This window comes from Thermomicrobium sp. CFH 73360 (assembly GCF_023806465.1).
In the GTDB taxonomy this organism is placed as follows: Bacteria; Chloroflexota; Chloroflexia; order Thermomicrobiales; family Thermomicrobiaceae; genus Thermomicrobium.
On the sequence record NZ_JAMSLS010000003.1, the window covers coordinates 115,344 to 172,565 of the forward strand.

The following is a 57,222-nucleotide window of genomic DNA, read 5'->3' on the forward strand; positions in this document are numbered from 1 at the left end:
GCACCCCGGTGCCCACCTGCCCAGCGAGTCCCGAGCGATTGAAGGCGGGAACGGTATACGGCATGCTCGGCACCAGCTGGACGCGTTGCCGGGCAAATCCGGGAGTGTTCGCGTTCGCAATGTTGTGATTGGCGGTATCAACAGCGCGTTGTTGGGCCATTAAGCCGCGAAACGCTGTCTCCAGAGCTCGGAATACCATACCCGGTCCGCCTTCCCGCTCCCTCTGAGGAACAGTTTCGGCACCTTTGTTTGTGCGCAACAGTCCTAAATGCGGAGATCCGAGAGTCCCTGTCGGTATCGAGCGAGCGTCGCGAGTGTTCCTTCACTGTCTAGCCGACTCTCGGCTGCGAAGCGAGCTGCACCACCCCGACCAGGCCGGTAACCCTGGCCGCGTGCCTGCACGCTCCTGGCGTCAACCAGGAACTGGTCGGTCGTGGTGAAGAGGGTCTGCACAAGGAGTGCAGCGCGCTCGCGCAGCGTCACCAGTGCCGCGACCCGCTCCGGATCGGCGGTCGTCGGCGCGAGTACGGTCGCTCGCTCTTCGAGCAATCGCGCGACGGCCACTATCTCCTCTGGGGTACCACCCGTTAACGCCTCGACGAGTGCGGCCAAAAGCTCCCCAACCACGGCGAGTTCGTCACGTGCGCCGCGCCCGTGCGTTGCTTTGCCCATGCTGTCCCCCAGCAGCTATTCGCTTTCCAGCGTCGGCCGGAGCTCGGCAGCGATGCGGTCTGCGACCGCCTCCAACGGTGCCTGGTAGCGGCCAGCCTCCAGGAGCTTCCGGATCGCTGCCACCCGCCCTTCCCGTACATCCGGTGCTTGCCGCACGATCTCAATCGCTCGCTGGACTTCCTGCAGCTCCGGTGTCAGCTCAGCAGCCTGTGATGGGCGATCCGGCCGACTGACCGGAGTGACCGGCTGGCGAGCCTGCTGCTGCTCAGGCGGTTCAACCCGCTGGATCGAGGGATCGTGCCAGACGTGCCCGACCTGGTTGACCATGACCCTTTTCCTATCCTGCCAGCGTGCGGCACTCGCGTCCCGCTCTGCTCAGTCTATCGGCAGGCCGCTGGACTTTCTGAAGGGTATCTCCTGCGGGTGCCCGCCGTCACTGCCGAAGCCGCGTCGCAATCTCAACCAACTCGTCCAGCGTCTGGAGCGCCCGTAAGTTCGCAGTATATGCGCGCTGTGCCATGATCAACTGCGTCATCTGCTCGACGAGATCAACGTTGGAGTGCTCGCGCACACCGTTCAGGACGAGTGGCGCGCTCCCTTCACCAGTTCCCGCAGCTTCCGGTTGTCCCGCTGCGTCGGTTGCTAACCACCGTCCCTGACCAGCCGCGAGTAAGCCCTGTGGGTTTGGGAAGCGGACAACCTCGAGGCGTCCCACTGGCTGTGTGTCACCTGCTCCAAGTGCTCGCACGAAGATGGTTCCATCAGGAGCAATCTGATCCAACTGTGCTCCGGCTGGAAGAACGAGCGGTGGTAGTGGCAGGCTCCCGTCCTCGAAGACCAGCCGGCCCGCTCCGTCCAGACTCACGCGCCCACTTCGCCGGTAGGCGACCGTCCCGTCCGGAAGCTGCACCGGGAGAAACGTGTCTGGCCTGGCAAGCACAAGGTCGGACGGGTCACCGGTTACTACAATCGGCCCCAGGGTGAACTGGCGAGTAGTTCCGACCAGCTCCACACCAGTTCCCACGCCGACCGGCCCTAGCGTGGCCGCTCCTGCCCGTGCCACAACGTACTCTTGCGGTGGGATTGCAGCGAATTCGGCTCGCACAGCCTTGAAGCCGTCCGTCTCCACGTTGGCCAGGTTGTGCGCAATGGTGTCGAGTCGGATCTGCTGGGCGCGTGCACCGCTGACCGCAGGGAAATAGAGCGCTTCCATCGCTACCTTCCTCACCCTTGCGTCACTCGGCCAACCGAGTTCACTGCGAGCCGTAGCGTCTCATCAGCGAGTTGCAGCGTGCGGGCAGCCAGCTGATAGCTCCGTGTTGCTGCCAGCATGTCCGTTAGCGTCTTCGTCAGGTCAACGTTCGCTGCCTCGAGAAACCCCTGGCTCACACCTGCGGTCTGCGATGGAGTCCCCGCTGCTGCAGTACGCAACCGGTTTCCCGTGCTTCGCTCGAACTGCGTCTCGGGTGGAAATTCCACCAGGAGCAAGCGCCCGATCACCTGGTCTCCCACCAGGACCGTACCGTCTGGTTCCACCCAGACGTCTCCCGGGGGCAGCACCAATGATCCTTGCTCGCCGAGCACCGGATATCCATCGGCCGTGACCAGACGCCGTTGGGCATCAAGCTGGAAGCGCCCGTCTCGCGTGTACTCAACGCCGTCAGGTGTCTGAATCGCAAAGAAGGCAGTGCCAGCGATCGCCAAATCCAGCGGCCGTCCGGTCTCGACCAGCGCGCCTTGCCCGATGTCGATCCGCGGCTGATCCCAGCGAACCGCCGTCGAGAGTGTCCCGACCGGGCTTGCCTGCCCGTGTCCCAGTCGGAGAAGGAAGAGCTGCTGGAAATCTCGAATGGTGCTCTCGTCCTGCTTGTAGCCTGGCGTATCGATGTTGGCCAGATTCGTGCTCAGCGTCAGCTGCCGAGCAAATTGCGCCATCATCCCAGCCGCTGCTTGATAGATGGTGCGGATCATGTCTCACTCCTCGGCGCTGATCGGCGTCGCCACGAACGACCGAGCCCAATGGCCGCGAGCCAACCGGCATTCACCAGGATGAGCCCCAGCAGGTGCTCCGCTGCTCGTCCCTTGCCAGTTTGGGGAAGTGTCGGTGGCAGGAGCTCGAGCTCGACTGGGGTTCCTGGGAGTGCACCGATGAGGACACGGCGCGCATCTGGAGCCGAATCGGGATCCGGTTCTGGTTCGACCGTTACCAGCACCGTATCCCAACCGGCTTCTGGGATCGGCTCCGGCAGGAGAAGATCTACGTGTGTCACTGGCAGTTGCTTGGCGTCGAACTTCCCAAGCAGGTATGCCTCTCCGGTCTTTGACCGCATCAGCCACAGCGCGTAGCGGTCCTTCCCGTCAAGGAGAGGAAGGTCAACGAAGTCGGCACGCACGTCTCCCTCACGAAAGGTGATCAGGACGACCCCACTCGCCTGTGGTGGTCCCCATGTACTCACTGTCGGCACATGTGAGAGAATTACCCGAACCGGGAACGCCTCGGCCCGTGTCCGTTCCGCTACCCAAAGCCAAATCACCGCCGCCAGCGTTATCCCGATGGCGAGCACGTGCCAGAGTGTGAAGGTCGGCTTGATCGCCGGGACTGCTCGCCCTTTGGAGCGCTTGCCCGCCTCGCTGGCAATGCTTTCCCCGTCTACCCAGCGCACGGCTCACGCCTCCCAGCCACTCCAATTCCCATCCCCCGTGAGGCCAGTGCGACGGTGTAGCCTCTCACTTCCTCCATCGGCGTCAATGACGCGAGCACGCGGGAGATCAAGCGGCGGCCGGAGCGTCTCTTCAAGGGTGGCGCGGTCGGTTGCTTTCAGGAGTGCGACCAGCTCGGCCACTGCCGTGCTGGCATCCTGCAGACGCTCGTCATTCGTCTCCCCGCGATCCTTGCCGTCTCCGCTCTCCAACCGAGTAGCAAGCTCGGCGACTGCCCGTTCCAGCACGCGCTGCCGGTGCCACAGCGTGGCAGAGTTCCACGCAGCAAGCGAGGCGATCGCCAAAAGGCCGACCAGTGCAACCAGCTGCATTTCGGCCAAACCAAACTCCATCTTACTCCTCCTCGTTCAGAGGTCAGACTCTTGAACACCACGCTCGCGCAGCAGCGCGCGCAGCTGAAGCCGCACCCGGTTCAAGATTTGGCTCACGCGTGATTCCGAAATGCGCAGCACTTGACTGATCTCTCGCATGGTCAGTTCCTCGTAGTAGTACAGCGAGACGATCAACCGGTCGCGTGGGCTCAGTGTCGCCAGCGCCGTCGCAATTCGGTTCTTGATATCCTCTTCGGCCGCAACCTCAGCCGGCTCGAGCGCGCTTGGATCGGCGAGCTGCTCCTCGAGCGAGAGTTCGTCCGGGTCATCGGTCGTTTGCAGTGGCAAGAAGACACAGGCTGCATCGCTCACTGCCTGCTGGAGTTCGCCGACCGTCATCCCCAGATGGTCGGCGAGTTCTTGCTCACTTGGCATCCGACCGTGCTCGGCAAAGAGTTCCCGCGTCGCTTGCTCGATCTGCCGAGCACGGCTCCGGGCGCTGCGCGGCACGATGTCGAGCGTGCGAAGCGCGTCCAAGATCGCGCCGCGGATTCGCATCACCGCGTAGCTCTCGAACTTCACCCCGCGGGAATCGTCGAATCGCTCCAGCGCCTCAAGCAGGCCGATAGTGCCGTAACCGATCAAGTCGTCTCGCTCGATGCTCGGCGGGAGCGAGAGGCGCATCCGATCCACCACATATTTGACCAGTTGGGCATATCGTTCCACCAGTTGTGCTCGCTCGTCCGGTGTCCGCTCGTCCCGGCGGAGTCGCTCTCGCAGTTTCCTTTCCTGGTGCGCTGGAACAGCCATCAATAGTGCCCTTCACGCTGTGGTCACAGCTCAGCCTGGGCGTTGCTCGCTGGAACGGTTGTCCATCGGCTCATAGATCGCTGCTGGCTCATCGTCCTTGACTTGCCGGTTGAGTAGGTGCTCAATCACCAGTCCCGCAGTGAGCAACAGCACAAGTGCCACCGTGCTACTCACAGAAACCCACGTCAGCGACTGGCTCCGGGCGAGTCCGGTCAGATAGACCGTCAAAAACCCGGCCAGACTGATGAGCAGTATCAGTGGTCGGATCGTGAGATTTTTGGACTGCTTTACGTCCTGCATGGCAGGAGTCCTTCACGAGAGGAGTACTCACCTACCCCGCAGACCAGACAGTACCCCGCTTCACTCTTCTGCTCCTAGGGCCGCGCGACCCAAAGATGAGAGTGCCGGCCTCCTAGGAAGGCAGGTGCTGCAGTCCTAGACCGGGACAGCGCGCCCAAGCCGCCGTTCGAGTCGTTCCAGTGTCCATGCCGCAAGTTCCGCAAGTGCCGGTGCCGATGCGTTCACAAAGTCATCCGGTATGCGCGGGCCGGTGGTCAGTGCAATGACTGGCCGTCCCAGCTGTTCGGCCAGCCCTAACGCCATGCCCGGTCGTCGCGTTTCGTCCAGCTTGGTCAAAACGAGCGCACGCGCTCGGAGCGGTGCATAGCGGCGAGCAGCCTCGAGTGTCTCTTCGAGATCGCCACCGACCGAGAGCGCAAGGCTGACCACAACGTGACTCTGGACAAGCGCGCTTTCCAGGGCTGCGATTGCGCGCGGATCGTAGGGGTTGGCACCTGCAGTGTCGATCACCACAAGCGATGCGTGCGTCATGCGGAGTGCTCGCTGGAGTTCGACACTGTTGGCAACGCGGGTGAACGGCAAAGCTAACCCGCGAGCAAGCGTCTCGCTCCGCACGTCATGTGCCTCATCGCCACCGAGACTAATCACCTGCGCAGGAAAGCCATCGGCTTGCGCTGCCCCGGCGAGCTTGAAGGCAGTCGTTGTCTTGCCCACACCCGTGGGCCCAACCAATGCCAGCAGCAGTCGCCCGCCCAGCGGGAGCCACGGTGCAACGGGGATGTACTCGGCAATCCGGGCCGCGAGCGCGCGGCGGAGCTCCTGCCCGTGACCGCGCTGCGCGCGGTAGATGCGCACAAGCTCCGCGGCCAAGCGCGTGCTGAGCCCAAGGGCATTGAGACCGAGCAGCAATGGGTCACCGGCAGCAGAAGCGGCAGACGAGCGTGCTTCCCCTGCTGCCCTGACCGGAGCTTTGGGGCTCGCCGGAGCAGCAACCAGCTCAACGACGCTGTCATGGCCGAGGAGCTGCCGTGAACCGAGATGGCGGACGTCCAAGATCACCGCATCAGGACCAAGTTCCGTCTTTGCCAAGAGCATCGCGGCTTGGATCGATTCGGCCCGGTAAGTGCGTACCTCCAGCATGGCTTACCCCCTCACCGTTCCAAGGACCTGAACACGGACGGTTGGAACAACTTCCTGATAGGCGAGAACTGCCAAATTCGGCAGTGAGCGCCGCAGTGTGTGGCTCAGTGCTGCTCGCAGACTTGCCGGAACCAGGAGCACCGGCTGGTAGCCAAGTGCTGCGACACGCTCCATCTCCTGTGCGACCGCGCTCAGGAGTGCTTGCAGGCGCTCCGGTGCCAGCGCGAGCTGCGGACCCTCTTCACTCTGATGGATCGTCTCGCTCAGCTGCCCCGCCAGTTCCGGATGAAGGACAATTGCCCCCAGCGTCCCGTCGGATGCCATGTACTGCTGGGTGAGCGCGGCGGCCAGTGCATGTCGCACATGTTCTGCCAGGACGTACACGTTGCGGACCGTTCGCGCGTGGTTGCCGAGCACTTCCAGGATTGTTACCAAGTCTCGGATTGGTACCTGCTCTGCCAGCAAGAGCTGCAACACTTGGTGCACCTCGCTGAGTGACAAGAGATGCGGGACGAGCTCGTCGACCACTGCGGGGTGCTCGCGCCTCACCGTATCGAGTAACCGTTGCACGTCCTGGCGCCGGAGCAGTGCTGCCGCGCGCTGCCGCACGACTTCGCTCAGATGCGTCGTGATGACCGAGGCTGCATCGACCACCGCGTAGCCCTGTGCTTCGGCCGCCGCCCGTTGTCCCTCCGGAATCCATACCGCTGGTAGCCCAAATGCTGGCTCCCGTGCGACAAGACCTTCCAGCTGGGGAGCCTCGCCGGTTGTCGTCATCACCATGAGCCGGTCGGGATAGACCTCACCGTCACCAGCCTTGATGCCCCGCACGAGGATCCGGTACTCATTGGGGCGCAGTGCCAGGTTGTCGCGGATTCGCACGGTTGGCATCACGAATCCAAGTTCTTGCGCAATTTGCTTGCGCAGCAGCGTGATCCGCCGTAAAAGCTGTCCACCAGCTGTTTGGTCAACCAGCGGAATGAGGCCGTACCCAATCTCCAACTCGAGCGGATCGACCGGTGTGACTTCCGGCAGTGTCTCCTCGGTGTCAGGAGCTGGCCGTGCCGCCTCAACGGATGGCAGCTGCTTTGGGCGGCGCAGTGCGAGGGCCGCTCCCAGCATGCCCACCGCACCCAGGAAGAACGGTGGTGCTGGCAGCCCCGGCGCGAGTCCGAGGACCGCGAGCAGGACACCAGCAATCGCCAGTGCACGCGGCGCGCTGAAAATTTGGCGCGCCACATCCAGGCCCAAGTTGGCGTCCGAGGCACTCCGGGTAACGATAATCCCTGTTGCCGTTGAGATCAGCAATGCGGGAATCTGCGTGACCAATCCGTCACCAACGGTGAGAAGTGCATAGGTTCGTAGCGCTTCTCCCAGCGACATGCCGCGCTGCAGCGCCCCGATCGCGATACCGCCGAGAATGTTGATGAGGATAATGACGATGCCGGCAATCGCGTCTCCCTTGACGAACTTACTCGCCCCATCCATCGCGCCATAGAAGTCGGCCTCGCGCGCGATTTCCTGTCGCCGGCGTCGTGCTTCTTCCTCACCAATCAAACCAGCGTTCAAGTCCGCGTCAATCGCCATCTGCTTCCCCGGCATCGCGTCGAGTGTGAAGCGGGCCGCCACTTCCGCGACACGGCCCGCTCCATTGGTGATTACCACGAACTGGATAACCACAAGAATGACGAACACCACGATACCGACGACGTAGTTGCCACCGACGACAAAGCGGCCGAAGGCGTTGATCACTTCCCCGGCGTTCCCTTGCAGCAGAATCAAGCGTGTCGAAGTAATGTTGAGCGCTAAGCGGAAAAGTGTTGCCAGCAAGAGGACGGTGGGAAAGGCTGAGAACTGGAGCGGCTCCTGGATGTAGAGGGAAACCAGCAAGATGGTCAGTGCGAGCGCGATGTTCGTCGTGATGAGGATATCCAGCATGTGTGATGGGACCGGCAAGATCATCAGCGCGACAATTGCGACGACGCCCGCAGCCAACGCGACGTCGCTGTAGCGGACGAGTCGTCGCAGCCCGCTCATTGGCTCGATCTCATTCGTGCGCGATGCTGGTGTGCTCGCCATCGGTCGCCCCTCTCACCCTCACAGCCAGGACTGGCGGGTCGGCCCACCGGTACCGACTGGGACAGTTGCCCGTCGCAGTTGGTAGACGTAGGCAATGATGTCCGCGACAGCCTCGTAGAGCGTCACCGGGATCTCTTGGCCAACCTCGACCATCCGGTAGAGTGCCTGTGCCAGCGGCTGATTCCGCAGGACAGGAATTGCATGCTGCCGTGCAATCCCCGTGATTCGCTCCGCGACCGCCCCCGCACCCTTCGCAACGACGACCGGAGCACGCATCGTATGTGGCTCGTACCGGAGGGCCACCGCCAGGTGCGTGGGGTTGGTCACGACCACCGTGGCGGTGGGCACTTGCGCCATCATGCGCCGCATGGCGTACTGGCGTTGCAAGCGTCGAATACGCGCTTTGATCTCAGGGTCGCCTTCCGTCTGCCGGAGCTCCTCTTTTAGCTCGTGACGTGTCATGCGCAGCCGCTGCTCCAGATCCCAGCGCTGATAGCCGTAGTCCAGTATCGCGAGAGCGAGATACGCAGCTCCAATGCGGAGCGCCAAGTCGCGGATGCTCTGCCCCAGCGCCTGAGCAATGACGAAAGGTTCGGCACCCGTCAGATCCGCGTATCGCGGGAGATCACGTCGGATAAGCGGATAGGTCACGGCTAAGACAATGGCAATCTTCACGAGCGCCTTGGCGGTCTCAAAGAGACCGCGGCGCGAGAAGAGCCGTTGGAAGCCAGCGATCGGGTCGATCCGCCGGAGATCCGGTTTGAGGACTGCTGGCGCAAACACCACTCCAGCCTGAAGCAGGGTGCTCGCTACGCCGATCAAGAGGAACAGACCGAGGATCGGCAGCGTGAGCTGGAGGAACGTCGTGCCGCTTACCCAGGCGAGTTCCAGGACTTGCGGACTGGTCAGATCGTGTGGGAGTGGTTCGCGGAACGTGCGTTCCAGATAGCCCCAGAGCTTCGTTGCAGCCGAGTTCGCGTACCAGGGCAAGAAGAAGGTGCCCGCAAGGAGTGCGAGTGCCGAGGTGAGTTCGGCACTCCGCGGTACCTGGCCACGTTTACGCGCTTCCTCACGTCGTCGCGGTGTCGCTCGTTCCGTCCGCTCGGTTGCCATCACTCACCTCGCCGCCAGAAGGACCCGCGTGACGACGCCAAGGAGTCCGTCCGTTGTTGCCTGTGCCAGGAGCTGCAGCAAGAAGGGAATCGAGAGAAGCAGAACAAGAAAGCCGAGGAGGATTTTGGCCGGGAGTCCGACGAAGAAGACGCTCATCTGCGGCACCATGCGGTTGAGAAGACCGAGCCCGATATCCGCAACGAGAAGCGATCCAGCAACTGGTAGGCCGATGCGCAGCGCATCGCTGAACATCGCTCCGGTGAGGGCGATGACTGCGGCCGGTGTCTCACTATCCGGGAGTGCAGTTCCTGGCGGAAGCAGCACCAAGCTTCGTGCAAGGGCAGCAATGAGCAAGTGATGACCATTCGCACCGAAGAACACCAGCGCGGCCAGCACAAGGTACAGCGTGTTGAGCGCCGTACCGTGCGTGCCGAGTGCCGGATTGAAGGTGGCAGCCAGACCGAAACCAAGCTGATAGCCGATCAGTGAGGCAGCCATCTCGATTGCAGCGAAGACGGCCGCGACGGCGAGCCCAAGCGCGAGTCCCGTCACGAGTTCACGGGCGAGCGCCACTGCAAACACGGTCGGTTGGCTGAGCGCGGTTGCCTCGACGCGCACGAACGGCGTGAGGGCAAGTGTGAGGACGACAGCAAGTGCCACGCGTGCCGGCAGCGGCACCGCGCTCCCGCTGAATCCGGGCAACAGGGAGAGAACGAGGCCAATCCTCGTCACCACGAGAACAAACAACGCAACCGAACTTGGGATGAGCGGCGTGGAGACCTCCATCGCGACCTCTCATCGTCGTAAGACTGGGAGCAACAGGAAGAGTTCCGTTGCGAGCGTTGCCAGCTGCCGTCCCATCCAGGATCCCGCGAAAAGGAGAATGAGGAACGTAATGACGATCTTCGGAATGAAGACGAGCGTCTGCTCGTTGACTTGGGTAACGGCTTGGAGAACGCTAACCAGAAGGCCTACCACGAGAATTGTCAACAGGATCGGCGCCGAGACCAGGAGCGTCGTGGTGATCGCAGCGCGGCCCAGTTCGAGGAGTAACGCCTCGTTCATGCCGATCTCCTATCCAGCACCGAAACTCGTCACGAGCGATCGCACCAGAAGATCCCAACCGTCGACCATGACAAAGAGCAGGAGCTTGAACGGGAGCGAGATGACGACCGGCGGAACCATGATCATCCCCATCGCCATGAGCGTGCTGGAAACGATGAGGTCGATAACCAGGAAGGGGATGAACAGAACGAACCCCATCGTGAAAGCGGTCTTCAGCTCGCTGAGAATGAAGGCTGGCACCAGCACCCACGTCGGAACGTCGTCGGGGTTACGCGGGCGCGGTAAGTTGCCGAGATTCATGAACAGGGCGATGTCACGCTCACGTGTCTGGCGGAACATGAAGTCGCGTAGTGGCTTCAGGCCACGCTCGAGGGCCGTCCGCTGGTCGATCTCGCCCTGCAGGTAGGGCTGGAGTGCATCGCGGTTGATGGCCTGCCAAGTTGGGGCCATGACGAAGACGGTCAGGAAAAGCGAGAGACCGATGAGCACCTGGTTCGGTGGCAACTGGGGCACGCCGATCGCTGTCCGCACGAAGGACAGGACGATCACGATCCGCGTGAACGAGGTCATGACGACAAGGATCGTCGGAAGCAGGCTGATCAACGTCAACAACAAAACGAGCTCCAGCCCAGCGGCAATCGAACTACTGGTCCCGCTTGTCCCACCGCTTTGCACCTGGATCTGGGTGGAACCCATGCTCGCGCTCATCGCGCAAGCGCTACTCACGAGTCCGCCGAGTGCCGCGCCGAGCGGGTGTAACCAGCGGTGCCCGCATTTCCTGCCGTCAGCCGTCCGTTCCTCCGTCATGGCTCGCTCCGCCCGTCGCACGTTCGTCCGCTTCACAACCGCACCGTACCGGCATGACACAACGAAGCGCATCGGGAGCCTGTCAGGATTTCCGGCGGGACGCTCGTCTCTCCCGCCTAGGGCGAAGGAGCCTCTGTCCGAACGGCCCCGGCGACCCGGCCCACTAGGACCTTTTGGCAGGGTCCCCGGAGCGAGATGCTGGCCGAAATTCACCATGTGGCGGTCAAACGCTGCACCGCTGCGCTGGAGTAACCGATGATCGCAGTGACACGACTCGATGGGACGCGTGTTGTTGTCAATGCGGAACTGATCGAGACGATCGAAGCGGTGCCGGAGACAGTTATCGTCCTCGTCACTCGCCGGCGCATCATGGTCCGTGAGCCAGTCAATGAAGTGGTGGAGCGTGTGCTGGCTTACCGCCGTGGCCTCGTCATGCCGGTCGATGCGGTCCGTGGTGCGTTACCGGCTCGTGACACGCCGGAGTAAGCGTCGGGAGGGAGCCTGCCATGGATCTTGCCACCGTCCTCGGGATCGTGCTCGGGTTTGGTGCCTTGATTGTGGCCTTCGTTTTGGAGGGAGGCCACCTCTCGTCGTTGATCGGTATCACCGCTTATATGATCATCTTCGGCGGCACATTCGGCGCAACGATGACAAGCTACAGCTTGAAAGACATGCTGGGACTGCCGAAATTGATCATGAAGGCAATTAAGACGCCTCCAGATCGTCGTGCCGTCCTCGTTGAGGAAATCGTCAAGCTCGCTGAGATCGCGCGACGCGATGGGCTACTCGCCCTCGAGAATCATCCGATCGAAGACCCCTTCCTCAAGAAGGGTGTCATGCTCGTCGTCGACGGGACCGACGCTGAGCTCACTGAGCAGATCCTGCATGCCGATGTTGAGGCGATGGAACAGCGGCATGCTCGTGGCTATAGCATCTTCCAGACCATGGGTGGATTCGCCCCGACCATGGGCATCATCGGCACGGTCATGGGACTTGTCCACGTCTTGAGTTCGCTCAAAGATCCCGAGTCGCTTGGCCCAGCTATCGCTGTCGCGTTCCTCGCCACACTCTACGGAGTGGTGACCGCTAATCTCCTTTGGCTCCCGCTTCACAACAAGCTCAAGCTGCGCAGTAAAGAGGAAGTTGCCGAAAAGCAGCTGATCATCGAGGGGGTGCTCGGTATCCAAGCCGGTGAGAATCCGCGCATGCTGCGTGAGAAGCTCTTGGTGCATCTACCACCACAGGCGCGTGCGACTGAGCAGAAAGCCGCCGCTGTTGGTGCTCGAGCCATGGCTCCGGGAGGGGAGTAAGTTACGGTGCGGCGCCGCTCTCGTCATCACGAAGGCGAGCATGAGAATCTGGAGCGTTGGCTTATCACCTACGCTGATCTCATTACGTTGCTCCTCATCTTCTTCGTCGTCATGTACTCAATCTCTCAGGCCGATCTTGCCAAGTTCCGTCAGGTGGCAAGCTCCCTACGCGCCGCCTTCAACCTCGACGTGCTCCAGGCTCCTCCTCCCGGCCAGTCGGTAATGACACCGATTGAACAGGACCCGCGCTTCACTACGTACCTGAGTGTCCGTGCGCAGGTTGCCTCCCTCTTCACGCGGCTCGGGTTGGATCGCCAGAGCGTGGAGGTGGAGTTGACCAGCGAAGGCATCGTCATCCACCTTTCGGACGCGGTCCTCTTCCCACCTGGGCAGGCGGAGCTCCGTCCGGAGGCGCAGCGCGTTCTCGATGGAATCGCCGCAATCGTCGAGCCACTCCCAAATCCAGTCCGAGTCGAAGGGCACACTGACAATACATCACCACCATCCGGTACGTACCCGGACAATTGGGAGCTTTCGGCTATGCGGGCAGTCAACACTGTGCGGTATCTCACCGATGTAGCCGGACTCTCGCCCCAGCGTCTGAGCGCTGCTGGCTACGGCGAGTTCCGCCCTCGTGCCTCGAATGACACGCTCGAAGGGCGGCGAAAAAACCGACGAGTTGACATCGTCCTTCTTCATCCGGCGGTCGGTAACGCGCCGTGAAAGGGTAGCTGATGGTGAAGCGATTGTTGCGCAAGCGTGTACTGTTCCTCGCTATTCCTGTCGTTCTTGTCCTTGCCGGCGGAGGCTTCTTCCTGCTTGGTGGTGCTGGCGCGGCGCCCTTTGTGCTCAACATCGTCATCAACCAGCCGGCAAACGATGCAAGTCAAGCAAAAGAACAGCATCTCACCGTCTCGCTCGGTGAGCGCGTTGTCAACCTCGCTGATCCTGGTGGATATCGCTATCTAAAGGTCGAGGTGGTTGTTGAAGTCGCAGTTGACCAGAAAACCTATGAGCGCCTTACCGCCGGTGGTGGAGGAGGGCATGGCAGCGGGGGCAGTGGCACCGATCCCCTCCGCGCTGAGCTGGACCACTCCTGGCCGAAGATCCAGGATACTTTGACGTTGGTTCTAACCTCGAAGACGGTAGACGAGCTTTCTACTTCGGAGGGGAAGGAACGCCTGAAGGCTGAACTTGCCGAAAAGCTGCAGCCAGCCTTTGGCGAGTATCAGATCACCGAGGTCTATCTCACCCAGTTCGTCATTCAGTGAGGAGGCGGCGATGTCGCTCAGCCGCGTCCGATCCGCGACAACGCGCACGGCGCGCCGCGAGCGTGGGAAACCCGTTCCCTATGATTTCCGCCGTCCCGACAAGTTCTCAAAGGACCATATCCGCTCCATTCAGAGCATCCACGAGGCGTTCGACCGCTTCGCGTCCAACTACCTCTCGGCACACGTCCGCACCGCCGTCCACAGCGAACTTGGCCCCATCGAGCAGACGACACTCGGTGACTATCTTGATCGTCGTCCTCCACAGGTTGTCCTCTGCCTCGCCGAACTCGAGCCGCTCGTCGGCCGGGTCCTGTTAGAACTCGACTTCACGACTGCCTCGCGTCTTGTCGACCGTATGCTTGGTGGCGCGGGTGAGGAGCGCCCTCCCTTTACCGCAACCACGATCACCGAGATCGAGTTGCTCTTGCTCCGCGAACTCGGCAACGGGCTCTTCCACGAACTTGCCAACGCCTGGGAGCAGGTAGTCCGGTTGCAGCCCCAACCCTGCGAGGTGGTTCTTTCCGGCCAGCAGATCCAAGGCTTGATGCCGAGTGAGATCGTGCTGCTCATCCAACACAACGTTCGCCTCTTCGACAGCGAGGGCCAGTTTACCGTTGTTCTCCCCGCTTCGACGCTTGAGCCGATACTGCCGCGCCTCAACGCGCGTGTTCTCTTTGCGAATCCCCGACGTGGTACGAATCCTGAGGTTCTCGCTCATCTCAGTTGCCAACTCGAAGAAGTTCCTCTTCAGCTCCGAGTGGAACTCGGGCGCGCGCGTCTCACAGTTCAGGATCTTCTCGCGCTCGAGGTTGGTGACGTTCTCGTTCTCGATCAGGACGTCTCGTTTCCGCTCACTGTCTATGTGGAAAATGAGCCTCGCTTCTATGCATTTCCCGGCCGACGCGGCCGATCACTCGCCGTACGGATCGGTGGTACGGTCACCGAGGAATGGCCGCGTACCAACGAACTCGACCTGGAAGGAGGGACAACGCTATGGCCGACCGTCCAGACCCCGTGAATCCCGGAAGTGAATCGGGCTCGGTCCGCCCACCCGAGACACCCGTCCAAGAGGCGCGCTTTGTCGAGTTCCGGGACCAGCCTGTCACGAGCGGGCGCCAAAGTATCGACTTCTTGCGCGATGTCGAAGTGGAACTGACTGCGGAACTCGGCTCGGCCCGAATGCGGATCAAGCACATCCTTGGGCTCCGACCCGGCTCGGTCGTCGAGCTCGATCGTCTCGCTGGTGAGCCGGTTGATTTGACGATCAATAAGACGCTCATCGCGCGAGGTGAAGTAGTTGTCGTCGACGAAAAGTTTGCCGTCCGCATTACCGAGATCGTGGCACCAGAGAAGCGGCTCGGTGAGGGTTGAGAAGAGTGAGCAATCGGTTACCGCAGTTGCCGCGTCGGTGGTTCCTGCCAGTGGGGGTCTTTGCCCTTGCAGCGCTCGTGGGCCTTCTGTGGGCAAGTACCCGGACCTCGCCTTCCCCGCTCCCCACCCCGACCCCCCAGTCAGGGGAGTTCCTGGCGCGTGGTTATGCCGAGCTGGCCAGCCAGCCATCGCCGGCGATGGCAGAGGGGACATCCCTTTGGGGCCTCTTCTCGGCCATGCTGGTGCCGACCCTCATCGTCATTGTCGCGGCGTACCTGACAATCCGCGTACTCCGATCGCTCAACAGGCGTGTGGCGGCTACGGTCTCGCAGACCAAGCTGCTCGAACTGGTCGATACGCTTTCGCTCGCCGGGAGTGGCGTCGTGCACATCGTGCGCGTCGGGGAGCGCTACCTCCTTGTCGGTGCTGGAAGCGCAGGGCTCATCCTCCTCGGCGAGTTACGTCCGGAAGAGGTCGCCCTGCTCGAGTCGCAGCGTCGGGGAGGCCCATTGATCCACGCGGTCGCGCCTTCCTTCGGCCAAATACTGCGCACCCGCATGCCGTGGGCCTGGCGTGTACTGGAGACGGGTGACCAGCTGGCTCACCCCGCGACCGCAGCAACGCCCGGGATGCCAAACAGCGGAGCCACGGAGCAGGACCTCTCTTCTGGGCCGTGAAGGACTCATGTCCCAGTCAGAGAGCTGCGACGTTCTTCGATATGCGGCGACCGCCTTCCCTGCTCAGTGTCCCCAGTCTGGTGTCGAGACAGCCGTCTCTGCCTCAGGGCGGCACTGGACTAAAGGAATGCGCCTGCCCTTCTCGGCCGGCGCATTCTTTGAGCATGTTGCTACAGCAAACACGTAACCTGAGGGTGCGATTCGTTGCACGAGCAGCTGCAGCTCGCTCAGTTCTCACGCTGATAGGCCAGCCCAAGCGCTTCCGGTTTTGTCGCACCCCAGCGCAGGCGGAACCAGCGTGTCGAGAGCACAATGAAGACGATGATCGTGATGACAAAGGGCATCGCTCGCCAGATGTAACGCGAAAAGACGTTCGGGAACAGGAGTTCCGGATAGAGCGAGAGCTGCCACAACACGCCGAAAAATACCGCTCCTGCCACGACGAGGAAAGGATTCCACAAGGAGAAAAAGACCAGTGCTAACGCGATAAATCCCCACCCCTGGAGATAGTTGTAGTTCCAGACCGGGTTATAGACCAGAGAATAGACGGCGCCGCCCAAACCGACCAGCATCCCCGCCAGGATTGCAGCGAGGTACCGTAGTCCGGTCACCGAGATGCCCGATGCCTCCGCAACGGAGGGGTTCTCACCAACAGAGCGAAGCTTGAGCCCCAAGTGCGTCTTGAAGAGTAGGAACCAGATCGCAATCGCGAGGGCGAGCGCTACCAGGAAGAACGTCGGGAGACCTGCCACGGTGGGGAACGGTTTCAGTCCGAGTGGCCCGGTGTAGGGGTAGCCGATATACGTCGTCAGCCCAAAGCCCAGGATCCAGATTGCCATCCCGTTCACGACTTGATTACTGCCGAGAGTAATCGAAAAGAAGCCATGCAGAAGGCCGACAAGAGCACCGGTGAGGATTGCGACAGTGAACCCCTGGAGGTAACTTCCGCTCGTTTTGGCCGCGATGAACCCAAAGGTGCCGCTCAGCAGCATCACTCCCTCGAGCCCGACGTTCAGGATCCCTGCCCGTTGTTCCAAAAGTTCCCCCAGCGCCGCGATGGCGAAGACAGCGGCGGCAGCAAGACTAATGACGAGGAGACTCGACACGGCTCTCGCCCCTCTCCAGTTCGAGCTGTGGCCTCGGCACCGCGGCTTGTCGCTCGACCTGTACCGAGTAGTGCGCCAATGCCTGGAACGCGACCATCATGATCATCAGCACGCCGAGCAACGCATAGTCGATCCCGAAGGCGAGCCGGAGCTTCCCTTGCATGAACCGCGCTCCACCCGAGACACCACCAAAGAGAACGGCAACTGGTATTGCTGCAATCGGGTTATTCCGCGCGATGAGCCCCGTGATGAGCCCATAGAAGCTGAAGTCACCGAAGTCGGCGTAGTTTTTCGGGATCTTGAAGACCCCCGGCACAGCCGCAAAGTAGTGATAACCGGCCAGACCGGCGAACAGACCGCCCAGCGCGAAGACAAGTGTGCTGATACGCGTCGCATTGATCCCCGCGTATTCTGCCGCCCGTGGACTCTCGCCGTATGTCCGAATCCGGTAGCCCAGTGTTGTCTTGGCAAGGAACCACGTCAGTACCACTGCCAGGGCGACGGCAATGTAGACGGTCAGCGGGAGTCCAAGGATCTGTGGGAGACGGAGCGATGTCGGGAGCGTGAACCCTTCCCCTTCTGCCGTCCGCCCCATGAACGGGCCACCTTCACGGATCATGTGGGCGACAATCCACAGCATCGCCCAGTTCAGCATCATCGTCGTCACAATCTCGTTGACCTGGAAGCGTCCCCGCAGAAAGCCAGCGATCGCTCCGTACACTGCGCTTGCTGCTAAGGCTGCCAGGAACATGAGCGGGATAATGAGCTCGCCCGGCAATTGGACATTTACCGACCGCTTTGCTCCAAACGCATAGGCAATGCCAAATGCGGCGAGTGTCGCTGCGTAGATCTGCCCCGGCATCCCGATGTTCCACAGCCCTGCGCGAAGCGGGACGATCAGGGCAAAAGCCGCCAGGAGCACAAACGTCGCTCGGTTAATCGTTTGCGGCAAACCGAACTCGCTGAGGAAGGCGTATCTCACGATCTCGCTGTACACCTCCAATGGGTCGGCGCCCACGCGGAGGAAGGCAAAGCCCACCAAGAACAATGAGAAGACAATCGCCAAGACGGAGGCTAGCGTCGTGTGCCACCAGCGTAGGTCAGCGCGCCGCTCGATCCGAATGAGGTAACCGCCGATGACCGCCCTCATACGCGCTCCCGTCGCAGTCCAGCCATCAGCTCACCGACAAGCTCCTTGCTCGCCTCGCTCACCGGAACAATTCCGGTAAATTGCCCCTCGTAGATCGCCGCAATCCGGTCGCTCAGCGCCAAGATCTCGTCGAGATCTTCGGAGATCAAGAGCACAGCCGTTCCGCTCTGCTTGGCTTCAAGGAGCTTCCGTTGCACAAATTCTGCCGCGCCAACATCAAGCCCGTGCGTTGGTAAGCACGCAATGAGAAATCGTGGCTTTCGCGCGAGAACCCGGCCTAAGATCACCTTCTGGAGGTTACCGCCCGAGAGCGATCGTGCCGGCGCATTCGGTCCAGCCGCCACCACGCTGTACTCGCGGAGGATCCGTTCAGTCAGTTCACGAGCCTGGCCACTCGCCAGAATTCCCCACCGCGAGAACTCCGACTCAAAGTGATAGTTCAGCAGCACGTTGTCGACCAGTGAAAAGGTGGGGATCGATCCCACCTCGCGTCGTTCGGTTGGGATGTATCCCAGCCCACGCCGCCAGCGTTCCAAGACAGGTGCATGCGTGATGTCAATGCTATCCAGCGTGATTGTCCCCCGCTCCACCGGCCGAAGTCCAGCGAGGGCTTCGGCAAGAGGTTCTTGTCCGTTTCCTGCTACCCCCGCGATCCCGAGGATCTCCCCGGCTCGAATTTCGAACGAGAGGCCTTGGACCGCGAAAAGCCCTCGGTCGTCACGCACCCAGAGATCCTGCACCCGCACAATCGGGTCGCCGAGCGGAACCTGGACACGTTCCAGCTGCAGGACCACCTCGCGCCCAACCATTGCCGCAGCGAGGGTCTGTTCAGTCGCGTGTTGGGTCTCCATCTCAGCAACCACGCGACCTCGCCGGAGGATCGTTACCCGGTCGCAGTGCTCCAATACTACGGGCAGCTTGTGCGTGATGAAGGGAATAACCGCCAGATCTTCCTTGGCCATCCGTGTTAACGATTCGAGCAACTTCACAATCTCTGGCGGCGAAAGGACCGATGTTGGTTCGTCGAGGATTAGGATCCGCGCCCCGTGATAGAGTTCCTTCAGAATCTCAACGATCTGCTTCTCGCCTTCCGAGAGCTGCCAGACCTTGGCGTGGAGTGGGACGCGAAATCCATAGCGTTCGCAGAGTGTACTGACTTCCCGCTCCGCCTCCCGGAGATTCAGGATCGCTCCGGTCTTCGGATGTCCGAGAATAATATTCTCAAGCGCGGTATGGGCCGGGATGAGCTTCCGCTCCTGGTGCACCATCCCAATGCCGTGGCGCAAGGCATCGCGTGGGCTCCGGAAGCGCACCCGCTGTCCATCAAGGTAGATCTCGCCCTCGTCCGGTTGGAGTTCCCCGAACAAAATTCGCATCAATGTCGTCTTGCCGGCTCCATTCTCCCCAAGAACAGCGTGGAGTTCACCAGCCCGTACCGTGAGATCGATGCGATCGTTCGCCACAACCGTCCCAAAGCGCTTGGTGATCCCGCGTGCTTCGAGGACGACTCGTCCAGCGGATCTCGCTCGTGCTGCTCCCACGGATCGCTCGTCGCTTTCTTCTTGGGCGGACAGCGGCACTTGCTCGCCGCCTTCTACCCGTGCCGCTGCCCACCGTGCGTCCACTCTATCGAAAAAGCTCAGCGTCCCGCTTACGGCAAAATGTTCACACCCTCGAGATCGAAGTTGATCTTCTGCAACAGGAACTCATCGGTCGGCTTCTCCCCGGCTGGCTTAACCACCGTGCCCTTCGGCGGGATCGGTAGTCCTTCCACTTCGAGCCCGGTCCCATTGCTGACTAGTGCATGCTCAGTAAACGGATCCCACTCGCCCTTGCGCATCGCCTCTCGTCGTTGCGCGACGAGATCGATGATCTCCTGTGGTAGTTCAGCCTTCGCCTTCGGGCTAATTGCCTCAATGCCCACCTTGCAGTCGTTCATGATGTCAGTTGTCGTGACCTCTGTACCATCCTTCAAGGTGATCTTCGACTCCATGCCCGGGAAGATAATCTCCGGCGGCTTCTCCCCCTTCATATATGCCTGGATGATCTTGTCGTAGATCACCTCCCAGCGCGTGTCGAACGAGATTGCCACGGTGTCGGTCGTGGCCCACTTGTAGAAGCACACCGTATCCATGTCTTTCCCGACAAACCACAGACCCCTTGCCTTGCAGACGTCAAGTGTCGACCCGGAGTCGGTTTGCTGTGTCAAAACGTCGCAGTTGTACTGCGTCGCCAGTGTCTCAGCGACTGCACGTTCCTCGGCCGGGAGGTACCAGTCACCAACGTACTTAATGTGGACCTTGACATCTTTGTTCAACTTCTTGGCCGCTTCCTGGACGCCAAGGACAAAACCTGCTTGCCGCCGGAGCACCTGCAGGTTCGGATAGGCGGAAACGATCCCCACGTTGCCAGTCTTTGTCAACGCCGCGGCAATCAGCCCCTCCAAATACAGCGACTGGTACTGCCGCGGGAAGATGCGGATGAAATTCGGCTTATGTGTCAGATCGCTCGTCGTCACCGCCACGAAGATCTTGTCCGGATACTTGTCCACGATGTCAAGGAGCGGCATGCCGATGAACTCGGCATTTCCAACGATGATGTCCGCTCCTTCCTTCGCGATCATCTCTTCAGCGAAGGGGACTGTCTGGTCGGGGCCAACCTGTTCGCGGTAGATGTACTTCACATTTGGATACTTCTCCGCCAGGCGCTTCCCTGCGCGATCATGTGCCCCCGACCAGGTGGTTCCCTCGATGACGCTGAAGTGCAAGATCGCCAGAACAACCTCCTTCGCGGCGGGTGTCGCTCCAGCAGCGGGAGTCTGGGCGGGAGCCGTCGTCGGTTGAGCTGCTGGCGTCTGCCCAGCCGGAGCGGTGGTCGGTGTTGCTTGCCCACCTGCACAGGCAGCCAACAGCGCACTGGCAACCGGAACCGCCAGTCCAGCGGCAGCACCCCGCAAGAGCCCACGCCGCGAAAGTTTCTGCCCCAACATCCGAGACTGCTCGGTCATTGCCTCTCCTCCTCGGATACTCCCTCGGAAACCGGTCCGCACGGAAACAAACTCTTTGCTCGATCAACCAACTCTCGCGCTCGGTAGCGCACGCGATCGAGCTCTCTGGTGAATCCACTCTCGTCAATTCCGCTCTGGTGCGGCGTCACCTCCCTTCGCTCCGGTGGCTTCACCCTTTCGCTCCAATGCGACACCTGCTCGCTGTCCCTTTCCAGAGCCGGTTGGTTGCCTCACTGCGGCTGTTAGGGGCGATCGAAAAAAGAAATAACCAAGCGCGACGCCCTCCTCGACGTTGCGCGTGCCTACTATCCGCTTGCTCCCAAGACCTCCGGCTTCCCGCTCGAATCTACTCGCTGGTGCCGTCGGTCCCGTCCGGGAGCCACAGTACTAGCGTACGCAGGTTGTCTCCGGCCGTCAAGCGTCTTGCAGAATGCCGTTCGTGCCGATTGCAGGGTCTCCCTTGTGCACGATGCCTACTCTCGCCCTTTTGGCCGGACATCCTATCGTGCGTGGGAGCACGGCCTCAACCCCCCCCGTCTATTGTGACCTCCAGGCAGCTTACCTTCTGCCCCTATCGCCGGATCGGCTTCCTTGACCACTGAACGCTATTGTGTGGTCGCCTGCCTAGTCACCTACCGCTGCGTGCCTTCATTGAGGCTCCTCTCTGGCCACCATCGGGCCCACTGCACTCTCGCGGTCAACTGAATGTGCAGAGAAGCGTGGTTCTGTAGAGGGTGCTTCTGTCCAACCGGGTGGCTCGCGGAGTTTGAGTACCGCATCCAGGACCCGCGACTCGCTGAAGCCTGCAGCAGGGAACTCCGGCGATGTTGAGTGATGGCAGGACCACCCTTGGCTCATTCGCTTCTTCACTCGTCGTGAAACGCAAAATGTCCAAGCACATGACCGCTGTCGCCCACATTTCGGAAATTGAGTACGGTTGTGGCTGCCCCCCAGTTCACGCAGTGCAACAGTTTGCCAGAACAGAAAGGACCCCGGATGGAGGGTTCCATCCGGGGCCCAGGAGCAGTGCGTTGCCGTCATGGCACCTGGACGCGAATCAGATTCGTCACCTTGGTGACACCGGGTGCACGCCAGGCTGCTTCCTCAGCCTCCTTGCGCTCTGCCCACGAGCGCACCGTACCGGAGAGAATGACGTGCCCACCTTCCTCAACGCGTACCTGAACGTTCTCCGCGTCGATCTCCGCGTGGCGCACGAACGCCTGCTCGATCTGTCGCTTGATGTCCTCCGGCGCGACCGTCGGCTGGCGCACAGTGATCAGGTTAATCACCGACTTCACACCAGCGATGCGCCGGGCGGTCTCTTCGGCCTCGCGCCGCTGGTAATGCCAGTCAACCTCACCCTCGAGTGTCACCCGGCCCTCTTCGACCCGGATCTTGATCCGGTCCTGAGGGACAGCCGGATTCTCTTCAAAGGCGGTCGCCACTGCTCGTGCGATGTCCTCGTCCGTGCGTACACCCAGACCACGTGGCACGATTTCGATGTGGTTGACAACCGCTCGCACACCCTCGACGCGGAGCGCCGCCCGTTCTGCTGCCCACTTCTTTAGGAAACTCTCTACCGTCCCCGTCAACGTCACCACGCCGTCGTGCACCGTGACGCCGACGTCGGTGACTTCCACCTCCGGGTCCCAGTCCAGTTCGTCCAGCACGTCCTGCTGGATCTCTTCGTCAGTGCGTACCCGAGGGGCCATCACAACTCCCTCCCTTCCACTGCCCAGGGCCTCACCGTGCCACCTGGATCGGGATCCGCTTTACCCTCGCCTCTTCGGCCTTCGGGAAGGTCAGCGTGATGATCCCATGCTCCACGGTCGCCTTCGCTTCTTCAATCTTCACCGGCACCGGCAACGTCACACTCTCGGCAAATTCCCCGCAGACGATCTCTCGCCGGTACCAGGTCGCCTGCTTCGCCTCTTCCTCGCTCAGCCGGTACCCATACTGACCGCGGATCGTTACGACGTTCTGCTCGGCCGTCACTTCGAGGTCCTCAGGCCGCGCCCCGGGGACCGCCAGCCGAATGACCAGCGCATCACCTGTCTCGTAGACGTCTGTCGCTGGCCTCCAGGCCAATGCGCGTGCCCGCGCCAATGGCCGCTCAAACACCTCTGCCATCAAGCGGTTCATCTCGCTCAGCATCCGCTCTGCTTCCGCCACCGGATTCCACCGCTCGAGCATGACTCCCTCCTTCCAACCTGGACCGATCAGTTCCGCCGATCGATCTCTCCATTCGTCTATCCTGTGTATACCAGAGTGATACATATCGTGTCAAGGTCATGGATATGATGTGTAGCGATTTTGTAACGTGTCGCGTTTCACCCTGTCGCGCACGACGCTACTCCTGGGATCTCGTCCCCACTCTATGCTCCGCACCAGATTCCGTCAAGAGTCCGCGAACTTCTGCCCGGGTGACCGCGACCTTTTGCTGTACTCGTGCAAGGACAAGACCAACGTCTCAGCGATCCGCGTCCGCCATCTGTGCGGGCGGTGTGCCCCTGCCCTGTGACGTGCTTCGGCCGGGCGCAGGGCAGGGGAGTGGGCAGCCGTAAGCTGCGCGTCCAGAGGTTTAACCTTGCTTCCCACGCCTTTCCGGTGGTGGACCACAAGCCGTCGGACTACCTGGAGCGAATGCGCAGCGGGCGCTCACGCTCATATGGTTGTCGATCCTTGACCACCCGATCCCCTTCCTCCTGTCTGATCAGTCGGTTCCTCCTGCGCTCCAATCCCCATTAGAATGGGCGTGAGGTCGCCGCGCGTGCGCAAGAAAGGGTGAGGAGCGTGCTGGCACGAGTACTGAGCTGTGCAGTGGTCGGGTTGGACGGCGTCCTAGTACAGGTAGAGGTCGATATCGGGCAGGGAACGCCTGGGCTGACGATCGTCGGACTACCGGATACTGCTGTCCAAGAGGCGCGCGAGCGGGTACGCGCGGCCATTCGCAACTCAGGTGCCCGGATGCCCCTCAACGGTCGTATCGTCGTCAATTTGGCCCCCGCCGACATCCGCAAGGAGGGACCCGCGTACGATTTGCCGATTGCGTTAGGGATCCTCCTGGCGTCTGGCCAGGTAGCGGCTGACGTTGACGGCACCGTTGTGCTCGGTGAACTCTCGCTCGATGGATCACTCCGTCATACGGCTGGCGTTCTGCCGATGGTTGGGGTGGCGCGTGAGCATGGGCTACGCCGCGCAATCGTTCCGGCAGAGGATGCGGCGGAGGCTGCGCTGGTTGAGGGGATTGAAGTGCTGCCGGTGCGGAATCTCCGCGAGCTCATCGCGCACCTCCAGGGGACCTCGCCGATTCGGCCCGTTGCTCCGACTCCGATCGCACTTGAGGATGAGTCTGTTGCTGGCGTCGACTTTGCCGAGATCAAGGGACAGGAGCATGTCAAACGTGGTCTCGAGCTGGCTGCCGCGGGCGGTCATAATGTCATTGCTGTTGGCCCACCGGGGGCTGGGAAGACGCTCCTTGCCCGTGCGCTCCCTACCATCCTTCCACCACTGACGCGGGAGGAAGCGCTTGAGGTGACGCGCATCTATTCAGTTGCCGGCCTCCTCCCTAAAGGCTCGCCGCTGGTCCGGCACCGTCCCTTTCGAGCGCCGCACCATACCGTCAGCTACGCTGGCATGATCGGCGGCGGTGCCTGGCCACGGCCTGGTGAGGTCACACTAGCACACCGTGGTGTCCTCTTTCTCGACGAGCTGCCGGAGTTTAGTCCGCGGGTGCTCGAAGTGCTTCGCCAGCCGCTGGAAGACCGCGTTGTCACGATCTCCCGGGCGAGCGGTGCCGTGACGTTTCCCGCGAACTTCCTCCTCGTCGCGGCGATGAATCCTTGCCCTTGCGGCTACCGTGGCGACCCTCTCCGCCCGTGCATCTGCAGCGCCCATGAGGTCACGCGCTACCAGAAGCGGATCTCTGGCCCTTTGCTCGATCGCATCGATATCCACCTCCATGTCCCGCGCGTCGAGTATGACAAGCTCGCTGATCACCGTACTGGCGAGCCTTCGGCGGCGGTGCGAGCGCGAGTCGAGGCGGCGCGCGCCGTGCAACTCCGTCGCTTCGGCGATCCCCGCCGGTTAAACAGCGACATGACACCACCCGAGATTCGCCGCTTCTGCCGCCTCGATGAGGCTGGTGAACGGCTCCTGCGGACTGCTGTTGAGCGGCTTGGCCTTTCGGCACGCGCCTACCACCGAGTGCTGAAACTCGCACGCACCATTGCCGATCTTGCTGGTGAAGAACGCATTGCGGCGGTGCATGTGGCCGAGGCGCTCCAGTACCGCCCCCAGGAGATCGCCTGAGTCCTGCGCACCTCTCAGAGTGGCGTGGTTGGTCGAGTGCGCGGCCAAGTCGAGCGATCGGGTGCGGAATGGCTCCGTCGACCGTGCAGGCTGGGCGACCTTGCGTGCGACGAAGCGCTCCTCTGTCGAGTTCCCGGCGGCTTCCCACTGCCGGTGTGCATCACTTTTGCGTTTCTGGTATTTCGTCCCAAGAGACGTCCTTTGCTGACACCGTCAGCAGAGACTGGTATCGCATCTCTCGCTGAACGCCGCCCCCCGCTTGCTCGCCAGCGATTCTGCAATCATTCTCGCTCAGGCAAATGGAGCAGTCACGAGAGGAACGCTCAGCGTGCTGGAGAAGACCAACGGTCGAGCAAACATCGTGCTCTCGACGATCCGCGAGCGACGGAGCGTCAAAGCACTTCTTCCTGATCCCGTCCCTCGTGAACTTGTGGAGCAGGTTCTGGAAGCCGCGGTCTGGGCCCCCAACCATCATCTGACCCAACCCTGGCGCTTCTTTGTCCTGACGGGTGACGCGCGTCATGCATTGGGCGAGGTGCTGGCGAGTGACCCGACGTTGTCTCCGGCCAAGCGCGAGGCAGCCCGGCAGAAGCCGCTTCGCGCACCAGTCGTGATCGCCGTCGCGGTCGAACCTGCTCCAGAGCGATCGCTCCTGGATGAACTCTGTGCTGGGGCAGCAGCAATCCAGAACATGCTCCTGGCTGCGCACGCGCTCGGCCTCGGCGCTATTTGGCGCACTGGCCGGGCGGTTGAGGACCCGGCAGTCAAGCGCTTCTTCGGCCTCAGTGAACGTGCCCTGCTGTTGGGCTTTGTCTATCTGGGATACCCAGCTGCTCTTCCAGCACCACCTCCGCGACGTCCAGCAGCAGAATGCACGGTTTGGCTTGAGGATAGTCGAGGAGGACAAGAGGTGCGCTGGGTCTTACCGGAAAGTGAGAGAGCGCCGAAGGATCGCCCCTAATCCTCGCAGAGGGAGAGCAACACCAACCTCCCCTTTTGCATTCGTACCCTGGTGGTTCGCACACCGTAGGATGGTCAGGTGGTGCGTTCTCCAGGGAGGGGCGCAAACGTGCCACGTCAGTGATCGTGCACCGTGCGCGGAGCCTTCGTACTCGCCAGAAACGCACCTGTCCGCTACGCTCGTTCCCGTGTAGTGAGGTGTGTCAAGTGCTTGGAGGGTGGGCCATGGACGTTGGATTCGTCGGACTCGGCAACATGGGGCGGGGTATGGTGCAGGCGCTGCTCCGCGCCGGTCATCGTGTCGTGGTGTGGAACCGCACGCCAGAACGGGTGGACGAGGTTGTCACACTCGGTGCGGTGCGCGCAGCCACACCCTTTGAAGCAGCCGAGGTCGGCGTGGTCTTTACCATGCTCGCCGATGACGCGGCTACTGAAGCGGTCATCGCCGGTCCCAACGGGATCCTTGCCGGTCTCCCGCGCGACGGTGTCCACGTGGCCTCGAGCACACTCAGCGTCCGCTATTCAGCGGAGCTCACGGAACGGCACCGCACGCGTGGCCAGCACTACGTCGCCGCGCCAGTGTTCGGTCGGCCAGACGCTGCCGCGCAAGGCGCATTGCGCTTGGTTGTCGCCGGGCCGCAGGTCGCCATCGAGCGGATCCGGCCGCTGCTCACGGCGCTCGGCCCGCAGCAGTTCATCATCGATGAGCACCCTCAGCGTGCCCACGCGGTGAAGCTTGCTGGTAACTTCCTGATTCTCTCGCTCGTCGAGCTCCTGAGCGAGGCAATGGTCCTCGCCGAGAAGGCCGGTGTTGCCCGTGATCGGTTCTTCGAGGTAGCAAGCGCGGTCTTCTCCTCACCTCTTGTCGACCGATATGGCCGCACACTGCTCGAGCGGCGCTTCGACCCGCCGGGCTTCCGCCTTGCACTTGGCCTCAAGGACGTCCGTCTCGTGCTCGATCTCGCTGAGTCGACCCAGACGCCGCTCCCTATCGCTGATCTCGTGCGGCAGCATGCGCTCGAGGCGATGGCGCATGGTCAGGGCGAGCGCGATTTTGCGACGCTCCTCCGCGTCGTGGAGGCCCATGCAGGAGTGATCTGAGGCCGTATCAACATCCTGTGGTCTCTAGCTGGACGCATCCGTCGCTTGGCGCCAGCTGAGGAAGCCGGCGCCAATCGGCCTGCGTCGTCTCTTCGCCATGCAGGCGGGGCCTTGTCCTTCTGCACCGTGTTCAGCTGCTGCGAGTGAACTGGAAAAAGGACGAGTTTGTCGCTGTTCCTCGATGTGTGCCTTGCTCCTGCTGGTCTGTACTGGGGCCGATGCCACGTTCCCTGCCAGCACTGAGCTCCGATCGTCATGGCCTTCCGGCTGCGCCCAGTTGGCAGGCAGCCGCTGGCGTCGTTGCGTCACGAGTTCCCGATCTTCGGCCTAAAGACAGGACCCCGACGATCCTTGGTTCGGGTCTCTTACTCCCCTTTCGGGTTTCGGATTCCCGGCCTCGAATCGTCGGGGCCTAGCTTTAGGATACTCGTCCAGGCCGGCAATGCAAGAGTGGGACGTTACAAAATCGCAACAGTTTTTGTCACCGGACATCCGACCTGGGCTGAGAAGCAGGCACTTGCTGCCTCGTGGCAGACTGGTGCTCTCGCTTTCTGGAGTCTCTGTCTCTGTCTCTTTTCTTCATGACAACGCTGTCCGCGTATCTTGTGCCATGATGACGACACGACACGCCGAGAAACAGAAGGCTGCTTCGGCCGTCGTACAGGAAGCCGGGCTGGTTGCCATGCCCCGCACGGTACACAGTAGCAGTGTGCAGGCTCGTTCGACTCCGCGGATGCCTCGAGACACCAGGGATGGTATTTGGAGCAGGCCCTGTGTGGGGGCCGCGTTTCCGGGGGACACTACCCGGAAACCGGGAAACTCCGTAGGGCTCGCTGAAGGTCGCTGCCTCTGCTCCCCGATATCGCCCCCTTCTCTTCCTCTTGTCAGTTCGGCGCTATTTCCACAGACTCATCTCGAGGGCGGGGACGTGGGGAGGTAGGCAATGAGTGCACCGCAGGTGTGGCATGAAGTTCGCCTCGACGGCCGTGTAGCGCTGGTCACGGGTGCTTCGAGCGGCCTTGGGTATGCGAGCGCGCTTGCCCTTGCCGAAGCTGGTGCTGATCTGGTGGTGGCGAGTCGCTCGGTGGAACGTTTGGCCAACATCTGTCGTGCTATTGAAGCGCGCGGGAGACAGGCGTTCCCTCTGGCAGTCGATGTTCGCGATCTCGCTCAGGTTCGCCGCATGGCTGATGCAGCCGTCGAGCGCTTCGGGCGGATCGACATCCTGGTCAACAGTGCTGGGCTCAATATCCCGCAGCCGGCTCTAGAAGTCACAGAAGAGGCTTGGGATACCATCATGGATACCAATGCCAAGGGACTCTTCTTCTGTTGCCAAGCGGTCGGCCGATACATGGTCGCCCAGCGCTATGGTCGCATCGTCAATATCGGCTCCACGATGGGACTCGTCGGGATGGCCGATCGCGCCGCCTACTGTGCGAGCAAAGGGGCGGTTTCCCAGCTCACCAAAGTGCTCGCCATCGAGTGGGCCCCGTACAACGTGACCGTCAATGCCGTTGCGCCAACCTTCGTCGAGACACCACTCACCCGCCCCTATTTTGAGCGCATTCCTGGTTTTCGTGAGGAAGTGCTGCGCCGCATCCCCATGGGACGTCTGGGCTTCCCTGAGGAGGTCGCAGCAGCTGTCGTCTTCCTTGCCTCCGAGGCTGCCAGCATGATTACCGGGGTAACGCTCCCTGTAGACGGTGGCTGGACGGCCTGGTAGGCCTAGGACGTCGAGGCATACCTTGTACCATCGTTCCGCCATGAGCGGCATGGCGCAGTCTTGGCACACTCAAGGTGTGGTCGTTGCCGTTCATCAGCGCTCGGTTGGTCTCGTATCCCGCTCGCCTCACGCATGTCTTGCCAGGACATGTCCTCTGGCTGCTGTGCTCCCTCACCACTCCACGCGCTCTGCCAGTCGCCCAAACACACGAATCCAACGCGGTCGCTTGCCATCTCCGCCGAACACAAAGTCGACGCGATTCGGGACCACACGCGCTGGCCCCACGGTGAACACGCTCCGCCCAATTGGCCGAAGGAACAGCGGTGGGAGTTGTCGCTCGTGTCGTTCCCGACTCAGCCCGCGTCGCTGGATCGTCTCCAGCCAGAGCCCACCCGCTGCGGGACGGACCGTCACGCGTGCCAATGGGTACTCGTATGTCCCAGCGAGACGTGCGAGTTCGGCCTCACCCACCGTGACGCTCCGTGGGTTTGGTACCCGTATCCCGAAGCGGTCCGCGAGGATCCAGGTCTCCAGTTCGGAGATTGCTACACTTCCTGACTCGTGATTGGTCAGGCTCGCGATCGCGACACGCTGCTCGGGCAAGAGACCCACATGTGCCTGGAAGCCATTCGTTGAGCCACCGTGCCCGATGAGTCGTGTGTCTCCCACTGACCAGATAGCCCAACCGAGTCCGTAGGCGTCGGCCCAGTTCCCAGCTGTTGCCTGTGGTGTCCGCATCAGCTCCACGCTTTCTGGTGAGAGTGGTGGATCTGAGATGCGAAGCAGCCCGAGATGGAAGGCGGCGAAGCTCAAGAGATCGTCGATCGTTGCCCAAATTCCACCTGCCGGATGCACGGTCCGCGGGAGTGCGAAGTCACGTACCACCTCGACCGTTCCGTTCTCACTTGTTCGGTGCCCGCAGGCGAACGGATACCCGAGAATGTCCTGCACAAAGAAGAAACTGCGCTCCAGCCCGAGGTGTCGGAACAGCCGCTCGCGCATCGCGGTCTCAAATGTCTGCCCCGTCTTAATCTCAATGAGACGTCCCGCGACGGAAAAGCCGCTGTTGCAGTAGCTCCAGTGCTGCCCTGGCGCGTGGATCTGACGCGCGTTCGCCAGGCTCGCGACGTACCGGCTGAGCGCATCATCCCCGTACCCGTAGTCGTCAAAGCGATCCCCTTCGATACCACTCGTGTGGGTGAGCAGGTGCCGCAGCGTGATCGTTTCTCGTGCCAGTGGATCGGCCAGCTGAAACTCAGGCACAGAGGCGGCCACCGTTTCGTCCAGAGCGACCAGGCCCTGCTCCACCAGCTGCATGGCTACAGTGGCGAGGAATACTTTGGTGATCGAGCCGATCTGGAACAGCGTATCACGCCGCACCGGACAACGCGTCTCCACGCTCGCCACACCGTACGTGACGATTTCGCGACCGGCGTCGCTGAGTAGGCCAATGACCATCCCCGGCACTCCACTCTGCGCGCAGATTGCTTCGACAGCCTCGCGCAAGGTCCGCTCGTTGCCCACGGTGCCCCCTTCAGTCCCTGTTGCAGCATCTCGGAGGAACCCCTGGGTGGCAAGAGGAGGAGTGTCTCTCAGATCGACCTGCGCACAGGTGAAGGATTGGCTGCAGTCTCATGTCACGGGCGCCTACCAACACGGGTTTACGTCGTACGGGGTCCCCCGCTGGTGTGACCTGTCTGCTGCCGTGGCCGCCAGTGCTTGGGGACTTCATCCTCGTGACAGGACGGTGCACAAAGGAGGTGTGCCCACCGCTGCTGCACACACGTGATTCCCGTACAGGTACCGTGGGCCGAGGTACGGGTGGCGAAATCGCCGTTGCTCTGCAGCGAGACCCTCGTCGCAGCACAACCCTGAAGACCGTACCGCTCCGTCGCACGCGTGGATACGGTGGCGTCACGGCGCGCAGGATGAGTCGTACCGATGTCGATTGTGGAAGTGTACGTTCCCATTGACGCCAGCCCTCAGTACTTGCCAACCCGAACTGCTTCACTTCCCTTGGTCCCTCTGCTCGGGGAAAAGCCGCGAACCACTGCGACAATCGCTCAGCATCTGCCAACGGGACCGTGCGCCAGCGGAGCATGCCGTGAGAGGAGAGCATTCGTTTTCGAGATCTGCCCAAGATCCTCACTGCCAACCATCTGCTCGTCTGCGCGCAGTTGCCGTTGACCTTTCGGCAGTAGACCTCAGTAGTATCCCACTAAAAGTGGGTGGAACTCGCCCGACTTGCGCGAATGGGCGTTGCTGGCCACACCGTGGCGCAGACCGCAAGGAGTGCGCGAGATCGGCATTGTGCAAAAGATTGCCAATGCTGATGTCGTCCGAGCGAGCGGACGCATCGGCAGGGAGCTCACCTGACTATGCAGAGCATTGACGCCTGTCGCATTATCGAGTCGTTGTATCGCCAGACGCCTGTAGCCTACCAACCACGGCAGAGTGCAATGGTGGCTGGCACTCGAAGCCTTCATCGCTTCGCGAATCGGCTAGGTGGTTGCCTGCGAGAAGCCCGGTGCTCCAAGGCATAGGAATGTTCCCTCATCCCTGTGTCTGCTGTGGGCATCTCGCGACCCTCAGGTGCTCTAGCGCTCTGTTGCCCACTCTCGCCCAAGCTCCTCACTCGTTGTGATCTGCGCTCCATAGACGCGCTTGAGGTAGGCAATTCCCTCCTTGTGCTCCTCCTCGGTGAACGCGTTGACGCAGTCCTCCGGCACCACAATGCGGTACCCGTGGGTAAATGCGTCGGCAGCGGTGTGCCGACAGCAGATGTTTGTGTGCAAGCCTGTGATAACCACCGTGTCAACGCCCAGCGAGCGGAGTAAGAGGTCAAGGCCGGTCTCATAGAAGGCGCTGTAGGTTCGCTTTTCGAGCACCACATCGCCCGGCTGTGGCGCGAGTTCCGGAATCGTCTCTGCCTCTTTGGTCCCCTTCATCGCATGCGGACCCCAGACAGCCATCTCCGGATCACTCGGAAGATGTGCATCGCCGACGTAGATGACCGGTACACCGGCAGCGCGAGCTCGCTCGAGTAACCGCCGAATCGGCTCGATGACAGTGCGCACCCGTTCGTTCCCCAGCTTCCCTGTCACGAAGTCGTTCAGCATGTCGATGACGAGGACCGCTGACTTCATCACCCACCTCCACAACCTCGCCCATCGGTCTCCAGCGATCTCTTACCAATGGATCACTGTTCTGTCAAGAACTATTGACGCGATTGCTGCTCCCTGCTGCTCTCACCGTCTGGCGAAAGAGGGAATCACGCCGGCAAGGGGAAGAACTCGGGAACGTTGCTCGCGTGAGTTCCCCAGATCACTCGTTGGCGGAAGGAACGACTACCTCGTCCGTCCCGGAGATGAGATCCGCGAGTGCTGCCCGGATGCGGGTTGCCACCTCTTCCATCGCCTCGGTGCTCGGGTAGCGTTGCCGTGGCCAGAAAAACCCCCGCAGACCATCGCCGCGGCGTCGTGGCACCACATGCACGTGGAGATGCGGCACGCTCTGGCTTACCCGGTTATTGATGCCCACAAAAGTTCCCTCTACCTCCAAGGCCTGCGGAATGGCGCGCGTGAGACGGCGCACCAGCGTGCAAACGGGCAGAAGGAGATCGTCGGGCAACTCAGCGAGCGTCGGCACGTGAGCCCGTGGGATAACCAGCGTATGGCCGGGGAAGAGAGGGCGATGGTCAAGAAAAGCGAGCACCTCCGCATCCTCGTAGACGCGGACGGCGGTGAGATCCCCACTGCTGATCCGGCAGAACGTGCACTCTTTCACCAGCGTCCCTCATGGTTGCAGCCGCTCAATTGACCAACTGCCGTCTGGTTGTCGCTTGTACCGGAAACGATCGTGGAGCCGATCGGGTCGGCCCTGCCAGAACTCGTACATCGCTGGCCGAACGCGAAAACCGCCCCAAAAAGGCGGTCGTGGAACGGCGCCCTCTGGAAACTGCTCGGCGAAGGCATGGTAGCGCTGCTCGAGTTCCTCGCGCGAGGCAATCGGCTGGCTTTGTGCAGATGCCCAGGCACTGATCTGTGAACCGTATGGGCGTGTCGCGAAGTACTCATCCGCCTCGACGTCGCTCACGAGTTCGACATGGCCTTCGATGCGTACTTGTCGTTCCAGTGGTTCCCAGTAGAAGAGCAAGGCCGCGCGAGGATTCTTCGCGAGCTCTTGTCCCTTCCGACTCTCGAGATTGGTGTAGAAGACGAAGCCGTGCTCGTCGACCGCGCGCAACAGCACCATCCGCACCGATGGCCAGCCGTCGCCTGTCGCCGTCGCCAGTGCCATCGCATTGGGGTATCGCAACCCTGTCTCTTCTGCTTCTCGGTACCAGCGCAAGAACTGTTCGAGCGGGTCACCAGCCAAATCGCGGCGGTGCAGCGGGCGATCCTGATGTTCCCAGCGATGGAGTGGCCTCAGCACGTCTGCTCCTTCCACCAGGATTCTTCCGTGGCTGTACTTGAGCATAACTCCGGGCATTCCTTTGAGCGATGCCGGGAGAACGTGCTGCAGTGGCTAGACCCAGGTTTGGCTATTGGGTTCCCGGGTAGGCTGCCAATGTGTGACATGCCGTTCCTTCGAGGGGCACCGAACCCCAATCTGAAAGCGTATTATGCGCAGCAGGCGTGTGGTCCAGACGCGGTGAAGCTCCATGATTCCTTGTCTCCAGCACAAAGCGGTGGAGCGTTGAAGGAAAACCATCCTGGCCTGGTGCTGCCGCCCTGCGCTCCTGGTCTATGATGCCTCTCGAAAGGTGGTTACTGCGCCTTTTCCCGTTTGGGCACGTGATGCCTTTCTCTGGCCTTCGGATTCCTGTGAGATGAGAAGCGAAGCGACGATCCTCGAAACATCCGGGATGCGCACTGTTCTCCGGAGGCTTCACTTTCCAGGACGGCCGTATTTCCCTCTCGGGTGACTGTTGACGCCCCGCCAATGGGATGCCGGTCGCTCTCTCGAAGTCGTCGCGGAAATCGTCTCCATGCTGTGCTTCCTCTGGCGAATGTGTGACGATCTCGTCTGACCAGTGAACGTGCGGTAGGATGAGCCCGGAAGCGATCCGCGGATGGAGAGGCGGAGTCTTTCCCGATCATGCCCAAGACAACGGCACCACAACCCGCTCTGCCCAATGAGCTCGCTATGCGACCACTCACTCCACGTGAGCAACGGCGGGTTCGTCAGAGCTTTCTCTTCGGTGTCGCCAACGGCGGGCTGCTCCTTTTCGGCGATGCGCTCATCCATCCGGTGCTGGTCCTCTCACTCTTCGTGGCTCGCTTGACCGATAACGCGGTCCTAATTGGTCTCGTTCCAGCACTCAGTGTCGGCCTTTGGTTTCTCCCGCAGGCGCTCGCCGCGGCCTTCGTGGAGGGACGCCGCCGACAGCTTCCATGGGCCACATGGGGTGGTGTAGCTCGCGCTCTAGCGATCGGGATCCTCGCCGCTGCTGTGCTTGCTGGGGGGATCGAGCCAAGTGGGCGTTTCCTCCTTGTCTTCTTCCTCTGCTATGCAGCTTACAACGTGGCTGCCGGTTTCGCTTTTGTCCCTCTCGTGGAGCTCTCCGCCCGCGCTATCCCCACTGATCGCCGCGGGTTCTTCTTCAGCCAGCGTAACCTGTGGGGCTCACTCCTCGCCTTGCTCGCCGGTCTCATCGTCCAACGTGCCCTCGCTGCCGACGTGAGCGGTTTTGCCGTCCTCTTTGCCGGTTCTTTCGCCGCCCTCGCTCTGGCTGCCTACACGACGCTCTGGATTGTGGAACGCCCGATGCCCCACCGCGCACGCCCCTTACGGGAGTGGCTTGAAGGACTCCCAAAGCTTCTCGTCCGTCGTCCCGTGCGCCGCTTCTTACTCTTCCGCTCCCTGCTTGCTCTCTCGACCATCGCTGATCCCTTCTTTATCGTCTACGCTCAGGTCATCCTCGGTGTCCCGGCCGCGACGGTTGGCCTCTACCTCGCACTCTCAGCGATTGCGCGGGTGCTCACGAACCCCCTGTGGGGCTGGGTCGTCGAGCGCTGGGGTAACCGTCAACTCCTCCAGCTCGCTACCCTCGTTCGACTCTTGATGCCGCTCATTGCGCTCGGGGTGCACCCCTTGGCCACGTGGGAGCGCATCGCTTCCCTTGCGGGTAACTCCGAGCGGGTAATTTTCCTTGCTTTCGCCGTGGTCTTCGTCGCCTACGGCGCGACCCTCTCAGCGCAGATGCTCGCCAACTTCACCGCAGTCTTGGAGTTGGCTCGACCAGACGAACGTCCGACTCTGGTCGGGACTACAAACTCCATCCTGGGAATTGTTGCGCTTGTCCCAATGCTCGGCGGTGTCGTGGTTGACCGCCTCGGTTTCCCTGCAGTGTTCCTACTCGCTCTTGTTCTCACGCTTCTTGCACTCGCGACGAGTGGTCTGTTGCCACGGCCGCGACCGGTTGCTCGGTAAGCAGGCACCGGCGTATTCCCTATCTCTGCCGCGTGCCTGATTCGCACCCTGCTTCTCCGCAACGGTTCCGGTACGGTCAGATCGACCGAGGCGACACACGATGCCGTCTCTGGAACTCTCGGCGCTACGGCTGTGAACTCGTCTGCTGCGGTGTTGCCGATCCGCCGCCGATACGGAACGAGGGGGAAGAAGTACGCAAGGACTGGTAGAATCCTTCTCAAGAGCGGACTTCCGCGACCAGCGAGCGGATGGACGCAGCGCCACACGTGAACGGGGCAAGACGAACGGTATGCATCTTCTCGATCGGATCCGTCAGTCCCGTGAGCTTCTTGTTCTGACTGCGCTTCTTGCGCTCCTATCAGGCTATACGCTGCTCCATCTCGCGCATATCCTCACCCCATTTATTGTCGCAGCTGTCTTTGCCTATCTTGTCTATCCCCTCGTCGACTGGGTTGAACGCCGGACGCACTTCCCGCGTGCCCTCGTCGTTCTGGCGCTCTATGTGTTCCTCGGAACTGCGCTTGTCGTCGGTGGGATGCTCATCGCTCCCTCACTTGGACAGCAACTGCGTGCCCTCGTCCGTACGATTCCCGAGGTCATTGAAGCGATTGATCGCCGACTGGCCAGCACGCCCGAACTCCGCATCGGTGAGTTCGTGATCGATACACGCGCACTTGTTTCTCGACTCGACACTCTCGCCCAGTCGCTAACTGATCGCTTTAGTCAAGAAGCAGTGCCACTTGTCCTCGCGACTTTCGAGGCACTGATCAAATCCTTTGTCTTTTTCCTCGTCAGCTTTTATGGACTCCTCCAGGGTCGCACCCTGGTCACACGACTACGCGCATTGGCGCCGCGTCGTCACCAACGAACGGTCGGCCGCATTCTCGGTCAGGTTGACGCAACCTTCCGCGCCTACGTCCGAGCCCAGCTGGTGCTGTTCCTCCTTATGGCTACAGCCACCTACATCGCCCTCAGCATCTTGCAGGTGAAATATCGGCTCGCTCTCGCCATCGCCACCGGTCTCCTCGAGTTGATTCCCTTCGTGGGGCCTTGGACAGCAGGCTCCATTGCGGTCAGCGTGGCCCTCACCCAAGGAAGCGCACCGTTCGGGTGGTCGTCGCTCCAGCTTGCGGTCGTGGTGGCACTCGTCTATCTCGTCCTCCGCGTGCTGGAAGACCATTTTGTTATCCCTCAACTGGTCGGGCATTTCGTGCGGTTGCATCCGGTTGTCGTCCTCTTTGGGGTGCTGGCCGGTGCAAGCGTGGCCGGAATCCTGGGCTTGCTCCTTGCTGTGCCTGTTCTGGCAGCACTGAAGATCATCTTTCTGACCGTTCTTGAAGAGCTGCGTCACCCGCCACCGCGGCAGATCGTCACCGTGCGCGACCGCACGCTCCTGCCTCAGCTTGCCGAGTGGATCACAGCACCAGCGCGCCGCGACGTGTTGCTTCTCGTTCCGCACGCGACTCTCACTTGGGATGACCTACCGTATCTCCAAACGGTCAGCCGCAATGCGCTGGAGCACGATGTCGAAGTCCTTGTGGTCACTCCGGATCCGGTCGCCAGCAGCCTGGCCACGGCGGTCGGGCTGCCAGTGGTGACTCGGTTGCCCAGCGGCTGGGGTGCCGAGGCTGACCTCATTGAAGAGTTGGCACCTCCTGCGGCGGGTGGACATCAACGTCCTCTTCAAGAGAGCCTGTCGGCGGGGTCTGTGGAACAGCGATCAGGGTAAGCGAGGAGGTGGTGGATGTCGGCTGGTGCGGTCCGTCGCTACCGGAATTACATTGGCGGTGAGTGGGTTGAGCCAAGCAGCGGTGAGTATCGCCCAGATATTGACCCAGCCGATTCGCGAGTGGTGCTTGGTGAGTTCCCGCGTTCCACCACGGCTGACGTCGATCGTGCCGTCCAGGCCGCAGCGGCTGCCTTCCCGACCTGGAGCCGTCTCTCTGGCCCCCAGCGTGCCGCAATCTTGCACAAAGCAGCCAATATCTTGGAGGCGCGTGCACAGGAGATCGGCGAAGCCCTCACTCGCGAGGAGGGGAAGACCATTAGCGAAGGTGTCGGCGAAGTCCTGCGCGGCGTCGCCATCCTTCGCTACTTCGCTGGCGAGCCACTCCGAGCTCTCGGTGAGGTCTACTCGGCCACGAATCCTGACACTTTCCTCTATACCGAGCGCGTTCCGCTCGGAGTCGTCGGTGTGATCACTCCCTGGAATTTTCCTGTCGCCATTCCACTGTGGAAGCTTGCCCCTTGCCTCGCCTTTGGGAATACCGCCGTCTTCAAGCCAGCTGAACTCACGCCGCTGACTGCTCACCTCATCGTCGAAGTCTTCATCGAGGCTGGATTACCGCCTGGCGTGCTCAACCTCGTCCACGGCCCCGGCTCGGTCGTCGGCGAGGCGATCGCCCGGCACCCCAAGGTGAACGCGATCACCTTCACCGGCTCGAACGCGGTTGGTCGACACCTCTATCAGATCGCCAGTGAGCGCGGTGCCAAGGTACAGCTGGAGCTCGGCGGCAAAAATCCGGTCATCGTCGCCGAGGATGCTGACCTCGACTTCGCTGTAGAGCTGACGACGTCGGGCGCTTTCCGGTCGACCGGTCAGAAATGTACTGCGACCTCGCGTGTGATTGTGCTCGAGCCCCTACTGCGTGACTTCACCCAGAAGCTGGTCGAGCGCGCTCGGTCACTGAAGGTTGGCCCCGGCATCGATCCCACGGTCTACATGGGGCCGCTAGTTTCAGAGGAGCAGCGCCAGCGTGTGCTCGGGTACATCGAGATTGGCGAGCAGGAAGGCGCTCGATTGCTCACCGGCGGCCACGAGCTCGCCGAGGGTGACCTACGCTACGGCTATTTCGTGGCTCCCACGGTCTTCGCCGATGTCGAACCAGGAATGCGCATCGCCCAGGAGGAAATTTTCGGCCCCGTCGTCGGAATCATCCGGGCTCGCAGTCTCGACGAGGCGATCGAGATCGCCAATGGCGTCCCCTATGGTCTCTCCGCCTCTCTCGTGACGCGTGATATCCGCAGAGCCTTCCAGTTCGCCCGAGCGATTCAGGCAGGCGTCGTCCATATCAACTCGGAAACGGCTGGTGCCGAGCCACACGTCCCCTTCGGGGGTATGAAGGCCTCAAGTTCCTACTCACGTGAGCAAGGGCGGGCCGCGCAGGAATTTTTCACGCAGACCAAGACGGTGTACTTTGACCTTCCACCCGCCTGAACACCCGTGCCGGACTTCCTCCGGCCCTGTCCATCCCGTCCCGCATGCGAAACGGGACGGGATGCTTTGTCCGTACAGTTGACAACTTGATGGCGAGTGACAACACTCCGACCAACGACCTGAGATTCTATCCCCTGGGGGCGTGCCATGTGCTCCGCGTACACGCTCGCAGCCTCGCAGACGTTCTTGAATTCCTTCACCGTCCTCTCACGCGCAAATCAAGAACGCCTCATCCGGAAGCTCCCGGAACTCCGCGCTGATCCCCATCCCGATGGGACAGATCACAAGCGACGTCTCGAGAAGTACCACGACGTGTACCGTCTGCGGGTTGGCGATTATCGCGTCTTCTACCGCATTCGGAACGATTGCGTTGTTGTCCTCCTCGGTGTCGAGCACCGGAAAGATGCCTACCGGCAGGAGTCACTCACCTTTGACGATCCTCCAACCCTGATCATCGAACCGGATCCGGCAGATTCACTTCCCTCCGCAACTGGACAGAACGAGCCCCTCACCTCGTTCGACCAAGGCTCACCCGAGATCTCTTCCACGCGCCCACTTGCCCGACTGCTGACTGAACCAGACCTCGCGCGCCTCAACGTGCCCCGCGAGCGATGGCCTGCACTCCTGTCTTGCCAGACCGAGGAGCAACTGCTGGAACTCCTGCAAACGTTCCCTCCCAGCTTGGCCGAACGACTGATCGATCTCGCCTGTGGCAAGACACTCGACGACACACTGGACGACCCGGTCTATGTGCTAAAGTCAGAGCTATCCCTGCTTGATCTTTTGCAAGGTGACGCTCCGCTCCAGTATCTCCTCGACCAGAGCCAGGAAAAGGCGCTCGAGCGTATCCGCTCCAACCCGGGCCCGTACCTCATCACTGGAGCTCCTGGTACCGGGAAGACAGTCCTTGCACTCCTCGCCGTCTCGGTCCTACGAGAACGTGCTCAAGCGAGCGGGAATGAAGACCCACGCGTGCTCTTCGTTACCTATACTCGCGCGCTCGCCCAGACATTGACGCGTCTCGCCGAGCGCCACCCTCCACTCGCCGATCGCCTCTCGCTCACCGTGGACACGCTCGACCGACTCGTCGCTGACCTGACACCGGACGTCGAGATGGCCCGCGATGAGCAAGTCCGCATCTTGCTCCAGCAAGCCCGATCCCGTGCCTTCGAGCGCCCGCTCTCTCCGGATCCGCGGCGTGACCGAGCGCTCGCTTCCTCTATTCAGCGTATCAAGGACCTCTATCTCCGCACAGAAATTGAGGAAGTGATTCTCGGCCGCGGGCTCGCTTCCCTCGAAGACTATCTGAAGGCTGATCGCACCGGACGACAGGTCGGGTTGAATGCGAACCAACGTGAAGCGATCCGGCGTGTCTACGAAGCGCTCAGTGACCTGCTCCGTGAGCAAGACCTTTACCTCCGCGAGGAGCGCCGGCAGCTCGCATTGGATATCCTGCGCCAGAACCCGGACCATCAACGGTACGATGCTGTCATTGTTGATGAAGTCCATGACCTGAGTCTGGTCGCGTTGCGTCTTGTGCGGGAGCTCTGCCGTGATCCGGGTGCTCTCGTTTTTGTCGGTGATGTCGGCCAGTCCGTCTACCTCCGCGGATTTCGCTGGGAACTCCTGCGCGACGAGTTGCCCAACTGCCAACAGATCTCCCTCTCAACGAATCAACGGTCAACCCCAGAAATTTTCGCCGCAGCCCAGGTCTACCTCCAGGCTATTCCGATGCGTGGCACAGCTGACCATCATCCACCTCTCGACCACCGCAAGCAGGCCGCACGGAGGCAGCCGTTAGTTGTCCTTCTCCCCGTATGGGATGCTTGGGGTCAGGCCCTCCCAAAGGTGCTTGACGAACAGCTCGCCGCGCTGCGACTCACACCAGGCCATGCTGCGATTCTTGTCCCGACGAACGACCTTGCGCAAGAGGTTGCTTCTGCCCTCGGTACCGCTGGGTTCCCCAGCGAGGTTGTCGCACGAGGACAATCGCTCTCTACCAACCCCTCCGTCAAAGTCTTGACCTGGCACAACGCCAAAGGCCTGGAGTTTCCGCTCGTTGTTGTCTTGATGCCTGATTGGCAGCCGCCGCCAGTTGGCTGGTCTGACATTGAGACTGATGAGCTTCGCGAAGTCGTGGCCCTCTGGCGCCGCACTGCCTACGTCGCTATGACGCGTGCGATCCGTGCACTTGTGGTGCTCCGACCGGCTGAAGGAACGAGCCCGCTCCTGCCCGGGTTTGAGGCGCCGGAATGGCAGAAGACCACGTGGGAAAACGGTGCCGCTACGAGTGATCCAGCGGCGCCGGTGTTGGCGTCCTAAGGTGTGCCAGTGTGTTGCTCACCGAGTCCACCCAAAGGGGCTCGGTGCGGCTTACACCGCTGCCCAAACGTGCTGCCGCAAGAACTGCGCGATCGTCCGCAGTGACTCCTGTGCTTCTGGGCGTTCCAAGCTCAATTGCCAGACATGCCACATCCCAGGGTAGATCGCCAGCTCCACTGGAACACCTGCTGCCCGGGCCGCGGTTGCCAGCCGCTCGGCATCGTCCCGCAGCAGTTCCTCGCCGCCGGCGTGAATCACCAATGGTGGAAGTCCGCGGAGGTCCCCGTACACCGGAGAGATGAGTGGGTGACGCGGATCTTGGCCCTTCACGTAGGCCTCATGAAACAGTGTCACGACTTCTGGCCGGAGCCACCTATCACGCCCCCTCCGGCTACGCTCCGCTGAATCAGCAAGATCGACAACTGGGGAGAGACACGCTGCTGCGGCGGGCAGCGGAGAACCGGCGTCGCGCAGGCGTAGCAGTGTCGCGAGTGTCAAATTGCCGCCGGCAGAATCTCCCGCTATGGTGATGCGGTGTGCTCCCCAACCGGCCGCAAGCAATGTTCGGTACACCAGTGTCACATCGTCCAGCGCTGCCGGAAATGGGTGTTCGGGCGCAAGTCGATAATCGATAAGCAGTACACGCGCTGCACAAAGATGCCCCAAGGTCGCAGCGAGCCCAACATGCAAGGCCGTCCGCCCAAGAACAAAGCCGCCACCATGGAGATACACGAGCACCCAGGAAGAATCGGCTTGATCGGGGATTAACCATTCGCAGCGGATACCCCCGACATGCCAGACCTCGCGCCGAGTTCCGGGAGGTAATCGGCTAATCCGCCGAGCTCGTTCAATCATGGAGCGTGCCTCTGGCAGCGAAAGTTCTGTGCCCAGGAGTTCGGTAATAGAACGAGGCCTTCGTGGAACAGTCAGCGAGGTATTACCCGTCATCGCGGCCCTCCTCTCACTCGAGGTCCCGGCATGAGTCTGCACGACAGGCAGTATGAAATCGTGACAGTGGTGTGACACTGTCTGTGTGCACAGCTGCAGGGCTGCCTGAGTGATCAGCAGGCACAAGAAGAGCGATCACTCCCAATTCGCGGAAATGAGACAAAATATTTTCCGGCTCATGATATGGTATACTCTCGTGGAGACTGTTGCCCGTAGAACCGCTTTCGCTGCATGCTCTCCGCGTTGGAGCGGCAATGGTGAGGCGGCACGTCCGTCCCGATGTGTCTACGGTTGAGCGAGCTTTGTTGGCCTCGGCCTGGAGACGAGGCCACCTCACGAGCTTAGCTGTCTGAGCGCGCAGGGTTGCACCCACGATCACCCTGCTTCATCACGAGGGGCACCGCATACTCAGGCATCGTCCGCGGTGATCTCTCGCCGCGTATTCGCCCAGACAAACCTGGCAGCGCAGTCGAACGTTGCCTCTGGGGCGGACGTCAGCCTGTATGGTCGGTCGGCACTGTCCTCTGCTCGTTCGCGCTGTTCAGTTGCTCCACAAGCCAGCGGGCGATCGCGTGTAGCGACTCCTGTGCCTGCGGGAGCTCAACGTTGAGCTGCCAGACATGCCACATCCGGGGGAAAATCGCGAGTTCGACTTCCACCCCTGCTGCCCGCGCGGCTGCCGCGATTCGCTCGGCATCTTCCCGCAGAAGTTCTTCCTCACCAGCATGGATGAGGAGCGGCGGCAGCCCATGCCAGTCTCCATACAGCGGCGAGATCAACGGATGGCGTGGGTCGTGGTCAGCAATGTACGACCGGTTGAACCGTCGGATCGCCCGCGGATGCAACACCGCATCACCGGCCACCCGGCCCTCCTGGTTGCGCGGTGTCAGGTCGCCTACCGGAGACAGGCAAGCAAGAGCGGCGGGGAGCGGGATTCTGGCATCGCGGAGCGCCATCACCATCGTGATCGCAAGGTTTCCACCCGCTGAGTCTCCAGCCACCACAATGTGCTGCGGTGCAAGTCCTTGCTCAAGGAGCCAGCGATACACTGCCAGGCAGTCTTCCAGCGCGGCTGGCCATGGATGACGCGGAGCCAGCCGGTAATCAACGAGGAGAGTCCGGAGCTCGGATCGTCGCGCGAGTTCCGCAACCATGCGAAGATGCTGCCCGCTTAACCCGAACACAAATCCCCCACCGTGGAGATACAGCAACATTCGATCGTTTCGGCTCCCCTCAGGGACGAGCCAAACACAACGGAGACTGTCAATGCGAAGGTCCTCTCGCTTGATGTCAGGAGGGAGGATGACGCGCCGCGTGCTCTGCTCGATGAGCCAGTTGGCAATCCCAAGCGGTAAGTATGCCGAGAGAAGCCGGGCAATGCGTAGCTGCCCCCGGATCTGACCTTCAGGTGCGCTGGCCATCGTGCCTCTCTCCTTCCATCATTCCGATGCCCATATTGTGAGCTCTGAACCGTGTTGCCGTCGAGCCTACAGCACTCTCCCTCTCTGTGCCAGTGGAGGACACAACGGCCGAAACACCGTGCAGAGCCGTACCGTTTCAGTGGTGAGCCAGAAGGTGAGCGGGGCAGTGCTCTGTACTAGCCTGCTACGGCGGCGCGTGGCCCGGCGATGAGTGCGGGGTAGGATCACGGACCCCCGTCTCTACGCAGCCCGCGTAGGCGCCCGACCGAGGGGGCTCATGGAGGTTGAGCCAGATCTCCTTGGACCGGAGAGAGAACAATCCTTTGCCCCCGTGCTACCACTCGCGCCGAGGGGCCAAACTTTTTACTTACCGCACGACTGGTGCTACCATTCCCGGTGGAACGCGATCTCCCCGCAATAACCGTAAATCTGCATCAACCATCAGCTCGATCATCTCCTCAAAGCTGACCGTAGGTCGCCATCCCAGGACCGTCCGCGCCTTGGTCGCATCCGCGACTAAGAGGTCCACGTCGGCTGGTCGGAACAGTGCTGGGTCAACCACCACGTAGTCCTCCCAGTTCAGCCCGACGCAACGGAACGCGATCTCACACAGTTGGCGTACCGAGTATGTCTTCCCTGTCCCCACCACAAAGTCGTCCGGCTGTTCCTGTTGCAACATCAACCACATCGCCCGGACATAATCCGGGGCATAGCCCCAGTCGCGCCGTGCATCAAGATTCCCAAGCCGGAGCTCCGTCGCCAGCCCCAACTTGATCTTCGCAGCCCCGTGAGTCACCTTGCGTGTTACAAACTCTAAGCCGCGGCGGGGACTTTCATGGTTAAACAAGATTCCCGAGACCGCGAACAGTCCATAGCTTTCGCGATAATTAATGGTTATGTAGTGTCCGTAGACCTTGCTCACCCCATAAGGTGAGCGCGGGTAGAACGGTGTCTTCTCGTTCTGCGGTACTTCGACCGCCTTGCCAAACATCTCCGAGGAACTCGCTTGGTAGAACTTTGCGTCCGGCTTGACCAGCCGAATGGCTTCCAACAGACGTGTAACTCCCAGGGCCGTGAATTCTCCGGTCAGTACTGGCTGCTGCCACGACGTCGGCACAAATGACTGCGCCGCCAGGTTGTACACTTCGTCCGGTTGAAACTCCCGTATGATCTCAATCAAGGAGAGCTGGTCTAAAAGATCACCCTGCACAAGTTCGATTTTGTCCAGAAGATGTGCAATGCGCCACAGCGTCTCCGTGCTCGAGCGACGCTGCATACCAACGACGCGATAGCCCTGCTCAAGCAGGAATTCCGCCAGATACGAACCGTCCTGTCCGGTGATGCCGGTAATGAGTGCTGTCTTCCGCTTTGCCATCGCCCGCGTCGTCCCCCTAATCGACCCTTGCTAGGACCGCTCCGCGATTGTGCCTGCCCTTCGAGCGGTCGGCTGCCAGTGTACCGGAATCTTTCAATCCCCTCCCGTCGGGCGTGCCGCAAGCGCTGTTCCCGCAATGACCAGTGCGCCGGCGGCTATGGTTCTCAGCGTCGGCTGTTCTCCCAACAGCGGGATTGCGAGGAGGAGTACCGTGACCGGCTGCAAGTACAGGTACGTACTTGCCGCAGCTGCAGGCACGAGGCTCAGGCCACGGTTCCAGAACGCATACCCCAGTCCAGTACACACTCCGCCAAGATAGAGCGTTACCAAGATCGTCTCAACCGTCCAATCGGGGCGTGCACCGCACAGGAATTCCACCCCAGCCCCCAGTGCGAGCAAAAGCGTCCCTGCGAGCATCATGTGGAATGTTGCGGTCAATGCCGAAAGGTGCGGCAAAATTCGCCGTCCAAGCAATGTGTAGATTGTCCATGCCACGGTAATCGAAAGAGCGAGCAGGTTGCCAAACCACGCGCCACCAACCCCCTCCTGAGCTGTCGCCAACGTCAACCAGGTCGCACCAACTGCCGCCAGCCCAATTCCAGCGACCTGCGTGGGACGTAAGCGCTCCTTGAGGAACAGCCAACCGCCGAGAGCAGTCAGCGCCGGGTACGGTAAGCTCAGTAACGAAGCCGTCGTTGCCGTCGTCCATTGCAATGCCAGATTGAGCCCAAGGTAAAAGTACCCTACGCCGAGTGCACCCAGGCCTGCCAGGGCTACCCACGTGCGCCGTGGAACCCACAGGCGTTCACCGGCCCACCATGCCGCTGCTCCCAGTACCACAGTGGCCAGGAGCCCACGGAGCGTACCGAGCAGCAGTGGCGGCACCTCACCGACGACCAACCGCGTTGCCGTGTAGGATGAGCCCCACAGGATCGCCGTCGTCGCAAGCAGCACGTGCCCAACAACCTGCTGGCTCCCTTTCGTCCATGCGCGTGTGGCAGACTGTCGCACCATTTGCCCCCCCGGGAGGGTACGCCCGCCCGATGGTAAACTCTTTCTCGCCCAACGGCGAGTGTCTTTGCGTCAAGCACTCGCCGTTGTCGTCCACGCTCTTCTCGGCCTAGCCTCGTCGCTCGGCTGGCGGTCTTTGGCAAGAGGCAGTAGGTCCGCTCAAGGTAGGTAGTCATGGATCGTCCCCAGCGACGGTATTTCACGGTTCAAGAGGCTCGGCAGCTCGTCCCACGGCTCCGTGGACTCCTGACGGCGCTCCAAGCGGAAAAACGCGAGCTCGACCGCGAGCTCGCCGAACTCCGTCGACTTGCTCCCCTCGCTTTCCTCAATGGCCACGGCGCGCGATTTCAGACCCACGAGATGCGCGTCGCCGAACTGGCCCGAGCAATCCGCGAAAAGGTGCGTCAGATTCACGACCTCGGCGTCGAGGTCAAGGACCTCGAGATGGGTCTCGTCGACTTCCCAAGTCTCCGTGATGGCCGCGAAGTCTACCTCTGTTGGAAAGTGGACGAGCCCACTGTCGCCTTTTGGCATGAGCTGGACGCTGGTTTCCGCGGACGCCAGCCATTAGAAGACGAGGATCGGTAGGTAAGGTAAGTTCCAAGGGCTGCCATGTGATCCCCACGGCACGGGAGTTGGCAGGACAAGTGACAGTACCTGTTCGTGCTCCAGTGACGTGCCCTGCCTGCGGACAGTTCCCCCAACCCTGATAGGCGATTACATCCCTGGGTAGCTCGGCTCTCCTGCCATCTGGTTTCGACACAGAAGAGGTTCTCTTTGCGGGCCTCACCCAGTGATGCGCGGCGAGTTCGGGCACCTCGGCGGTACCATGGGAGCTGATCGCCAGATACTCGCCGGCAAAGCCAAGATCGGCGCTGCGTCCAACCATGTGCGTCGCAGGTCGATGCCACAGACACTCTCAACTGCCAGCACGCGACGAGTACAGGCAGCCCCTGGCTACACCCCCACTCAAGCTGGTTGACGCGGTACAACGCGCGCGATGAGCCACAGCAAAAGAAGCGCACCAATGATGGCGATAACCAGCGAGCCTACCCAGTTGACTGCTTGAAGCCCCAACCACTCGGTCAGCCATCCGCCAACTACACCGCCGAGGATCCCTACCGTGATTGCGCCGATGAGGCCCCACGGGCGTGCTGGTACCGAGCGGAAGAACGCAAGGTAAGCCACGACACCGGCGGTGCCTCCAATAATGAGAAACACCACTGTCTCGACAAGCGCCTCCCGCATGTCCCTCTCCCTTCCTGCCTTGCCTGGCTTCAGAATGGCAAGTGGTCCCTGAGACGCTGCAATTGTATTAGCGACCAAGGATATTAATGAACGTCTTTGTGCGAAGTAGACGGATCAGATACAGGAGGTGGTTCCAGCGGCGAGGGTGTAGAGAACCCGTTTGCTAACTCAAGAACCCCCGACTTCGTACGCGCTAGTGCTACGACGCCAACCCCACGAAGACCCTTGCCATCATTGCTCAGAGCCCTTTGCACGGGATATCGCTACGACGCCCGCACTTCCTGGTGCATCCGGATCATTGTCGTAAGGCCCGCGTGGCCCGCCGCGACGAGCCTTCGCGCTCCATTCTTCGATCTCGACCTCGACCAACAGCGTCACCGCAAGCTGCTGCGCTGTTGCTGGCGCGTAGTCTTCCCCGGGGGTTCGTCCCGGAAAGTAACGGGCGGTCATCTCCTCGAAATGTCTCCGTTGCTCCCTTTCGTCCTCGACGACCCGCGCCCGTCCAAAGCAGACGACACTCCGGTAGTTCATCGAGTGATTGAACGCAGTCCGGGAGTAAACGAGTCCATCGACAAGCGTCACGGCAACGCTCACTGCTGCCCCACGAGCCAGCAGCTGCATGAGCCTGCTGTCGCGCGATCCGTGCAGGTACAGCCGATCGGGTCTTGTCGGGCTGTAATGGTACGACATCGGGATGACGAATGGCTGTCCGTCTTCACAAAAGCCGACGTGAGCCACGAGCCCAGTAGCCAAGATCTCCTTCACTTCGTCTGGTATCGCTCGCTCCGGATGCCGCCGGATGGTACTGCACGGGCCAGGTGTCGGTTCCATCCTCACTTCCTCATTACTCCTCAGAGAATCAACAAGCAGGACACGCCACTGTAGCACATTGCGCTCTTTCCGCATGCGAAATACCGTTCTGTTCACCAGTCTGCCCTCGCTCGCTTCTTTCTCAGTGAGCCAGTGTGAAGGGCGGTTGGAGGCCCATCGGTGCCCCGTGAAGTATCCCGTGGGTGCTGCAGCGCCCACGAAATGGGTTCTCACCTGACCCTCTGGCTCCCTCGCTGTTCTCGCGACAGGTTCTCGGGATAGGTCAGGAGCTCCTGCTCGGAACGAGGAATGCGCTACCAGCGCGCGACTTGCCCTCAGGGTAGTCACGGATGCGTTGGCACTAAGCCTCTCCCATCGAGCCGGTTGCTACGCGACACTACCCTGCAAGAACATTGTGGGTCCCGGAGGGAACCGCTTGAGGAGTTCGGAAGAGTCTTCGTGCGTTTCGGCGGCTCTCTCCGCGAGCTGTGGCTCGCGTCGCTGTCGCTCCGTTGGGCATGTGGTGTCCCGACCTCCCCACCAAGCCCCAGCCCTCTCACTGTTCAGCTTGCATTGACCAGCTCCGCCTTCACCCAGGGGGCGACGATTCCGGTCGAGCACACCTGCGAAGGGGCTGACGTTCCCCACCGCTTGCCTCATGTGAGCCGCCTGGCACTGTGTCGCTCGCCCTGCTGGCTCAGGATCCCGACGCACCAGGAGGCACCTTCACCCACTGACTTGTGTACGAGCTTCCTGCGCACACACGGTCGGCAGCGGCGGGTACTGCACCGTTGGACGTGCTCCCGAACAGTGCCTGGCAAGGTCGGAACGACTTCGGGGCACTCGGTTACCGCGCACCATGCCCACCGCCCGGTCGCTCACATCGCGACGCCTTCTACCTCTCTGCACTTGACCAACCAACCAGCCTTGCGCTCGGTGTCACGCGTAACCGATTCCTGCGGGCCGTCGAAGGGCACATCCTCGCCAGCGGTGAGCTCGCCGGTCTCTACAGCCACTGAGCTCTGCGCTACGATTCCAGCCAGGGAAAGGAGCGATCATGAGCGGCCGCGGTGCCCTTCGGCCACCCAGCGAGATCCGTCAAATGTTCGACCGTATCGCCCGCCGCTACGATCTCATGAACCGCGTGATGACCTTTGGCCGGGACATCGCCTGGCGTCGAGCTGCTGCCCGGGCTGCTCTCGAGGTCGCCCCGTCCGTCGTTCTCGATGTGGCCACCGGCACTGGTGATCTTGCGCTCGAGCTTGCTGCTCAGGGGGCTTGCCGTGTGCTCGCCCTGGATTTCAGCGTCGAGATGCTCCGCCTTGCCGCCCGCAAGCGTGCTGTGACACGTGCGCAGCGCGTTGCGCTCCTCTGCGGTGACGCCATGCGCCTGCCACTTCGCGATGGTTCGGTTGATGTCTGCACGATCGCCTTCGGCCTCCGTAACCTTCCCGACTATGCCGCAGCCATCGGTGAGTTCGCGCGGGTTTTGCGGCCCGGCGGACGTCTCGTCATCCTGGAGACAAGCCCTGCTCGTGGCCTGTTTGCCCCCCTCCTCCGGCTCTACTTCGATGGCTTCGTCCCTTGGCTTGGTGGGCTCGTCAGCGGTGATCGCGAGGCTTACCGGTACCTACCCCGCTCGACCGCCGCGTTCCCGACGCCGCACGAGCTCGCCGCGCTCCTGCGCAGCAGTGGCTTCCCCGCTGTCCGATACCGCATGTTCATGCTCGGTACTGTTGCTCTCCATATCGCCGAGCGTGCTTCTTCCTCACCGTGGCGAGAGCCCATGGCCGCTGTCCAGCACAGAACGTGTGCGGCCGCTCAGGGTGTACCCACGCTCCCCCTAACGTGAGACTCTTCGTCTCTACCGTGCAAAGCACAGTTGCCGATGCGCGATTGGGTATCGTTGGGCTTCCATACGCTTCGATCAGCTAGTGACCAATATGTCCGAGCCTGCGAAGCTTACGGTGTGCGTCCACATCGTAAGTCAGGAGCGCGATCCTTTCTGTTTGGGGCCACCGCAGAATGCTGCGGCCGAGAGTGTGCAGTTGATGGCGTGCCGTTCTCCGCGAGCATGAACCGGGTTATCCCCGCGGTGCCCGCGCGACCTAGGGGTCCATGTGCTCGACCCCTATCGGTTCTTCTGTTCTGTGGCAGAATCCGCTCCCGGGCTGCGCTGACGGTTGTCCCCTCACTCACCTCACCATGCCAAGTTCCACGAGTGCCGACTCCAACGTCGCCAGATCCTGTTCCATCGTTGCGAAAGCTGCTCGATAGGGCTCCGCCGTCGTCAAGTCAACACCAGCATCCCGCAGGAGTTCCAACGAATCTTTAGAGGATCCTGCTGCGAGGAATGCCAGATAACGCTGCCGTGCTACCTCGTCCCCTTCGAGCACAGCGCGAGCCAAGGCGGTCGCAGCCACCAGGCCGGTCGCGTACTGGTACACATAGAACGCCCGATAAAAGTGGGGTACCCGGCTCCACTCGTGACGTACTTCGTCGTCGAGTTCAAGATCCGGGCCGTAGTACTCGCTGATCAGGCGGCCATAGAGCGTGCACAGCCCATCCGCGCTCAGCCCTTCCCCGCGCTCCACGGCTTGGTGCGTCAGGAGCTCGAACTCGGCGAAGAGCGTCTGGCGATACAACGCGATCCGGAACGTGTCGAGCGCGTCGTTGACCAGTGCGGCTCGCTCGCGCGGGTCAGTTGTCGTCTCAAGAAGAGCGTGTGTGAGCAGCCGCTCGTTGAAGGTCGAAGCCACTTCGGCCACAAAGATTGTGTACTCCGCGGTGGGATGTGGCTGGGTCCGGGAGCTGAAGTAGGAGTGCATCGCGTGCCCCAGTTCATGTGCCAACGTGAACACTTCGCGCAATGTTCCGTTCCAGTTCAGCAGGATATACGGGTGGACTCCATACACGCCGAGACTGTAGCCTCCAGATCGCTTCCCCACGGTTTCGTGCACATCCACCCAACGGTTGGCGAGCCCGGCCCGCAGCGGCTCGACGTAGTCCGCACCAAGCGGACGCAGCGCTTCCAGCACGAGCTCGCGTGCTTCCTGGTACGTGTACGAGCGTTCCGGTCGCTCCACCAGTGGCACGTAGAGATCGAATGTCCGTAGGCGTTCGAGGCCCAATACCCGCTTCCGCAACGCCAGATAGCGCTGGAGAAGATCAGCATGCTGGCGTACCAGCGCGATCAGCGTCGTATACACCTCGACCGGAATGTTGTCCGGGTGAAGGGCGGCGTGCAACGCGGAGTCATATCGTCGGGCTCGTGCATAGAAGGCGTCACGCTGGTTCGCAGCACTCAAGAGCGCCGCAAGCGTGTGCCGATGTGCAATATACGGCGCGTTGAAGACCTCATAGGCTTGCTGCCGCACGCGCCGGTCCCGTCGTTCTAAAAGCAGTTGATAACGACCTTTCGTCAGCTCAACCGTGCTGCCGTCCACATCGGTGACTGTGCCGTACCGGATATCGGCGTTGTCGAGAAGTGTGAAGGCCGTGCTAGGTGCGTGCGCGAGCGGTGCCGTCTCGGCGAGGAGTTCCTCGACCTCGGCCGAACGCACATGCGGCCGCTCCCGCACCAGTCGTTCGAGGAACCGCCGGAACGGAGCCAATCCTGGCTCATGCTTCACCATCTCGAGCAAAGCCGTGTCGTCGTACGTTGCCAAAAGTTCCGGAGCAATCCAGGCAGAAGCGCGTCCGGCAAGTGTCCCAACGTAAACCGCACGCTCATACCGCTCCGCTGCTGCGGTGTCACGTGTGTCCTGATCACGGGCCAAAAGTGCGTAGGCGTAGAGCTTGCTTACCCGCTGGTCCAACTCGTCCGCAAGCAGGAGAACCCGTAGTACCTGCGACACTCCTTGACGAAGGGTCCCCCGCAACTGCTCGAGTGCTCCAAGGTCACGGAGGATTGACTCACGCTCCACCTCCCAGGCCTCAGGATTCGGAAAGAGGTCTTCCAAATTCCATGTCTCCTCAATCGGGACCTGCTCGCGTGTTAACTGTTGGACCACCGTGAACCTCCTTCACCGGCGTCGTTGCTACCGCAACATCCTAACCTTGGAGTGTTACCTAATGGACGCCTGCTCCGCCCCGTAAGTCGCAAGGCACGGCACGTGAGTACTCCTTAGTTATGAGACAGCAAGCAGCGACAGCGTCGGCGCTGAGGCCAAGTGTGTGTCATTCCTTGTACCCCTGTGGGTGGAGGACCCTCCACAAGGCAGGCCGCTGTGGACGTTTTTTGAAGCAAGGGGACTTCTGCTGCAAGAGCAAGCTAGCTGACAGAGCAGGCCGTACTTGCTCGAAGGATCGTGATGAGTACGAGCCACGAGCCGTATGGGCGGCTCCTGCGCTTGAGGACCGAGCACACCTGCAGGTGACAACCAACACATCCTCAGGGTCTTGCCTCTGACACCCGTGGCTTTAGCCTTTGTCCTGCGCTCTTCTACCCCGGAGGTTGAGTGATTTGTTGTTCGGTTGACACCTCTCGCCACCCTCCACTTGGGCTGATTGACACTTGATGCTAGGATCAGTGCGGCAGCGGACGGTCGACTCTGTACAGGGACGGTGACTCGATGGAACTCGATTGGCAGCTGCTTGAGCGCTTGTGCGAAGCCCCTGGTGTACCAGGCCACGAGGAGCGCGTCGCGGCGATCGTTCACTCGGCCCTCCAGCCACTTGTTGATGAACTCCGTAGCGATGCCATGGGAAACCTCATCGGCATCCGCCGTGGCCGTGCTGATCGGCGGATCATGCTCGCCGCGCATATGGACGAGATCGGCTTCTTGGTCCGCTACATCGACGATCAGGGCTTTCTCCGCCTCCAACCCGTCGGTGGCTTCGACCCCCGCGTCCTCGTTGCGCAGCGTGTCTCTGTCTGGCCGCGTCAGGGTGAGCCGCTGCTCGGTGCGCTGCAACTGGCGACGAAGCCAATCCATCTCTTGACGAGTGAGGAACGGAAGGCCCCAGCGCTCGAAGATCTCTATGTTGATCTGGGCCTGCCACCGGACGACGTGCGGGCACGCATCGAGTTGGGTGATATGGTGACTCTGGCGCGTGACTTCGTGCGACTCGGTCCGACTGTCCTGAGTAAGGCGCTCGATGATCGCGTCGGTGTCTTCGTCATGCTGGAAGCGCTCCGGCATCTCGAGCAACACGAGGTCGAGATCCTTGCGGTCGCTACTGTCCAAGAGGAGGTCGGACTCCGTGGGGCGCAGACAGCTGCCTTTGGTCTTGAACCCGATGTCGGTATCGCCCTCGACGTCACCATCGCAGGTGATGTCCCCGGGATTGACGCGGACGATCGCGTCACGCGCCTCGGTGAGGGAGTAGCGATAAAGGTCTTCGATACCTCCCACCTGCCCAGTCGTCCACTTGTTGAGCATCTGCGCGAGATTGCCGAGCGTCACGGCATTCGCTACCAGCTCGAACTCCTGCCTCGCGGAGGAACTGACGCCGGTGCCGTGCAGCGCACGCGTGCCGGTGTTCCGGCGGTCACGTTGTCGATCCCCACCCGGTATGTCCATACCGTGAACGAAATGGCCCACGTTGCGGATATCGCAGGGGCGGTCGAACTCCTCGTCCGTTATCTCGCCGAGGCTCATGAGCGTTCCTACCAGCCCTATTCGTGGTGAGGCACCAGCAAGGTGCCCTCGTCCTGCCGGGACCTGCGCATGCGACAGGCAGTGGTCATTCTCCTCGTCCTCGCCAGCTCATTCCTCGTACCGGTTCCTGCACCAGGTGCCGCGGAGGGACCAGCGTTGCGCATCGCGCAGGTCACCGTCGAGCCGACCGCTCCCGTTGCAGGGGATGTCGTAACCGTCCGTTTCCAGGTCGTCGGCCTCCAGGAGACACCAGTAAGTGGGCTCCAAGGTCGTGTTCTGGTTCTCCCCGTCTTTGGGAGCCCTGACGGCGCAGTGACGCCCATCGCTGAGGTTCGTTCCGCACGCGAGGTTGCTCCTGGCATATACGAGTTGGCTGTTCCTTTGAATGAGCCCGGACGGTGGCGCCTCGATATCGAAGCAACTGACGGAATCGCTTCGGCCGTATCCAGTAGCCTTCTCGAAGTCGCTCCCCGCCTCGCAGCACCACTTCCCAGCGATGCCCCGGTTCTTTTCCGTGCGAGTTCCTGGGTCACAGCCCTCCGCTTCGATCCGAGCACCGGGAGCATGGTACGGTTGCTCGGGGAGACGGCCGTCAAGGCTGGTGGAGTGACCTACGTTGTCCGTCGTTCCTCTTTCCCAATCGGCACCATCAGTCGACTCTATGGTGGCCTTTGGCAGCTGAGCCTTGTGCTCACTGATGTGCATTCTGGACAGGAACGGCGCATTGATCTCGAGCCTGTCCGTGCCTCGCTCCAGCCTGGTTCGACCTCCACTCCAGCGATGACCATGGCAGTGGCCGGCGTTTCGGATAAGCCGGTGATCCTTGTCTATCGCGCTGCTCGCCTAGGCCAGAGCTGGCTCGCAGAAATCATCGCGATCGACAGTCGTTCCGACGAAGTCAGAGCACGCCAAGTGCTGCCGGGTGCGTTGCGGGGAACACAGCTCCTGCCACGGGTTGCTGTGACATCCGGAAGCCAGCTGGTTGTGTTCGAACGCCTCCTCTCGCTGGACGCCTCCGGGGAGGCGCGAGTCTCGATCCTAGACGCCGAGACGCTCGAAGTCCGAATGTCCCGTCGCTGGTCGTTCGACGCTGCTGCATTCGCCGATACTGACTGCCTTGCGAACCCGACGATCGACGGTGGAGCTCTGAGCACAACTCAGCCAGGCTGGTTCTCCTGGTGTAGGGATTCGTCAAGCAGCTGGCTGGGGCTCTGGGATCTCGTTACAGGTCAGACGATTGCGCGGGTTGTCGCTGATCCCGCGACGACGGTGCTCCTGCCGTCGCATGACGGTCGCTGGCTGTTTCTCGTCGAGACACGCTTGCGCCGCGTGGTCGCTCTCGATGCTGACACCGGAGAGCGCCGCGAGGCAACTCGACCAGCTTCTGAAAAGGAGACGACTACCTTGTGGCGGCGCTTCTCAGGCCTGTTGTGGCCGGATGTGCAAGCCGCATCGCCGTTGTCACTCCACGCCGCACTTTCTCCAGATGGCCGTCTGCTCTATACCGTCTTCCCATCGACAGACGACCTCGGAGATGGCATCTGGGTTTACGAGACCGCGACACTGGATCCCGTCGAGCATCTCTTGCCAGGATGGCTCGTCCGCGGCGTTGTGGTTGCGTCCGACGGCACGGTTGTCGCTCTCGCCGAGGGGTCGAGGGGAGATCGCCTCGTCGTTCTTGACAACACTGAACCGAGGCTAATCGTCACCGTACCGGAACGGATCAGCGAAGTACTGCAGGACTGAGAGGAGGGAGACGCGTGGCAACATTGACGAAGCGCGAGCGTGTGCAGGCAGCGCTCCGCGGTGAGGTGGTCGACCGCCCACCGGTCTGTTTCTGGCATCATTTCCGTCCCCATGGCTCCGGACATCGGCTGGCGGAGCTGACGTACGACTTCTTTGTCCGCCGTTTCGATCTCGATATTGTGAAGCTGATGCCTGACCTGCGCTATCCCTTTCCCCGGCGTGCTGTGGTTGAGCTTGATGACTGGTACCTTATCGATGCGATCGACATGCGCCGCTCACGTTATGCGCAGGAGTGGGTTCGTGCAGTGCGTCATCTTCGTGAGCTCGTCGGCCCCGACGTCCCGATTGTCGTCACAGTCTTTAGCCCGCTGACGCAGGCCATGTACGCCGCCGCTCGTCCCGAGTTTGTGCTGGAGCTTGCAGCCGAGCACCCCGCACTGCTGCACCAGGTGCTGGCTCTACTGGCCGAGAATATTCGCGCCCACTTGGAACTTGTGTTGGCTGCTGGTGCGGACGGCGTCTTTTTCGCCCTCCAGGGCTGTACGGCAGCGACGATGCCAGTCGAGCGCTACCGCGAGTTCGGTCGGCCGTACGATCTTCTCGCGCTTGCTGGTGCCGCCGATGGCTGGCTCAACATTCTCCATGTGCACGGTGATCGCGAGCTGTTCTTCGACGACGTGCTCCACTATCCAGTTCAGGTCCTCAGTTGGAGCGATCGGCGTGCTGGCCCCTCTCTGCGTGAGGCGCGTCAGCGCACCGAGAAGTGTCTTATGGGTGGCTGGGACGAGTTCGGCGCACTTACAAATGGACCTCTCGAGGCGATCCGGGACGAGGCACTCGATGCACTTCAGCAAACGGGCGGTCGGAAATTCATCCTCGCTAATGGCTGCTCCGTTCCCGATGAGACTGATGAGCGCTGGTTGACCGCGGCTCGTCAGATTGTTGAGGAACTGAGGACCGCCTGAGAAGCGAGTTCGGTCCTGTGGTCCAGCAACCAGTGAGCTCTCTCAGTGTCGGAGGCTATAGAGCCACGCGGAATAAATCCTGCTTGTTTGCCCGTGATTCCTTCAGGAACTCGGATGAACGATGAACGTCGCCTCACCGGCTGGGTTCCCGTTGAGCCAGACCGTGACCTGATAGAGCACTGGTTCGGTCCCCTCCTCTGCTGGGATGTCGAATGGTACCGAGACCCAGTTAGCGGGATATGAGAGTCCACTGAGCGGCTGCTGACTCATAAGGGTACCTGCGCGTTCCCAGATCACACGGAGTTCGTCTGCTGGCTGAAGATCACGCACCAGGATCGCCACGTAGACACGCGCCGGTGCCTGGATTTCCCTCACCCTGGCCCCGACCGGTAACCCGGTGCTCGGCTCAATAGTCCGTACGATCCGGACGTCCTCGACGACCGCCTGACGTGGCTCTGGTGTTGGCGTTGCGCCGGCAACCGTGAAACTCCCTTGCGCGATCTCTTGCTGATCGGCGAAGATCTGAACAGTGTAATTCCCGGGTGGCAGTGGCTCGTCGCGTTGCAGCGTGAAGGTCCGTACGAATGCGAGTGTGACATCGTCGGCGCCGATTTCCGTCAAGACTCGGCCGTCGACTGTCCAGCGGCTCCAGAAGTCACCAGTCAAGTCTGGTGGCATGTTTGCCAGGATAGCAACAACCCGCACCGTCCCGAGCGGAAACACGCTCTGTGCAGTGATCGGTCCACTGCTGCTCGGTCGATCACCCGCGAATACCAAGGTGATTTGTTCCTCGCTTGTCCCCCGTGCTCCGCCGACCGTGAAGACAAGCGAGTCGATGAAACGATCATTGAGATACAGGCGGACACTGTACTCCCCACCAACCAGTGGCGTGTCCGACTGGAGCAGGAGTGCGATCCAGCGCGGACCGGAGACTGCATCCGCCAGCTGTCGTTCCGAGTGTCCGATCTCACTCGTCCCTCGAAGCCAGACCGCACTCAACCGTGTCCCGGCTGGAAGGTCGGTCGCTCGCACAACAAGATAGATCTGACGCGTGTTTGCGGGAATCGCGCTCACCTCGTCCTTTGGGGCTTCATCTGGTCCGACTGTTGTGGCCAA

Annotated in this window: 54 protein-coding genes (2 of these 54 running past the window's edge); 21 read left to right on the top strand and 33 right to left on the bottom strand. The window is 61.5% G+C overall.

Annotation, left to right across the window (positions count from 1 at the left end):
• The 15 genes from flgK to fliP all read right to left on the bottom strand — a co-directional run.
• Positions 1-199, bottom strand: partial view of a flagellar hook-associated protein FlgK gene (gene flgK, locus NET03_RS07230; RefSeq protein ID WP_252128237.1) — the start only. The gene continues 1,208 nt to the left of window position 1, outside the view; 199 of the gene's 1,407 nt are visible here — the first part of the coding sequence; it begins with the start codon at positions 197-199; its stop codon lies beyond the left edge, outside the window.
• Between the two features lie 65 nt (positions 200-264).
• On the bottom strand, positions 265-672 hold the full coding sequence (locus tag NET03_RS07235; RefSeq protein ID WP_252128238.1) for a hypothetical protein: 408 nt from the start codon (positions 670-672) through the stop codon (positions 265-267).
• A 15-nt stretch (positions 673-687) separates the two neighbouring features.
• Positions 688-999, bottom strand: a complete 312-nt coding sequence (gene flgM / locus NET03_RS07240; protein ID WP_252128239.1) for a flagellar biosynthesis anti-sigma factor FlgM — start codon at positions 997-999, stop codon at positions 688-690.
• Between the two features lie 106 nt (positions 1,000-1,105).
• Positions 1,106-1,885 (bottom strand): flagellar hook-basal body protein, encoded by a 780-nt coding sequence (locus NET03_RS07245; protein ID WP_252128240.1) that lies wholly within the window; start codon positions 1,883-1,885, stop codon positions 1,106-1,108.
• An 11-nt stretch (positions 1,886-1,896) separates the two neighbouring features.
• Positions 1,897-2,643, bottom strand: a complete 747-nt coding sequence (locus NET03_RS07250; RefSeq protein WP_252128241.1) for a flagellar hook-basal body protein — start codon at positions 2,641-2,643, stop codon at positions 1,897-1,899.
• Entirely contained in the window at positions 2,640-3,335 is a 696-nt protein-coding gene (locus NET03_RS07255) for a hypothetical protein (RefSeq protein WP_252128242.1), read from the bottom strand. Before NET03_RS07255 ends, NET03_RS07250 begins: the two co-directional genes overlap by 4 nt.
• 3 nt (positions 3,336-3,338) lie before the next feature.
• The gene (locus tag NET03_RS07260) at positions 3,339-3,725 is read right to left on the bottom strand and encodes a transmembrane sensory transduction histidine kinase for metal resistance (RefSeq protein WP_252128243.1); all 387 of its coding nucleotides are present in this window, start codon (positions 3,723-3,725) and stop codon (positions 3,339-3,341) included.
• 15 nt (positions 3,726-3,740) lie between these two features.
• A complete protein-coding gene (locus NET03_RS07265) occupies positions 3,741-4,514 on the bottom strand; it encodes a FliA/WhiG family RNA polymerase sigma factor (RefSeq protein WP_252128244.1) in 774 nt (257 codons plus the stop codon).
• A gap of 30 nt (positions 4,515-4,544) precedes the next feature.
• Complete coding sequence (locus NET03_RS07270) at positions 4,545-4,814, bottom strand: hypothetical protein (RefSeq protein ID WP_252128245.1); 270 nt, start codon at positions 4,812-4,814, stop codon at positions 4,545-4,547.
• Between the two features lie 135 nt (positions 4,815-4,949).
• Positions 4,950-5,954, bottom strand: a complete 1,005-nt coding sequence (locus NET03_RS07275; protein ID WP_252128246.1) for a flagellar biosynthesis protein FlhF — start codon at positions 5,952-5,954, stop codon at positions 4,950-4,952.
• 3 nt (positions 5,955-5,957) lie between these two features.
• Positions 5,958-8,033, bottom strand: a complete 2,076-nt coding sequence (flhA, locus tag NET03_RS07280) for a flagellar biosynthesis protein FlhA (protein WP_252128247.1) — start codon at positions 8,031-8,033, stop codon at positions 5,958-5,960.
• Between the two features lie 18 nt (positions 8,034-8,051).
• Complete coding sequence (flhB, locus tag NET03_RS07285) at positions 8,052-9,146, bottom strand: flagellar biosynthesis protein FlhB (RefSeq protein WP_252128248.1); 1,095 nt, start codon at positions 9,144-9,146, stop codon at positions 8,052-8,054.
• Between the two features lie 3 nt (positions 9,147-9,149).
• Positions 9,150-9,932 carry a flagellar biosynthetic protein FliR gene (gene fliR / locus NET03_RS07290; RefSeq protein WP_252128249.1) on the bottom strand — a complete coding sequence of 261 codons (783 nt, stop codon included), beginning with the start codon at positions 9,930-9,932 and terminating at the stop codon, positions 9,150-9,152.
• A gap of 9 nt (positions 9,933-9,941) precedes the next feature.
• Positions 9,942-10,211, bottom strand: coding sequence for a flagellar biosynthesis protein FliQ (fliQ, locus tag NET03_RS07295; protein WP_252128250.1), 270 nt, complete (start codon positions 10,209-10,211; stop codon positions 9,942-9,944).
• Between the two features lie 9 nt (positions 10,212-10,220).
• On the bottom strand, positions 10,221-11,018 hold the full coding sequence (fliP, locus tag NET03_RS07300) for a flagellar type III secretion system pore protein FliP (RefSeq protein WP_252128251.1): 798 nt from the start codon (positions 11,016-11,018) through the stop codon (positions 10,221-10,223).
• Positions 11,019-11,273: 255 nt separating this feature from the next.
• Here fliP and NET03_RS07305 point away from each other — a divergent pair, with 255 nt between their 5' ends.
• The 7 genes from NET03_RS07305 to NET03_RS07335 are packed head-to-tail and all read left to right on the top strand — an operon-like array spanning position 11,274 to position 15,647.
• Positions 11,274-11,504 carry a flagellar FlbD family protein gene (locus NET03_RS07305; RefSeq protein ID WP_252128252.1) on the top strand — a complete coding sequence of 77 codons (231 nt, stop codon included), beginning with the start codon at positions 11,274-11,276 and terminating at the stop codon, positions 11,502-11,504.
• A 20-nt stretch (positions 11,505-11,524) separates the two neighbouring features.
• Complete coding sequence (locus tag NET03_RS07310) at positions 11,525-12,328, top strand: flagellar motor protein (RefSeq protein ID WP_252128253.1); 804 nt, start codon at positions 11,525-11,527, stop codon at positions 12,326-12,328.
• Positions 12,329-12,334: 6 nt separating this feature from the next.
• Positions 12,335-13,051, top strand: a complete 717-nt coding sequence (locus NET03_RS07315) for a flagellar motor protein MotB (RefSeq protein ID WP_252128254.1) — start codon at positions 12,335-12,337, stop codon at positions 13,049-13,051.
• Positions 13,052-13,062: 11 nt separating this feature from the next.
• Positions 13,063-13,599: a flagellar basal body-associated FliL family protein gene (locus tag NET03_RS07320; protein ID WP_252128255.1), complete on the top strand. Its 537-nt coding sequence runs from the start codon at positions 13,063-13,065 to the stop codon at positions 13,597-13,599.
• A gap of 10 nt (positions 13,600-13,609) precedes the next feature.
• Positions 13,610-14,617, top strand: coding sequence for a flagellar motor switch protein FliM (locus tag NET03_RS07325; protein WP_252128256.1), 1,008 nt, complete (start codon positions 13,610-13,612; stop codon positions 14,615-14,617).
• Entirely contained in the window at positions 14,593-14,970 is a 378-nt protein-coding gene (gene fliN, locus NET03_RS07330) for a flagellar motor switch protein FliN (protein WP_252128257.1), read from the top strand. Before NET03_RS07325 ends, fliN begins: the two co-directional genes overlap by 25 nt.
• 5 nt (positions 14,971-14,975) lie before the next feature.
• Entirely contained in the window at positions 14,976-15,647 is a 672-nt protein-coding gene (locus NET03_RS07335; RefSeq protein WP_252128258.1) for a flagellar biosynthetic protein FliO, read from the top strand.
• Positions 15,648-15,874: 227 nt separating this feature from the next.
• On the opposite strand, the gene NET03_RS07340 is transcribed toward NET03_RS07335, so the two are convergent.
• From NET03_RS07340 to NET03_RS07365, 6 genes are all read right to left on the bottom strand, one after another.
• Entirely contained in the window at positions 15,875-16,753 is an 879-nt protein-coding gene (locus tag NET03_RS07340; protein ID WP_252128259.1) for an ABC transporter permease, read from the bottom strand.
• On the bottom strand, positions 16,731-17,903 hold the full coding sequence (locus tag NET03_RS07345) for an ABC transporter permease (protein ID WP_252128260.1): 1,173 nt from the start codon (positions 17,901-17,903) through the stop codon (positions 16,731-16,733). Before NET03_RS07345 ends, NET03_RS07340 begins: the two co-directional genes overlap by 23 nt.
• On the bottom strand, positions 17,900-19,444 hold the full coding sequence (locus tag NET03_RS07350; protein ID WP_252128261.1) for an ABC transporter ATP-binding protein: 1,545 nt from the start codon (positions 19,442-19,444) through the stop codon (positions 17,900-17,902). The genes NET03_RS07345 and NET03_RS07350 overlap by 4 nt, the downstream gene beginning before the upstream one ends.
• Before the next feature lie 110 nt (positions 19,445-19,554).
• The gene (locus NET03_RS07355) at positions 19,555-20,910 is read right to left on the bottom strand and encodes a BMP family ABC transporter substrate-binding protein (protein WP_252128262.1); all 1,356 of its coding nucleotides are present in this window, start codon (positions 20,908-20,910) and stop codon (positions 19,555-19,557) included.
• A 1,037-nt stretch (positions 20,911-21,947) separates the two neighbouring features.
• Complete coding sequence (locus NET03_RS07360; RefSeq protein WP_252128263.1) at positions 21,948-22,622, bottom strand: BON domain-containing protein; 675 nt, start codon at positions 22,620-22,622, stop codon at positions 21,948-21,950.
• 31 nt (positions 22,623-22,653) lie between these two features.
• Positions 22,654-23,103, bottom strand: coding sequence for an Hsp20/alpha crystallin family protein (locus NET03_RS07365; protein WP_252128264.1), 450 nt, complete (start codon positions 23,101-23,103; stop codon positions 22,654-22,656).
• A 600-nt stretch (positions 23,104-23,703) separates the two neighbouring features.
• Here NET03_RS07365 and NET03_RS07370 point away from each other — a divergent pair.
• From NET03_RS07370 to NET03_RS07385, 4 genes are all read left to right on the top strand, one after another.
• Entirely contained in the window at positions 23,704-25,221 is a 1,518-nt protein-coding gene (locus NET03_RS07370; RefSeq protein WP_252128265.1) for a YifB family Mg chelatase-like AAA ATPase, read from the top strand.
• Between the two features lie 328 nt (positions 25,222-25,549).
• Positions 25,550-26,182, top strand: a complete 633-nt coding sequence (locus NET03_RS07375) for a nitroreductase family protein (protein WP_252128266.1) — start codon at positions 25,550-25,552, stop codon at positions 26,180-26,182.
• 224 nt (positions 26,183-26,406) lie between these two features.
• Positions 26,407-27,282 carry an NAD(P)-dependent oxidoreductase gene (locus NET03_RS07380; RefSeq protein ID WP_252128267.1) on the top strand — a complete coding sequence of 292 codons (876 nt, stop codon included), beginning with the start codon at positions 26,407-26,409 and terminating at the stop codon, positions 27,280-27,282.
• 943 nt (positions 27,283-28,225) lie between these two features.
• On the top strand, positions 28,226-29,005 hold the full coding sequence (locus tag NET03_RS07385) for an SDR family NAD(P)-dependent oxidoreductase (protein WP_252128268.1): 780 nt from the start codon (positions 28,226-28,228) through the stop codon (positions 29,003-29,005).
• Positions 29,006-29,176: 171 nt separating this feature from the next.
• On the opposite strand, the gene NET03_RS07390 is transcribed toward NET03_RS07385, so the two are convergent.
• The 4 genes from NET03_RS07390 to pdxH all read right to left on the bottom strand — a co-directional run bounded on the left by NET03_RS07390 (position 29,177) and on the right by pdxH (position 33,439).
• Positions 29,177-30,529 (bottom strand): serine hydrolase domain-containing protein, encoded by a 1,353-nt coding sequence (locus NET03_RS07390; RefSeq protein WP_252128269.1) that lies wholly within the window; start codon positions 30,527-30,529, stop codon positions 29,177-29,179.
• Positions 30,530-31,602: 1,073 nt separating this feature from the next.
• Positions 31,603-32,151 (bottom strand): cysteine hydrolase family protein, encoded by a 549-nt coding sequence (locus NET03_RS07395; RefSeq protein ID WP_252128270.1) that lies wholly within the window; start codon positions 32,149-32,151, stop codon positions 31,603-31,605.
• 178 nt (positions 32,152-32,329) lie between these two features.
• The gene (locus NET03_RS07400; RefSeq protein WP_252128271.1) at positions 32,330-32,791 is read right to left on the bottom strand and encodes an HIT family protein; all 462 of its coding nucleotides are present in this window, start codon (positions 32,789-32,791) and stop codon (positions 32,330-32,332) included.
• 9 nt (positions 32,792-32,800) lie between these two features.
• Entirely contained in the window at positions 32,801-33,439 is a 639-nt protein-coding gene (gene pdxH, locus NET03_RS07405) for a pyridoxamine 5'-phosphate oxidase (RefSeq protein WP_252128272.1), read from the bottom strand.
• A 714-nt stretch (positions 33,440-34,153) separates the two neighbouring features.
• Between pdxH and NET03_RS07410 the strand changes: the two genes are divergently transcribed.
• The 4 genes from NET03_RS07410 to NET03_RS07425 all read left to right on the top strand — a co-directional run bounded on the left by NET03_RS07410 (position 34,154) and on the right by NET03_RS07425 (position 40,979).
• Complete coding sequence (locus NET03_RS07410) at positions 34,154-35,440, top strand: MFS transporter (RefSeq protein WP_252128273.1); 1,287 nt, start codon at positions 34,154-34,156, stop codon at positions 35,438-35,440.
• Positions 35,441-35,729: 289 nt separating this feature from the next.
• Positions 35,730-37,169, top strand: a complete 1,440-nt coding sequence (locus NET03_RS07415; protein ID WP_252128274.1) for an AI-2E family transporter — start codon at positions 35,730-35,732, stop codon at positions 37,167-37,169.
• Positions 37,170-37,184: 15 nt separating this feature from the next.
• On the top strand, positions 37,185-38,657 hold the full coding sequence (locus NET03_RS07420) for an aldehyde dehydrogenase family protein (protein WP_252128275.1): 1,473 nt from the start codon (positions 37,185-37,187) through the stop codon (positions 38,655-38,657).
• 147 nt (positions 38,658-38,804) lie between these two features.
• Entirely contained in the window at positions 38,805-40,979 is a 2,175-nt protein-coding gene (locus NET03_RS07425) for a UvrD-helicase domain-containing protein (RefSeq protein ID WP_252128276.1), read from the top strand.
• A 51-nt stretch (positions 40,980-41,030) separates the two neighbouring features.
• On the opposite strand, the gene NET03_RS07430 is transcribed toward NET03_RS07425, so the two are convergent.
• The 4 genes from NET03_RS07430 to NET03_RS07445 all read right to left on the bottom strand — a co-directional run bounded on the left by NET03_RS07430 (position 41,031) and on the right by NET03_RS07445 (position 45,737).
• Positions 41,031-41,927 (bottom strand): alpha/beta hydrolase, encoded by an 897-nt coding sequence (locus tag NET03_RS07430; protein ID WP_252128277.1) that lies wholly within the window; start codon positions 41,925-41,927, stop codon positions 41,031-41,033.
• Between the two features lie 494 nt (positions 41,928-42,421).
• On the bottom strand, positions 42,422-43,348 hold the full coding sequence (locus NET03_RS07435) for an alpha/beta hydrolase (protein WP_252128278.1): 927 nt from the start codon (positions 43,346-43,348) through the stop codon (positions 42,422-42,424).
• Between the two features lie 367 nt (positions 43,349-43,715).
• The gene (gmd, locus tag NET03_RS07440; protein ID WP_252128279.1) at positions 43,716-44,723 is read right to left on the bottom strand and encodes a GDP-mannose 4,6-dehydratase; all 1,008 of its coding nucleotides are present in this window, start codon (positions 44,721-44,723) and stop codon (positions 43,716-43,718) included.
• Positions 44,724-44,816: 93 nt separating this feature from the next.
• Positions 44,817-45,737: a DMT family transporter gene (locus tag NET03_RS07445; protein ID WP_252128280.1), complete on the bottom strand. Its 921-nt coding sequence runs from the start codon at positions 45,735-45,737 to the stop codon at positions 44,817-44,819.
• Positions 45,738-45,908: 171 nt separating this feature from the next.
• Between NET03_RS07445 and NET03_RS07450 the strand changes: the two genes are divergently transcribed.
• Positions 45,909-46,322 (top strand): DUF2203 domain-containing protein, encoded by a 414-nt coding sequence (locus NET03_RS07450; protein WP_252128281.1) that lies wholly within the window; start codon positions 45,909-45,911, stop codon positions 46,320-46,322.
• Between the two features lie 381 nt (positions 46,323-46,703).
• Here the strand turns inward: NET03_RS07450 and NET03_RS07455 are convergent, their stop codons facing one another.
• Together NET03_RS07455 and NET03_RS07460 are read right to left on the bottom strand one after the other, a co-directional pair.
• A complete protein-coding gene (locus NET03_RS07455) occupies positions 46,704-46,982 on the bottom strand; it encodes a GlsB/YeaQ/YmgE family stress response membrane protein (RefSeq protein ID WP_252128282.1) in 279 nt (92 codons plus the stop codon).
• 231 nt (positions 46,983-47,213) lie between these two features.
• Positions 47,214-47,813: a pyridoxamine 5'-phosphate oxidase family protein gene (locus NET03_RS07460; RefSeq protein WP_252128283.1), complete on the bottom strand. Its 600-nt coding sequence runs from the start codon at positions 47,811-47,813 to the stop codon at positions 47,214-47,216.
• A gap of 719 nt (positions 47,814-48,532) precedes the next feature.
• On the opposite strand from NET03_RS07460, the gene NET03_RS07465 reads away from it, so the two are divergent.
• Positions 48,533-48,811, top strand: coding sequence for a YbhB/YbcL family Raf kinase inhibitor-like protein (locus NET03_RS07465; RefSeq protein WP_503008099.1), 279 nt, complete (start codon positions 48,533-48,535; stop codon positions 48,809-48,811).
• 38 nt (positions 48,812-48,849) lie between these two features.
• Positions 48,850-49,644, top strand: a complete 795-nt coding sequence (ubiE, locus tag NET03_RS07470; protein ID WP_252128284.1) for a bifunctional demethylmenaquinone methyltransferase/2-methoxy-6-polyprenyl-1,4-benzoquinol methylase UbiE — start codon at positions 48,850-48,852, stop codon at positions 49,642-49,644.
• Positions 49,645-49,987: 343 nt separating this feature from the next.
• Here ubiE and pepF read toward each other — a convergent pair whose 3' ends face one another.
• The gene (gene pepF, locus NET03_RS07475; RefSeq protein WP_252128285.1) at positions 49,988-51,805 is read right to left on the bottom strand and encodes an oligoendopeptidase F; all 1,818 of its coding nucleotides are present in this window, start codon (positions 51,803-51,805) and stop codon (positions 49,988-49,990) included.
• A 561-nt stretch (positions 51,806-52,366) separates the two neighbouring features.
• Here pepF and NET03_RS07480 point away from each other — a divergent pair.
• Genes NET03_RS07480 through NET03_RS07490 form a run of 3 tightly spaced genes read left to right on the top strand, consistent with a single transcriptional unit; the run spans position 52,367 to position 56,106 of the window.
• Entirely contained in the window at positions 52,367-53,425 is a 1,059-nt protein-coding gene (locus NET03_RS07480; RefSeq protein ID WP_252128286.1) for a M42 family metallopeptidase, read from the top strand.
• A gap of 39 nt (positions 53,426-53,464) precedes the next feature.
• Complete coding sequence (locus NET03_RS07485) at positions 53,465-55,141, top strand: YncE family protein (RefSeq protein WP_252128287.1); 1,677 nt, start codon at positions 53,465-53,467, stop codon at positions 55,139-55,141.
• A gap of 14 nt (positions 55,142-55,155) precedes the next feature.
• Positions 55,156-56,106, top strand: coding sequence for a uroporphyrinogen decarboxylase family protein (locus tag NET03_RS07490; protein ID WP_252128288.1), 951 nt, complete (start codon positions 55,156-55,158; stop codon positions 56,104-56,106).
• 102 nt (positions 56,107-56,208) lie between these two features.
• Here NET03_RS07490 and NET03_RS07495 read toward each other — a convergent pair whose 3' ends face one another.
• A protein-coding gene (locus tag NET03_RS07495) for a hypothetical protein (RefSeq protein WP_252128289.1) crosses the window boundary here: on the bottom strand, positions 56,209-57,222 show its 3' portion. Its footprint extends 177 nt past the window's final position; the window shows 1,014 of its 1,191 coding nt (coding positions 178-1,191); its start codon lies off the right edge, out of view; the stop codon is at positions 56,209-56,211.

Excerpts from the sequence above, each read along its gene's own strand:
- flhB (WP_252128248.1), bottom strand. The coding sequence starts at position 9,146 with ATGGCAACCGAGCGGACGGAACGAGCGACACCGCGACGACGTGAGGAA.
- NET03_RS07425 (WP_252128276.1), top strand. The coding sequence starts at position 38,805 with ATGTGCTCCGCGTACACGCTCGCAGCCTCGCAGACGTTCTTGAATTCC.
- NET03_RS07395 (WP_252128270.1), bottom strand. The coding sequence starts at position 32,151 with ATGAAGTCAGCGGTCCTCGTCATCGACATGCTGAACGACTTCGTGACA.
- NET03_RS07250 (WP_252128241.1), bottom strand. The coding sequence starts at position 2,643 with ATGATCCGCACCATCTATCAAGCAGCGGCTGGGATGATGGCGCAATTT.
- NET03_RS07345 (WP_252128260.1), bottom strand. The coding sequence starts at position 17,903 with ATGAGGGCGGTCATCGGCGGTTACCTCATTCGGATCGAGCGGCGCGCT.
- NET03_RS07265 (WP_252128244.1), bottom strand. The coding sequence starts at position 4,514 with ATGGCTGTTCCAGCGCACCAGGAAAGGAAACTGCGAGAGCGACTCCGC.
- NET03_RS07275 (WP_252128246.1), bottom strand. The coding sequence starts at position 5,954 with ATGCTGGAGGTACGCACTTACCGGGCCGAATCGATCCAAGCCGCGATG.
- fliQ (WP_252128250.1), bottom strand. The coding sequence starts at position 10,211 with ATGAACGAGGCGTTACTCCTCGAACTGGGCCGCGCTGCGATCACCACG.
- flgM (WP_252128239.1), bottom strand. The coding sequence starts at position 999 with ATGGTCAACCAGGTCGGGCACGTCTGGCACGATCCCTCGATCCAGCGG.
- NET03_RS07460 (WP_252128283.1), bottom strand. The coding sequence starts at position 47,813 with ATGGAACCGACACCTGGCCCGTGCAGTACCATCCGGCGGCATCCGGAG.
- NET03_RS07355 (WP_252128262.1), bottom strand. The coding sequence starts at position 20,910 with ATGACCGAGCAGTCTCGGATGTTGGGGCAGAAACTTTCGCGGCGTGGG.
- NET03_RS07365 (WP_252128264.1), bottom strand. The coding sequence starts at position 23,103 with ATGCTCGAGCGGTGGAATCCGGTGGCGGAAGCAGAGCGGATGCTGAGC.
- NET03_RS07385 (WP_252128268.1), top strand. The coding sequence starts at position 28,226 with ATGAGTGCACCGCAGGTGTGGCATGAAGTTCGCCTCGACGGCCGTGTA.
- fliR (WP_252128249.1), bottom strand. The coding sequence starts at position 9,932 with ATGGAGGTCTCCACGCCGCTCATCCCAAGTTCGGTTGCGTTGTTTGTT.
- NET03_RS07320 (WP_252128255.1), top strand. The coding sequence starts at position 13,063 with ATGGTGAAGCGATTGTTGCGCAAGCGTGTACTGTTCCTCGCTATTCCT.
- NET03_RS07445 (WP_252128280.1), bottom strand. The coding sequence starts at position 45,737 with ATGGTGCGACAGTCTGCCACACGCGCATGGACGAAAGGGAGCCAGCAG.
- NET03_RS07480 (WP_252128286.1), top strand. The coding sequence starts at position 52,367 with ATGGAACTCGATTGGCAGCTGCTTGAGCGCTTGTGCGAAGCCCCTGGT.
- NET03_RS07325 (WP_252128256.1), top strand. The coding sequence starts at position 13,610 with ATGTCGCTCAGCCGCGTCCGATCCGCGACAACGCGCACGGCGCGCCGC.
- NET03_RS07450 (WP_252128281.1), top strand. The coding sequence starts at position 45,909 with ATGGATCGTCCCCAGCGACGGTATTTCACGGTTCAAGAGGCTCGGCAG.
- NET03_RS07235 (WP_252128238.1), bottom strand. The coding sequence starts at position 672 with ATGGGCAAAGCAACGCACGGGCGCGGCGCACGTGACGAACTCGCCGTG.
- NET03_RS07430 (WP_252128277.1), bottom strand. The coding sequence starts at position 41,927 with ATGACGGGTAATACCTCGCTGACTGTTCCACGAAGGCCTCGTTCTATT.
- ubiE (WP_252128284.1), top strand. The coding sequence starts at position 48,850 with ATGAGCGGCCGCGGTGCCCTTCGGCCACCCAGCGAGATCCGTCAAATG.
- NET03_RS07420 (WP_252128275.1), top strand. The coding sequence starts at position 37,185 with ATGTCGGCTGGTGCGGTCCGTCGCTACCGGAATTACATTGGCGGTGAG.
- NET03_RS07435 (WP_252128278.1), bottom strand. The coding sequence starts at position 43,348 with ATGGCCAGCGCACCTGAAGGTCAGATCCGGGGGCAGCTACGCATTGCC.
- NET03_RS07270 (WP_252128245.1), bottom strand. The coding sequence starts at position 4,814 with ATGCAGGACGTAAAGCAGTCCAAAAATCTCACGATCCGACCACTGATA.
- fliP (WP_252128251.1), bottom strand. The coding sequence starts at position 11,018 with ATGACGGAGGAACGGACGGCTGACGGCAGGAAATGCGGGCACCGCTGG.
- gmd (WP_252128279.1), bottom strand. The coding sequence starts at position 44,723 with ATGGCAAAGCGGAAGACAGCACTCATTACCGGCATCACCGGACAGGAC.
- NET03_RS07305 (WP_252128252.1), top strand. The coding sequence starts at position 11,274 with ATGATCGCAGTGACACGACTCGATGGGACGCGTGTTGTTGTCAATGCG.
- NET03_RS07360 (WP_252128263.1), bottom strand. The coding sequence starts at position 22,622 with ATGGCCCCTCGGGTACGCACTGACGAAGAGATCCAGCAGGACGTGCTG.
- NET03_RS07245 (WP_252128240.1), bottom strand. The coding sequence starts at position 1,885 with ATGGAAGCGCTCTATTTCCCTGCGGTCAGCGGTGCACGCGCCCAGCAG.
- NET03_RS07410 (WP_252128273.1), top strand. The coding sequence starts at position 34,154 with ATGCGACCACTCACTCCACGTGAGCAACGGCGGGTTCGTCAGAGCTTT.
- NET03_RS07260 (WP_252128243.1), bottom strand. The coding sequence starts at position 3,725 with ATGGAGTTTGGTTTGGCCGAAATGCAGCTGGTTGCACTGGTCGGCCTT.
- NET03_RS07455 (WP_252128282.1), bottom strand. The coding sequence starts at position 46,982 with ATGCGGGAGGCGCTTGTCGAGACAGTGGTGTTTCTCATTATTGGAGGC.
- NET03_RS07485 (WP_252128287.1), top strand. The coding sequence starts at position 53,465 with ATGCGACAGGCAGTGGTCATTCTCCTCGTCCTCGCCAGCTCATTCCTC.
- NET03_RS07380 (WP_252128267.1), top strand. The coding sequence starts at position 26,407 with ATGGACGTTGGATTCGTCGGACTCGGCAACATGGGGCGGGGTATGGTG.
- fliN (WP_252128257.1), top strand. The coding sequence starts at position 14,593 with ATGGCCGACCGTCCAGACCCCGTGAATCCCGGAAGTGAATCGGGCTCG.
- flhA (WP_252128247.1), bottom strand. The coding sequence starts at position 8,033 with ATGGCGAGCACACCAGCATCGCGCACGAATGAGATCGAGCCAATGAGC.
- NET03_RS07310 (WP_252128253.1), top strand. The coding sequence starts at position 11,525 with ATGGATCTTGCCACCGTCCTCGGGATCGTGCTCGGGTTTGGTGCCTTG.
- NET03_RS07415 (WP_252128274.1), top strand. The coding sequence starts at position 35,730 with ATGCATCTTCTCGATCGGATCCGTCAGTCCCGTGAGCTTCTTGTTCTG.